This window comes from Azospirillum sp. TSO5, assembly GCF_003116065.1.
In the GTDB taxonomy this organism is placed as follows: Bacteria; Pseudomonadota; Alphaproteobacteria; order Azospirillales; family Azospirillaceae; genus Azospirillum.
In genome coordinates, this window is the sequence record NZ_LGQY01000018.1 from 55,325 (window position 1) to 111,865 (window position 56,541).

50 protein-coding genes and 1 pseudogene (2 of these 51 only partly in view) are annotated in these 56,541 nt (G+C 68.5%); 30 read left to right on the forward strand and 21 right to left on the reverse strand.

Translation table 11 applies throughout. The features are described from left to right. Positions 1-603, forward strand: partial view of an SDR family NAD(P)-dependent oxidoreductase gene (locus tag TSO5_RS04645; RefSeq protein WP_109150473.1) — the 3' portion only. Its footprint begins 189 nt before the window's first position; 603 of the gene's 792 nt are visible here — the last part of the coding sequence; its start codon lies beyond the left edge, outside the window; its stop codon occupies positions 601-603. Beyond that, positions 600-1,046, forward strand: coding sequence for a nuclear transport factor 2 family protein (locus TSO5_RS04650; protein ID WP_109150474.1), 447 nt, complete (start codon positions 600-602; stop codon positions 1,044-1,046). Before TSO5_RS04645 ends, TSO5_RS04650 begins: the two co-directional genes overlap by 4 nt. Here the strand turns inward: TSO5_RS04650 and TSO5_RS04655 are convergent. From TSO5_RS04655 to TSO5_RS04670, 4 genes are read right to left on the reverse strand one after another with little or no spacing between them, the layout of a single operon-like run. Then, positions 1,009-1,554 (reverse strand): DUF3833 domain-containing protein, encoded by a 546-nt coding sequence (locus TSO5_RS04655; RefSeq protein ID WP_348981046.1) that lies wholly within the window; start codon positions 1,552-1,554, stop codon positions 1,009-1,011. The genes TSO5_RS04650 and TSO5_RS04655 overlap by 38 nt on opposite strands. 16 nt (positions 1,555-1,570) lie before the next feature. After that, the gene (locus tag TSO5_RS04660) at positions 1,571-2,833 is read right to left on the reverse strand and encodes a cyclopropane-fatty-acyl-phospholipid synthase family protein (RefSeq protein ID WP_109150475.1); all 1,263 of its coding nucleotides are present in this window, start codon (positions 2,831-2,833) and stop codon (positions 1,571-1,573) included. Beyond that, positions 2,830-3,687 carry a DUF1365 domain-containing protein gene (locus tag TSO5_RS04665; RefSeq protein ID WP_109150476.1) on the reverse strand — a complete coding sequence of 286 codons (858 nt, stop codon included), beginning with the start codon at positions 3,685-3,687 and terminating at the stop codon, positions 2,830-2,832. Before TSO5_RS04665 ends, TSO5_RS04660 begins: the two co-directional genes overlap by 4 nt. Next, positions 3,687-5,054, reverse strand: coding sequence for an FAD-dependent oxidoreductase (locus TSO5_RS04670; RefSeq protein WP_109150477.1), 1,368 nt, complete (start codon positions 5,052-5,054; stop codon positions 3,687-3,689). The genes TSO5_RS04665 and TSO5_RS04670 overlap by 1 nt, the downstream gene beginning before the upstream one ends. A gap of 218 nt (positions 5,055-5,272) precedes the next feature. Here TSO5_RS04670 and TSO5_RS04675 point away from each other — a divergent pair, with 218 nt between their 5' ends. Together TSO5_RS04675 and TSO5_RS04680 are read left to right on the forward strand one after the other, a co-directional pair. Next, entirely contained in the window at positions 5,273-5,947 is a 675-nt protein-coding gene (locus TSO5_RS04675) for a sigma-70 family RNA polymerase sigma factor (protein WP_109150478.1), read from the forward strand. Then, positions 5,944-6,660: a ChrR family anti-sigma-E factor gene (locus TSO5_RS04680; RefSeq protein ID WP_109150479.1), complete on the forward strand. Its 717-nt coding sequence runs from the start codon at positions 5,944-5,946 to the stop codon at positions 6,658-6,660. The genes TSO5_RS04675 and TSO5_RS04680 overlap by 4 nt, the downstream gene beginning before the upstream one ends. On the opposite strand, the gene TSO5_RS33600 is transcribed toward TSO5_RS04680, so the two are convergent. After that, complete coding sequence (locus TSO5_RS33600) at positions 6,655-7,347, reverse strand: hypothetical protein (protein WP_109150480.1); 693 nt, start codon at positions 7,345-7,347, stop codon at positions 6,655-6,657. The genes TSO5_RS04680 and TSO5_RS33600 overlap by 6 nt on opposite strands. A 102-nt stretch (positions 7,348-7,449) precedes the next feature. After that, complete coding sequence (locus tag TSO5_RS04690; protein WP_109150481.1) at positions 7,450-8,475, reverse strand: DUF4118 domain-containing protein; 1,026 nt, start codon at positions 8,473-8,475, stop codon at positions 7,450-7,452. A gap of 306 nt (positions 8,476-8,781) precedes the next feature. Here TSO5_RS04690 and TSO5_RS04695 point away from each other — a divergent pair, with 306 nt between their 5' ends. From TSO5_RS04695 to TSO5_RS04725, 7 genes are all read left to right on the forward strand, one after another. Beyond that, entirely contained in the window at positions 8,782-9,816 is a 1,035-nt protein-coding gene (locus TSO5_RS04695; RefSeq protein WP_109150482.1) for an amino acid ABC transporter substrate-binding protein, read from the forward strand. 35 nt (positions 9,817-9,851) lie between these two features. Next, positions 9,852-11,009 carry an amino acid ABC transporter permease gene (locus TSO5_RS04700; protein ID WP_109150483.1) on the forward strand — a complete coding sequence of 386 codons (1,158 nt, stop codon included), beginning with the start codon at positions 9,852-9,854 and terminating at the stop codon, positions 11,007-11,009. An 8-nt stretch (positions 11,010-11,017) separates the two neighbouring features. Beyond that, positions 11,018-12,208 (forward strand): amino acid ABC transporter permease, encoded by a 1,191-nt coding sequence (locus tag TSO5_RS04705; RefSeq protein WP_348981047.1) that lies wholly within the window; start codon positions 11,018-11,020, stop codon positions 12,206-12,208. 20 nt (positions 12,209-12,228) lie between these two features. After that, positions 12,229-12,972 (forward strand): amino acid ABC transporter ATP-binding protein, encoded by a 744-nt coding sequence (locus TSO5_RS04710; protein WP_109076463.1) that lies wholly within the window; start codon positions 12,229-12,231, stop codon positions 12,970-12,972. Positions 12,973-13,021: 49 nt separating this feature from the next. Beyond that, on the forward strand, positions 13,022-13,729 hold the full coding sequence (locus tag TSO5_RS04715; RefSeq protein ID WP_109150485.1) for a response regulator: 708 nt from the start codon (positions 13,022-13,024) through the stop codon (positions 13,727-13,729). A 424-nt stretch (positions 13,730-14,153) separates the two neighbouring features. After that, a complete protein-coding gene (locus tag TSO5_RS04720) occupies positions 14,154-16,376 on the forward strand; it encodes a methyl-accepting chemotaxis protein (protein ID WP_109150486.1) in 2,223 nt (740 codons plus the stop codon). A 55-nt stretch (positions 16,377-16,431) separates the two neighbouring features. Then, positions 16,432-17,472, forward strand: a complete 1,041-nt coding sequence (locus tag TSO5_RS04725; protein WP_109150487.1) for an amino acid ABC transporter substrate-binding protein — start codon at positions 16,432-16,434, stop codon at positions 17,470-17,472. Between the two features lie 163 nt (positions 17,473-17,635). On the opposite strand, the gene TSO5_RS04730 is transcribed toward TSO5_RS04725, so the two are convergent. The 5 genes from TSO5_RS04730 to TSO5_RS04750 all read right to left on the reverse strand — a co-directional run bounded on the left by TSO5_RS04730 (position 17,636) and on the right by TSO5_RS04750 (position 22,372). Then, positions 17,636-18,349, reverse strand: a complete 714-nt coding sequence (locus TSO5_RS04730; RefSeq protein ID WP_109150488.1) for an ABC transporter ATP-binding protein — start codon at positions 18,347-18,349, stop codon at positions 17,636-17,638. Further along, positions 18,339-19,094, reverse strand: a complete 756-nt coding sequence (locus tag TSO5_RS04735; protein ID WP_109150489.1) for an ABC transporter ATP-binding protein — start codon at positions 19,092-19,094, stop codon at positions 18,339-18,341. Before TSO5_RS04735 ends, TSO5_RS04730 begins: the two co-directional genes overlap by 11 nt. After that, positions 19,091-20,152, reverse strand: coding sequence for a branched-chain amino acid ABC transporter permease (locus TSO5_RS04740; RefSeq protein WP_109150490.1), 1,062 nt, complete (start codon positions 20,150-20,152; stop codon positions 19,091-19,093). The genes TSO5_RS04735 and TSO5_RS04740 overlap by 4 nt, the downstream gene beginning before the upstream one ends. Continuing rightward, positions 20,149-21,018 (reverse strand): branched-chain amino acid ABC transporter permease, encoded by an 870-nt coding sequence (locus TSO5_RS04745; RefSeq protein WP_109150491.1) that lies wholly within the window; start codon positions 21,016-21,018, stop codon positions 20,149-20,151. Before TSO5_RS04745 ends, TSO5_RS04740 begins: the two co-directional genes overlap by 4 nt. Positions 21,019-21,187: 169 nt before the next feature. Beyond that, positions 21,188-22,372 carry an ABC transporter substrate-binding protein gene (locus TSO5_RS04750; RefSeq protein ID WP_109150492.1) on the reverse strand — a complete coding sequence of 395 codons (1,185 nt, stop codon included), beginning with the start codon at positions 22,370-22,372 and terminating at the stop codon, positions 21,188-21,190. 348 nt (positions 22,373-22,720) lie between these two features. Between TSO5_RS04750 and TSO5_RS04755 the strand changes: the two genes are divergently transcribed. The 8 genes from TSO5_RS04755 (at position 22,721) to pcaG (ending at position 29,640) form a co-directional block, all read left to right on the forward strand. Continuing rightward, a complete protein-coding gene (locus TSO5_RS04755; protein WP_109150493.1) occupies positions 22,721-23,581 on the forward strand; it encodes a CoA transferase subunit A in 861 nt (286 codons plus the stop codon). Continuing rightward, the gene (locus TSO5_RS04760) at positions 23,581-24,375 is read left to right on the forward strand and encodes a CoA-transferase subunit beta (protein WP_109150494.1); all 795 of its coding nucleotides are present in this window, start codon (positions 23,581-23,583) and stop codon (positions 24,373-24,375) included. Before TSO5_RS04755 ends, TSO5_RS04760 begins: the two co-directional genes overlap by 1 nt. Before the next feature lie 4 nt (positions 24,376-24,379). After that, positions 24,380-25,579 (forward strand): 3-oxoadipyl-CoA thiolase, encoded by a 1,200-nt coding sequence (pcaF, locus tag TSO5_RS04765; RefSeq protein WP_109150495.1) that lies wholly within the window; start codon positions 24,380-24,382, stop codon positions 25,577-25,579. A 158-nt stretch (positions 25,580-25,737) separates the two neighbouring features. Beyond that, on the forward strand, positions 25,738-26,535 hold the full coding sequence (pcaD, locus tag TSO5_RS04770; RefSeq protein ID WP_109150496.1) for a 3-oxoadipate enol-lactonase: 798 nt from the start codon (positions 25,738-25,740) through the stop codon (positions 26,533-26,535). A 14-nt stretch (positions 26,536-26,549) separates the two neighbouring features. Continuing rightward, positions 26,550-26,948, forward strand: coding sequence for a 4-carboxymuconolactone decarboxylase (gene pcaC / locus TSO5_RS04775; RefSeq protein WP_109150556.1), 399 nt, complete (start codon positions 26,550-26,552; stop codon positions 26,946-26,948). A gap of 6 nt (positions 26,949-26,954) precedes the next feature. Beyond that, entirely contained in the window at positions 26,955-28,328 is a 1,374-nt protein-coding gene (locus TSO5_RS04780) for a 3-carboxy-cis,cis-muconate cycloisomerase (RefSeq protein WP_109150497.1), read from the forward strand. A 25-nt stretch (positions 28,329-28,353) separates the two neighbouring features. After that, the gene (gene pcaH, locus TSO5_RS04785) at positions 28,354-29,076 is read left to right on the forward strand and encodes a protocatechuate 3,4-dioxygenase subunit beta (RefSeq protein WP_109150498.1); all 723 of its coding nucleotides are present in this window, start codon (positions 28,354-28,356) and stop codon (positions 29,074-29,076) included. 6 nt (positions 29,077-29,082) lie between these two features. After that, a complete protein-coding gene (gene pcaG, locus TSO5_RS04790; RefSeq protein ID WP_109150499.1) occupies positions 29,083-29,640 on the forward strand; it encodes a protocatechuate 3,4-dioxygenase subunit alpha in 558 nt (185 codons plus the stop codon). Positions 29,641-29,740: 100 nt separating this feature from the next. Here pcaG and TSO5_RS04795 read toward each other — a convergent pair whose 3' ends face one another. The 5 genes from TSO5_RS04795 to TSO5_RS04815 all read right to left on the reverse strand — a co-directional run bounded on the left by TSO5_RS04795 (position 29,741) and on the right by TSO5_RS04815 (position 35,678). Continuing rightward, on the reverse strand, positions 29,741-31,804 hold the full coding sequence (locus tag TSO5_RS04795; protein WP_247870591.1) for a methyl-accepting chemotaxis protein: 2,064 nt from the start codon (positions 31,802-31,804) through the stop codon (positions 29,741-29,743). A 312-nt stretch (positions 31,805-32,116) separates the two neighbouring features. Continuing rightward, positions 32,117-33,124, reverse strand: a complete 1,008-nt coding sequence (locus TSO5_RS04800; protein WP_109150501.1) for a TRAP transporter substrate-binding protein — start codon at positions 33,122-33,124, stop codon at positions 32,117-32,119. A gap of 56 nt (positions 33,125-33,180) precedes the next feature. Further along, positions 33,181-34,458: a TRAP transporter large permease subunit gene (locus TSO5_RS04805; protein ID WP_109150502.1), complete on the reverse strand. Its 1,278-nt coding sequence runs from the start codon at positions 34,456-34,458 to the stop codon at positions 33,181-33,183. A gap of 39 nt (positions 34,459-34,497) precedes the next feature. After that, positions 34,498-35,076: a TRAP transporter small permease gene (locus tag TSO5_RS04810; RefSeq protein WP_109150503.1), complete on the reverse strand. Its 579-nt coding sequence runs from the start codon at positions 35,074-35,076 to the stop codon at positions 34,498-34,500. Next, entirely contained in the window at positions 35,073-35,678 is a 606-nt protein-coding gene (locus tag TSO5_RS04815; protein WP_109150504.1) for a gluconokinase, read from the reverse strand. Before TSO5_RS04815 ends, TSO5_RS04810 begins: the two co-directional genes overlap by 4 nt. Positions 35,679-36,048: 370 nt before the next feature. Here TSO5_RS04815 and TSO5_RS04820 point away from each other — a divergent pair, with 370 nt between their 5' ends. From TSO5_RS04820 to TSO5_RS04845, 6 genes and pseudogenes are all read left to right on the forward strand, one after another. Further along, a complete protein-coding gene (locus TSO5_RS04820; protein WP_247870592.1) occupies positions 36,049-37,113 on the forward strand; it encodes a LacI family DNA-binding transcriptional regulator in 1,065 nt (354 codons plus the stop codon). A gap of 119 nt (positions 37,114-37,232) precedes the next feature. Next, positions 37,233-38,735 (forward strand): thymidine phosphorylase family protein, encoded by a 1,503-nt coding sequence (locus TSO5_RS04825; protein ID WP_109150505.1) that lies wholly within the window; start codon positions 37,233-37,235, stop codon positions 38,733-38,735. Between the two features lie 22 nt (positions 38,736-38,757). Further along, the gene (locus TSO5_RS04830; protein ID WP_109150506.1) at positions 38,758-40,377 is read left to right on the forward strand and encodes an MBL fold metallo-hydrolase; all 1,620 of its coding nucleotides are present in this window, start codon (positions 38,758-38,760) and stop codon (positions 40,375-40,377) included. Continuing rightward, entirely contained in the window at positions 40,374-41,549 is a 1,176-nt protein-coding gene (locus TSO5_RS04835) for an HlyD family efflux transporter periplasmic adaptor subunit (protein ID WP_109150507.1), read from the forward strand. Before TSO5_RS04830 ends, TSO5_RS04835 begins: the two co-directional genes overlap by 4 nt. Beyond that, positions 41,546-44,222, forward strand: a pseudogene (gene rbbA, locus TSO5_RS04840) (ribosome-associated ATPase/putative transporter RbbA). Before TSO5_RS04835 ends, rbbA begins: the two are co-directional and overlap by 4 nt. A gap of 3 nt (positions 44,223-44,225) precedes the next feature. Continuing rightward, the gene (locus TSO5_RS04845; protein WP_109150508.1) at positions 44,226-45,353 is read left to right on the forward strand and encodes an ABC transporter permease; all 1,128 of its coding nucleotides are present in this window, start codon (positions 44,226-44,228) and stop codon (positions 45,351-45,353) included. Positions 45,354-45,506: 153 nt separating this feature from the next. Here TSO5_RS04845 and TSO5_RS04850 read toward each other — a convergent pair whose 3' ends face one another. From TSO5_RS04850 to galU, 3 genes are all read right to left on the reverse strand, one after another. After that, complete coding sequence (locus TSO5_RS04850; RefSeq protein WP_109150509.1) at positions 45,507-46,910, reverse strand: phosphomannomutase/phosphoglucomutase; 1,404 nt, start codon at positions 46,908-46,910, stop codon at positions 45,507-45,509. A gap of 38 nt (positions 46,911-46,948) precedes the next feature. Continuing rightward, positions 46,949-48,280, reverse strand: a complete 1,332-nt coding sequence (locus TSO5_RS04855; protein ID WP_109150510.1) for a UDP-glucose/GDP-mannose dehydrogenase family protein — start codon at positions 48,278-48,280, stop codon at positions 46,949-46,951. 215 nt (positions 48,281-48,495) lie between these two features. Then, positions 48,496-49,365, reverse strand: coding sequence for a UTP--glucose-1-phosphate uridylyltransferase GalU (gene galU / locus TSO5_RS04860; protein WP_109150511.1), 870 nt, complete (start codon positions 49,363-49,365; stop codon positions 48,496-48,498). Between the two features lie 414 nt (positions 49,366-49,779). Between galU and TSO5_RS04865 the strand changes: the two genes are divergently transcribed. The 3 genes from TSO5_RS04865 (at position 49,780) to TSO5_RS04880 (ending at position 51,470) form a co-directional block, all read left to right on the forward strand. Further along, positions 49,780-50,562, forward strand: coding sequence for an RluA family pseudouridine synthase (locus tag TSO5_RS04865; RefSeq protein WP_109150558.1), 783 nt, complete (start codon positions 49,780-49,782; stop codon positions 50,560-50,562). 90 nt (positions 50,563-50,652) lie between these two features. Next, on the forward strand, positions 50,653-50,925 hold the full coding sequence (locus TSO5_RS04870; protein WP_109150512.1) for a GNAT family N-acetyltransferase: 273 nt from the start codon (positions 50,653-50,655) through the stop codon (positions 50,923-50,925). A gap of 341 nt (positions 50,926-51,266) precedes the next feature. Continuing rightward, the gene (locus tag TSO5_RS04880; protein ID WP_199230803.1) at positions 51,267-51,470 is read left to right on the forward strand and encodes a HigA family addiction module antitoxin; all 204 of its coding nucleotides are present in this window, start codon (positions 51,267-51,269) and stop codon (positions 51,468-51,470) included. Positions 51,471-51,639: 169 nt separating this feature from the next. Here the strand turns inward: TSO5_RS04880 and TSO5_RS04885 are convergent, their stop codons facing one another. Then, positions 51,640-53,148 (reverse strand): hypothetical protein, encoded by a 1,509-nt coding sequence (locus tag TSO5_RS04885; RefSeq protein ID WP_146203682.1) that lies wholly within the window; start codon positions 53,146-53,148, stop codon positions 51,640-51,642. A gap of 552 nt (positions 53,149-53,700) precedes the next feature. Here TSO5_RS04885 and TSO5_RS04890 point away from each other — a divergent pair. Both TSO5_RS04890 and TSO5_RS04895 read left to right on the forward strand, forming a co-directional pair. Then, on the forward strand, positions 53,701-55,002 hold the full coding sequence (locus tag TSO5_RS04890) for an O-antigen ligase family protein (RefSeq protein ID WP_247870593.1): 1,302 nt from the start codon (positions 53,701-53,703) through the stop codon (positions 55,000-55,002). Continuing rightward, the gene (locus tag TSO5_RS04895) at positions 54,999-55,937 is read left to right on the forward strand and encodes a glycosyltransferase family 9 protein (RefSeq protein WP_109150516.1); all 939 of its coding nucleotides are present in this window, start codon (positions 54,999-55,001) and stop codon (positions 55,935-55,937) included. The genes TSO5_RS04890 and TSO5_RS04895 overlap by 4 nt, the downstream gene beginning before the upstream one ends. Here the strand turns inward: TSO5_RS04895 and TSO5_RS04900 are convergent. Beyond that, positions 55,934-56,541 carry the 3' end of a glycosyltransferase family 39 protein gene (locus TSO5_RS04900; RefSeq protein WP_109150517.1) on the reverse strand. The gene runs 1,030 nt beyond the window's last position, so 608 of the gene's 1,638 nt are visible here — the last part of the coding sequence; the start codon falls outside the window, past its right edge — the gene reads right to left on this strand; it ends in the stop codon at positions 55,934-55,936. The genes TSO5_RS04895 and TSO5_RS04900 overlap by 4 nt on opposite strands.

Consider the following 56,541-nt stretch of genomic DNA (forward strand, 5'->3'; position numbering starts at 1 on the left):
CGCATGCGCATGTTCCCGCTGGACGTCACCGACCGCGTCGCCACCGCCGCCACCGTCGTCGCCATCGAGCGCTGGTTCGGCCCCATCGACCGGGCGGTGCTGAATGCCGGCACCCACAGCCCGATGTCGCTTGAGGATTTCTCCGCCGACACCGCCCGCCGGCTGATGGAGGTCAACTATATGGGCGTGGTCCATGGGCTGGAGGCGCTGCTGCCGCGGATGCGGGCGCGCGGGCGCGGACAGGTGGCGGTGGTCGCCTCCGTCGCCGGATACCGCGGCCTGCCGACGGCGGCGGCCTATGGCCCGACCAAGGCGGCGCTCATCAACCTGTGCGAATCGCTGAAGCCCGACTGCGACCGCGCCGGGATCAGGCTGCAGCTGGTCTGCCCCGGCTTCATCGACACGCCGCTGACCGCCCGCAACCCCTTCCCCATGCCGGACCTGATGCCGGTGGAGGACGCGGCCCGCCAATTGGCCGACGAGATGGAGGGCGACGGCTTCGAGATCACCTTCCCGAAACGCTTCACCCGCAAGCTGAAGCTGGCGCGCTGCCTTCCCTATCGGCTTTACTTCCCGCTGGTGCGCAAGGCGACCGGAACATGACGGACGATTCCCGACAACACGGACTGGATGCCTGGGCCGATTTCTTCGAGACGCTCAGCCTCGAGACGCTGGACCGGCTGCCGGCGCTGACCGTGCCGGAGGTGCGGTTCCGCGACCCCTTCAACGACGCCCATGGCCGGGACGCGGTGCGGGCGGCGCTGCTCCACACCCTGAACGGCTGCCGTGATCTGCGCTTCACCGTCACCCACCGGCTGTTCGCACCCGATCTGGCGATCCTGCGCTGGCGCTTCGGGGCGACGGTGACCGGCATCGGCCGGATGGACGTGATCGGTACCAGCGAGGTGCGGCAGGCCCCCGACGGCCGGGTGGCCGAGCACATCGACCATTGGGATTCCGGCGAGCATGTCTATCTGCGCCTGCCGCTGCTGGGCGCCCCGCTTCGCCTCATTCGGCGGCGGCTGGGGGCTGCACCGCCGGATTGACGATGGCACCGGGCTGGACCAGCCGGCCTTCGGGCAGAAAGAACAGGCTGACCGTGCCGATCCACAGGCCCCAGCGATAGACGTTGGCACGGTTTATCAGCGCATCACCCGGCTGCAGCCACATCCAGTCGTCGAACCGCACGCGCCAGCGGTCGCCGCCCACCTTCAGCGCCATCTCGTAGGTCCAGTTCAGCGCGTTGCCGGCCGACCGCCCCACCGCCGTGCCGATCACGTCGTCGGCCCGCCCCTCATAAGATCCTTCGGCCGTCCTGACGATGCGCCAGACCCGGCGGTCGGTCTCGCCGTCGACATAGACGAAGCGTTCGTCCAGCACCAGTTCCCGCCCGTCCCACCGTCCGTCGATGGCGACGGTGAAGCTGCGGCGCAGCGTGCCGAAGCGGTCCTCGAACACGCCCCAGGCATGGGTGCGCCCGGCGAAATAATGCTCGATCCGCAACTCGGGCGTATTGCTGGCGAAATCCCCGATCTTCATCGCCCCGATCTTCATCGCAAGGTGCCTCCGCTCACGGCTTGCGAAAGCGCCAGAGCCCGACATCGATGGTCCCGGCGCGGAACCCGGCCTCGCAATAGGCGAGGTAATAGTCCCACAGCCGGCGGAACCGGTCGTCGAAGCCCATCGCCGCCACCTGCGGCCCGGCTTCCAGGAAGCGCCGCCGCCACTCCGCGCAGGTCCGGGCATAGGAGTCGCCGAAATTCTCCACATGCTCCACCACCAGCCCGGCCCGCTCCGCCTCGGCGCGCAGGGCCGACGGGCAGGGCAGCATGCCGCCGGGGAAGATGTGTCGCTGGATGAAGTCGCAGCCGCGGCGATAGCGCGGGAAACGGGCGTCGTCGATGGTGATCGCCTGCACCACCGCCGCCCCGCCGGGCGCCAGCCGGTCGCGCAGGGCAGTGAAATAGCGCGGCCAATGCTCCTCCCCCACCGCCTCGATCATCTCGATGGAGACGATGCGGTCGAAGGTTCCGCTGGCGTCGCGGTAATCCATCAACCGCAGATCAACATGCTGAGCCAGCCTGGCCCGCTCCAGCCGCGCGCGGGCGAAGGCCAGTTGCTCCGCCGACAGGGTCAGCCCGACGACCGCGGCGCCGCGGCGGCCGGCCAGATGCTCGGCCATCCCGCCCCAGCCGCAGCCGATCTCCAGCACCCGGTCGCCGGGGCGGAGTTGCAGCAGTTCGGCGACGCGGGCGATCTTGGCCTCCTGCGCGTCCTCCAGGCTCTGCCCGTCCCGCTCGTACAGGGCGGAGGAATAGGTCATGCCGGGATCGAGCCACAGCCGGTAGAAGTCGTTGCCCAGGTCGTAATGGAAGGCGATGTTGCGGCGGCTGCCACGGCGGGAGTTGGCGCGGCTGCGGTGGAACAGCCGGTTGGCCGCCGCCGCCGCGACCGTGCCCCTGAAACCTCCCTTTTTGGCCCCGCCACCGATCGCCGCCTCGTTGCGGATCGCCAGTTCGATCAGCGCCGGCAAATCGCCGCTGCGCCACAGCCCGTCGCCATAGGCCTCGGCCATGCCGACCGCGCCGCCCAGCATCAGCCGCCGCGCCGCGGCATCGTCGAGCAGCGTCAGGTCGGCCCGCGGCCCCTCGGCCGGATCGCCGACGCACATCGTCCGCCCGTCGGGCAGGCGCAGGCTCAGCTCGCCCCGGCGGATGCCGCCGGCCATCCTCATCAGGGCGCCGGTCCACAGGTCGCGTCCGGTCACCAGCCGCAGCCACCGGGGGTGACGTCGAGGCGCGGTCGCAGCGATGTCGGTAGCGATGTCGGTCATGAATGGCCTTCTCGGAAACGGTCAGGAACGACGATGTTCTTCACGACGGTCACCGGCTGCGCCGGGGCCGGCGGGCGTGGGCGGATCGCCAGCCCCTTGCGCCACAGGTGCAGCGCCTCCCAATGGATGCCGGCGACCACCTTGGCGGTCATCAGCGGGTGGCGGGCCCAGGCGCGCAGGATGGCGCCGTCGGTCAGCTCCACCCGCTGTGCGGTCAGCGACGCATGCAGCACCGGCCCCCCGGCGTCGGTCTGGCGGATGGACACCGTCATCGGCTCCCCCGCTTCGCCCTTGGGTGGGCGGATGCGGAAGTGATAGGCGGTCTCCATGTCCATGAAGGGCGAGACGTAGAAGCGCTTGTCGCAACTCTGGCGCACCAGCCCGTCCGGTCCGGGCGCCGCCGGGATCAGATAGGCGTGGCGCTGGCCGAAGGTGTTGGACACCTCATGGATGATGGCGGCGAGCGTCCCGTCCCGGCGGTGGCAGAACCAGACGCAGAGCGGGTTGAAGACGAAGCCCAGCACCCGCGGAAAGCACAGCAGGCGGATCGGCCCGCCCCCTTCGATCCCGGCAGCGGCAAGCTGGCCTTCGGCCCAAGCCTTGAGACCCCTAATCTCCCTCTCCCCGGGGGGGAGAGGGGACTCTCCCAACGGCCCGAAATCGCGGTCCTGGAACCCGATCAGCCCGAATCGGTTGTGGGCGAACAGCCGCAAGTCGCGGTCCAGCCGGGGAAGCTCGTCCAGATCGGCCAGCAGGCTGAACACCCGGTAGGACAGGCGGTGCCGCACCGGCTTCACCCGGTGGTGCATCACCGTGCCGACATAGAGGCCGGAGGCGAAGCAGGGCGCCTCCATCACGCGGTCTCCAGCTCTGCGCCACGGATTGCCGGCGCCGGCCCCACATGGATGCGGCCCGACGGGTTCGGCACCGTCCAGGGCCGGCGCACGCCGCCCAGCGCCTCCGCCACCGCCAGCCCGGCCTGCGCCCCGTCCTCGTGGAAGCCGGCGCCGAAATAGGATCCGGCGAACCATGTCCGCCGTCGGCCCTGCAGGCTCCACAGCTGCCGCTGCGCCGCCAGCGCCTCCATCCCGAAGATCGGGTGGTCGTAGAGCACGCTGCGCAGGATGCTGCCGTCGCGCGGCGGGCGGATGGGGTTCAGCGTGACGAACAGGTCGCGCTCCTGCGGCAGGAAGCCCTGCAGCCGGTTCATCCAGTAGGTCACGCACAGGGCGTCCTGCCCGCTATCGCCCCGCTCGGCCAGATAGTTCCAGCTCGACCACACCGCGCGGCGCTTCGGCATCAGGGCGGGGTCGCTGTGCAGGATGGCGAGGTTGCGCTCGTAGCCGAAGGCGCCCAGCAGCCGGCGCTCCTCCCCGCCGGCATCCTCCAGCAGAGCCAGCGCCTGATCGGCATGGGTGGCGATCACGACATGGTCGTGGGCGCGCACCTCGCCGCGGCGGTCGCGCAGCAGGACGCGGTCCTCCTCGCGGACGATGCCCTCCACCGCGCAGTTCAGACGCAGGGCGCCGGGCATGTCGGCCAGGATGCGGCCGACATAGCTGCGGCTGCCGCCCTCCACCGTGCGCCAGACCGGCCGGCCCTTGAGCTTCAGCAGGCCGTGGTTGTCGCAGAAGCGGATGAAGGCGACGGCGGGATGGCCGCGCATCGACTCCGCCGGGCTGGACCAGATGGCGGCGGCCATCGGCAGCAGATGGTCGCGGATGAAGGCGTCGGAATAGCCGCCACGGTCCAGCACGTCGCCCAGCGTCAGCGCCTCCGCCGCCGGATCCGCTAGAAGGCCCGGCGCTTCGCGGTAGAAGCGCAGAATGTCGGCGATCATCCGCCAGAAGCGCGGGCGCAGCAGGTTGCGCTTCTGCGCGAACAGGGCGGCGGGCGTGCCGGCATACTCCACCCGCCCGCCGTCCAGTGAGGCGGCAAAGCTCATGTCCGTCGCCCGCGTCGGCACGCCCAGATGGTCGAACAGGGCGACCAGATTGGGATAGCAGGGCTCGTTGTAGACGATGAAGCCGGTATCGACCGGGCCGGCACCGTCAGCCTCGACCGTGTTGGCATGGCCGCCCGGCCGGTCCTCCTTCTCATAGAGGGTGACGTGGTGCGCCTTGGACAGCAGCCAGGCCGCCGACAGCCCGGCGATGCCGGACCCGACCACCGCGATATCGAGCGGAGCCGGTGAGATGTGGTCGGGCGGGGAAAGCGGCATGGGGGCGGTCCTTGGGGATCTTGTAGGGGGGCGGATCTTGTCGGGGGGCTTGTCGGTGCGTGGACGCGGAGACTAACCCGAAATGGGTAGGTCCGGCTTGTGATCGGGATACGGCGGCAAATGGCCGTTGGATCATCGCCACGCCCACGCTTTCCCGCCAGCCCCGAAAAGACAGGATCGGCGGTGATCCGAAGCACAGGCTGCGGCGTATCCTGGCCATGATCGCCCAATTGGCCTCCCTTCTGACGCATGCCGCCGGAGCCGACCGGACGCCGGATCCCAAAAGGATCGGACAGGCCACCCGCGTGTCGGCCAAACCGGCGGTGGCCGATCCCGCCGCCGCAAGGCTGGCGGCGGACCAGTCGGCCGATCTGGTCGCGGTGGCGGCGGGCGACCGGGCGGCCTTCGCCCGGCTGTTCGCCCACTTCGCCCCACGGGTGAAGGCCTACATGCTGAAGCTGGGGATGCCGGCGCAGCGGGCGGAGGATCTGGCGCAGGACACCATGCTGTCGGTGTGGCGCAAGGCCTCGCTCTACGACCCGGCGAAGGCGGAGGCGGCGACCTGGGTCTTCACCATCGCCCGCAACCTGCGCATCGACATGCTGCGCCGCGAACGCCATCCGGAGGTGTCGGACGACGAGCTGCTGGAGCATGAGGACGACCGCCCCCGCGCCGACGAAATGCTGGACGGCGACCGCCGCGCCCGCCGCCTGCGCGGCGCGCTGGCCTCGCTGACGCCGGAACAGGCGGAGGTGGTGCAGCTGTCCTTCTTCGCCGACCTCGCCCACCCGGCCATCGCCGAACGGCTGGACGTTCCCCTGGGCACCGTGAAATCGCGCCTGCGTCTGGCCATGGCCAAGATCCGCAAGGCGCTGGGAGACGACGACCGATGACCGCCCGACAACCCGCCGCCCGCCAACTTTTCCTGCCGAACCACCATCCCAGCGACGCCCTGCTGGTGGCCTATGGCGCGGGCAGCCTGGGAGAAGGGCTGTCGCTGGCCGTCGCCGTCCACCTCGCCCATTGCCCGGACTGCCGCGCCACCCTGGCGGAAGTGGAGGCGTTGGGCGGCGCCCTGCTGGAGGATCTGCCGCCGGCCCCGCTGGAAAGCCTGTCGCTGGCCGCCACCCTCGACCGCCTGGAACGGGAGGAGGCGCCGGGCAACCCCTGCAAGGCCATGCGGATACGGCCGCAATGCAGCCGCCCCGCCGGCCCGGCCACCGCGTCCCTTCCGGGTCCGCTGCGCGCCTATGTGCCCTCCCTGGAGACCCTGTCCTGGCAGCGGCTGGCTCCCGGCGTGCGGCGGGTGGAACTGCTGCCGCGCACGTCGTCGGGCGGCGCGGCCCAGCTTCTGCGCATCGCCCCCGGCACCGCCCTGCCCCACCACGGCCATGGCGGGCTGGAGCTGACCGTGGTGCTGAGCGGCCATTTCGCCGACGAACTCGGCCGCTACGGCCCCGGCGATCTGGCGGAGGTCGATGGCGACACCAACCACCAGCCCATCGCCGACAGCCACCGCGACTGCATCTGCCTGATCGCGACGGACGCGCCGCTGCGCTTCACCGGCCTGATGGGCCGGCTGATGCAGCCCTTCATCGGGCTATAGCAGATCCTTGAACAGAAGCTGCGCCGGCGGTTCCTTGTCCTTGCCCCGCTTGCGCGCCTTCCCCTTCGCCTTTTCCTTCGCCACGTCGGGTGGCAGTTCGGCTGCCGGTTCGGCCGGCGTTTCGGGCTGCTCCACCGGCAATTCCGGCGCGGCCATCGGCGGTTCAGCCGCCGGTTCCGGCGCCGGCTGGGCAACGGGTTCCTGAGCGACGGGTTCCGGCACGACCGGCTCCGGCGCCGTCACCGGTTCGGCCACCACCTCGGCCGCCGGCTCCACCGGCTGTGCGGCTTCGGGCGCCGCCTCCACCTTTTCCTTCTTCTTCCGGGACGGCCGGCGCGGGGCGACGCCGACGCCTTCCTTGGCGCGCTGCTTGGCCTTGTCGCGGGCCTGGGCCTCCGGAGCCTCGGGGTTGTCGGTCAGCCATTTGCGGCGCTTGATGACCTCGTTCACCCGGCCCTGGTTCACGCCCAGCTGGAAGGCGATCTCCTGCTGGGTCATGTTGGTGGTCTCGTGCAGGTGCAGGATCTCGGCGGCCAGTTCCGGCGTCATCTTGCGCCCGGTCAGGCGCCGGGCCGGCCGGACGGAGCGCTGCGAGCGGTCGCGCGCCCTCAGGGACTCAAGGATCTCCAGCGCGGCCGTGTTGCCCGCCGCCTTCAGCGCGTCCTCGAATTCCTTCAGCGTCGCCATAAGTCCCCCTCCCGCTGTCGTCGGCCCGGTCCCCGCAGCAACCGGCAGGATCACAGATAGTTCATCGTCTGGCGATGGAAAAGCCACGACGGATAGTCCCGGTCAGGCCGGAAAGCGCAACTCGATCCGCGTGCCGCTGCCGCCGGTCGCGCCATAGCTCAACTCGCCGGACAGCTGGGCGGCCAGACTTTGGATGATCTTCCAGCCCAGGCTGGGCAGGCGCTGCACATCGAAGCCGTCCGGCAGGCCGATGCCGTCGTCCATCACCAGCAGATGCAGTTGGTCCGGCTGGCCCGGCACCGGGTTCAGTTCGATGGTGACGGTGCCGCCGCCGCGGCCGGCGAAGGCGTGTTTCAGGCTGTTGGTCAGCGCCTCGACGATCAGCAGCGCCAGCGACAGCAGCCGTTCGGGCGACTGCGGCGCCGCCCGCACCGCCACGCGGCAGTCGATGCCGGGGACACCGGCCGCCGCCAGCATGTCCCGGCACAGCCCCTCGACATGGTTACCGAAATCATCGCCGGAGCGCGGGTCGTGCAGGCGCCGGTGCACCTGCGCCATGGTGTGGAGCCGCCGCCCCGCCTCCTCCAACGCCGCCAGCGCCCCTTCCGGCGTATGGCCGACGGTTCGCCGCTGCAAATCCAGCAGGGCGGAGACGAATTGCATGTTGTTGGCGACGCGGTGCTGCAGCTCGTGGAACATGATGGTCTGCGCCTCCAGCAGGGAGGCGGTGCGGCCGCGCTCCTCCTGCAGGCGGGCCAGCGTCACCTGCATGCCGTGGATCAGCGCGATGTCCACCGCAACCACCAGCGCATAGAAGGCCAGCGCCAGCCCGACCGATCCATCCAGCCCGAAACTGTCGAAGGGCGGGATGAAGAAATACCAGGCGGCCAGCCCCGACAGCACCGCCGTCACCACCCCCGGCCACAGCCCGGCCATGAAGGTGGTCAGGATCACCGCCGGGAAGAAGGTGAGATAGGGAAAGCCGGACGGCAGGGAATTGTCGACCAGCCGGCGCAGCAGCAGGGCGGTGGCGAAGGTCAGCAAGGCCATGCCATAGCGCGCCACCGGGCCGCGCAGCAGCAGCGAGTAGCGCGTGAACAATTGCCAGACCGGCCGATCGGACCCCATCGACGTCACTTCCCCCAATTCCCCGCACTGGCATATCACCGGCACTCATCGCTTGTAGGGCCGGCGGGCAACCTGCGCACGTGAAATATCGGGCCGAAGGCGTGACCATCCAAGGGCGAGGCCCGGCCGCGGGGTTCGCAGGTCAGTCGGCCGCTTTGTCCAAAGCTGTTCACAATTCCGCCACATCCGTTCATGCCGGGCGGGCACTTTGTTCAATCCACGGAGCGATTGTGACCTTGCGCGGCGGCCGGGACCTCCCCTGCCCCGGCGCCCTCGAAACGAATAAGGCTGAAGGAGCCCCGCCCCGTGAAGACCCGTCTGAGCGCGCTCGCCATCGCGGCCACCCTGTCCGTCTCCGCCCTTGCCCTCTCCGGTACGGCCCAGGCCGGCGCCACCTTCGACGGCGTGAAGCAGAAGGGCTATGTCCAGTGCGGCGTCAACCTGGGCCTGTACGGCTTCTCCTCGCCCGACGACAAGGGCAAGTGGTCGGGCCTTGACGTCGACATGTGCCGCGCCGTCGCCGCCGCCATGTTCGGCGATGCCGAAAAGGTGAAGTACACCCCGCTGTCGGCGCAGCAGCGCCTGCCGGCGCTCCAGTCCGGCGAGATCGACATCCTCGCCCGCAACACCACCCGCACCCTGACCCGCGACACCGCCAACGGCCTCAACTTCGGCCCGACCAACTATTTCGACGGCCAGGGCTTCATGGTCTCGGCCAAGCTGGGCCTGAAGAGCGCCAAGCAGCTGAACGGCGCCACCGTCTGCGTCCTGCCCGGCACCACCACCGAACAGAACGTGTCGGATTACTTCCGCGCCAACAAGATGACCTTCAAGCCGGTCGTCATCGAGAAGAACGAGGAGCTGAACAAGGCCTTCTTCGCCGGCCGCTGCGACGCCCTGACCTCCGACGCCTCGCAGCTGGCCGCCATCCGCGCTGCCGAGGTGCAGAACCCCAACGACTACGTCATCCTGCCCGAGCTGATCTCCAAGGAGCCGCTGTCCCCCGCCGTCCGCCAGGGTGACGAGGAGTGGATGAATCTGGTCACCTGGGCCTTCTACGCCATGGTCCAGGCCGAGGAGAAGGGCCTGACGTCGGAGACCGTCGACGCCGCCATGACCTCCCCCGATCCGGACGTGAAGCGCCTGCTGGGCGTCACCGCCGGCAACGGCAAGGCGCTGGGCGTCGAGGAGAACTGGGCCTTCAACATCATCAAGCAGGTCGGCAACTACGCCCAGAGCTTCGAGCGCAACGTCGGCGCCGGCTCCAAGCTGAAGATGCCGCGCGGCCAGAACGCCCTCTACACCGAAGGCGGCATGATGTACGCCCCGCCGATGAAGTAAGGCTGAGTCCCCTCTCCCCCGCACGGAGCAACACCATGACAAACCCGGTCCAGGCGCTGAATTCCGCGCGCGTGCGGGGGTGGCTGTATCAGGCATTGTTCCTGGCCTGCGCCCTCGCCGTCGCCTGGTATCTCGTTTCCAACACGCTGACCAACCTCGCCACCCGCGGCGTCGCCACCGGCTTCGGCTTCCTGCACCGCGAGGCCGGCTTCGAGATCGGCGAGAGCCTGCTCTCCTATTCCGCGTCCGACACCTATCTGAAGGCGCTGGTCGTCGGGCTGCTGAACACGCTGGCGGTGTCGGCCGCGGGCGTGGTGCTGGCGACCGTGCTGGGCGTGCTGATCGGCATCGCGCGGCTGTCCTCCAACTGGATGGTGAACCGCTTCGCCACCCTGTATGTCGAGACAATCCGCAACGTGCCGCTGCTGCTGCAGCTGGTGGTCTGGTACACCATCATGAACCGGCTCCCCAGCCCGCGCGAGGCGCTGGAGATCGTGCCGGGCATCTTCCTCAGCAACCGCGGCATGAAGTTCCCGGTGCTGGTAGAGCATGCCGGCCATGGCTGGGCCCTGCTGGCGCTGATCGCCGGCATCGCCGCGGCCATCGCCATCGTCCGCTACGGCCGCCGCCACCGCGAGACCACGGGCAAGCCCTTCCCCACCCTGCCGGCCGCCATCGCCGCCGTGCTGCTGCCGCCGGCCCTGGTGTTCGTCGCCACCGGCGCGCCGCTGGCCTTCGACGTGCCGGTGCTCTCCGGCTTCAACTTCGAGGGCGGCGGGTCGGTCACCCCCGAATTCACCGCGCTGCTGATCGGCCTGTCGGTCTACACCGCCGGCTTCATCGCCGAGATCGTGCGCTCCGGCATCCTCGCCGTACCGCATGGCCAGACCGAGGCTGGGCTGGCGCTGGGCCTGTCGCCGGGCAAGATCCTGCGCCTCGTCATCCTGCCGCAGGCGCTGCGCGTCATCGTGCCGCCGCTGACCAGCCAATACCTGAACCTGACCAAGAACAGCTCGCTGGCCGTCGCCATCGGCTATCCGGATCTGGTCAGCGTCTCCAACACCTCGGCCAACCAGACCGGACAGGTGGTGGAGGCGGTGGCGATGATGATGCTCGTCTATCTCATCATCAGCCTTGCGATCTCCGGCTTCATGAACTGGTACAACCGCCGTGTGGCCCTAGTGACGCGATGAGGGACCCGATGAGCAAGCAGTACCCGGCCGATCAGGCCCCCGTCTCCGCCGGTCCCATTCCCACCGGTCCCGTCGCCCCCGCCCGCTGGGCCGCCTCCTACGAGGAGGAGCCGACCCAGGCTTCCGCCCCGCCGCAGGCCAACGGCATGACGGCGCTGAAGCCCTTCGGCTGGGCCAAGGACAATCTGTTCAACACGCCGCTGAACACCGTCCTGACCCTCGCCTGCCTCGGCCTCCTGTGGCTGGTGGTGCCGCCGATGGCGAACTGGCTGGTGCTGAACGCCAGCTGGTCCGGTTCGTCGGAGGCCTGCCGCGAGGCGGCCGGCGCCTGCTGGTCGGTGATCGTGGTCAAGCACCGGCTGATCTTCTTCGGCACCTATCCCTATGACGAGCAGTGGCGCCCCTTCCTGGCCTGCGCGCTGTTCGTGGCGATGCTGGGCGCCAGCGGCGTGCGCGCCTTCTGGCGGCCCTGGCTGGCCGGCGCCTGGGCGCTGACGCTGGTCGGCATGGGCGTGCTGATGTGGGGCGGCGTCGCCGGTCTCAGCTATGTGCCGAACGACCGCTGGGGCGGTCTGCCGATCACGCTGATGCTGTCGGTCTTCTCCATCGCCATCGCCTTCCCGCTGTCGATCCTGCTGGCGCTGGGCCGCCAGTCGTCGCTGCCCGCCATCCGCACCTTCTGCGTCGGCTTCATCGAGACGATGCGCGGCGTGCCGCTGGTCAGCGTGCTGTTCATGGCGTCGGTGATGTTCCCGCTGTTCCTGCCGGAAGGCGTCACGGTGGACAAGCTGCTGCGCGCACTGGCCGGCATGACGCTGTTCACCGCCGCCTATCTGGCCGAAGCCGTGCGCGGCGGGTTGCAGGCGATCCCCAAGGGCCAGTACGAGGCCGCCGACGCGCTGGGCCTCAGCTACTGGCAGAAGACGGTGCTGATCGTCCTGCCGCAGGCTCTGCGCATCGTCATTCCGCCCATCGTCAACCAGTTCATCAGCGCCTTCAAGGACACCTCGCTGGTCACCATCGTCGGCCTGTACGACCTGTTGACCGCCGCCACCGTGGCGACGACCGACCCCGAATGGCGCCCCTACTTCGCCGAGGTCTATGTCTTCGCCGGGCTGATGTTCTGGATCTTCTGCTTCAGCATGTCGCGCTACAGCCAGTGGCTGGAGCGTCTGGCCAACCGCTACAACCGCCGCTGACCGGCTCTGGAGACCGAGCAATGACCGAGAACGCCATCATCGAACTCCGCAAGGTCGGCAAGTGGTACAACAGCTACCACGCGCTGCGCGACGTCAGCATCAGCATCGGCAAGGGCGAGAAGGTCGTCGTCTGCGGCCCGTCGGGCTCGGGCAAGTCGACGATGATCCGCTGCATCAACCGGCTTGAGGCGCACCAGACCGGCCACATCATCGTCGACGGCATCGAGCTGACCGACGACGTGAAGGCGGTGGAGAAGATCCGCCGCAAGGTCGGCATGGTCTTCCAGAACTTCAACCTGTTCCCGCACCTGACCGTTCTGCAGAACCTGACGCTGGCCCCGATCTGGGTCCGCGGCATGGCGAAGTCCGAGATCGAGGAAATCGCCATGATGTACCTGAAGCGGGTGCGCATCCCCGATCAGGCGCACAAGTTCCCTGGTCAGCTGTCCGGCGGCCAGCAGCAGCGCGTCGCCATCGCCCGCGCGCTGTGCATGCGGCCGGAGATCATGCTGTTCGACGAGCCGACCTCCGCGCTGGACCCCGAAATGGTCAAGGAGGTGCTGGACGTGATGACCGAGCTGGCGGGCGAGGGCATGACCATGGTCTGCGTCACCCACGAAATGGGCTTCGCCCGGCAGGTCGCCGACTCTATTGTCTTCATGGCCGAAGGCTCGATCATCGAGAGCGGGTCGCCGGCCGAATTCTTCGAGAACCCGAAAAGCGAGCGCACCCGCCAGTTCCTGGGCCAGATCCTGGAACATTGAGGCGGACCCACTGGCAGGGTGGGGCGAGGAAAAGGCGGACGAGACGGCCATGCCAGCGACCATTGCCATCACCGACGACGACGCGGTGACGCGCGAGACGCTGAAGTCCTACCTGACGGACGAGGGCTTCGACGTCCTGCTGGCCCGAAGCGCGGAGGAGCTGAAGGATCTGCTGGCGGCGACGGCGGTGGACCTCGTGCTGCTCGACATCCGGCTGCCGCGCCAGGACGGGCTGACCCTGACCCGCGAACTGCGCGCGGTGTCGGAGATCGGCATCATCCTGGTCAGCAGCCGGGCGGAGAAGCTGGACCGCATCATCGGGCTTGAGATGGGGGCCGACGACTACATCGCGAAGCCGTTCGAGCCGCGCGAGATCCTGGCGCGGGTGCGGAACCTGCTGCGCCGGCTGAAGGCGCCGGGCGACCAGCGCGACGACCGCCGGCGCTGCTTTTCCGGCTGGACGCTGTGGCTCGATCGCATGCGCCTGACCGATCCGCAGGGCAACCCGGTGCGGCTGACCGGCGCGGAGTTCGAACTGCTGTCGACCTTCGTCTGCAACCCCGGCCGGGTGATGAACCGCGACTATCTGCTGACGGCGACGACGCGGCGCAAGACCGACGCCACCGACCGCACCATCGACAGCCTGGTCCGCCGCCTGCGCCGCCTGATCGAACCCGACCCCGCCGACCCGCGCCTGATCGTCACCGTCCACGGCACCGGCTACCTCTTCGCCGGCGACGTGACGCAAGACGGGTGAGCACGCCCTCTCCCGCCCCGGGAGAGGGCTACAGCCACCGAACCCCGAGCAAACTCCCCCGTCGCTTCAGTCTTGCGGCGGCCACGCGCTCGGCAACCTGGGCCACGGAAATCGCGGAAATTTTTCGCGCGTTCCCGTGGCCCATTCTTTATGCACCGAAGCAGGCAACCGGCCTCTTCCGAAGTCAACCCGCCACACACGGTTGCTTTTCGTCTTGCAGCATTCCCCCATGGGAAAGTCATAGACCGCCCGTCTGCTCACGAAAGCCGTCTGACGTCTTTCCACCGGCATTCCCGCTTGTCTCAAATGCAAACCAAAAGACACGAGCTGTTCACAATTAGACGCTAAACCGTTCAAAGAGCCCTGCGACGATGTGCGCGTAGCAATCCGTGGAACCGTTTTTGTGGCGGCGGGGGGTTTGGGCATGACGGCGATCTCGACGAAAGCAGGCGTAACGGGCGGCACCCTGGACGACGGCGGCGCGCGCCACCGCTTCTGGACCCTGCGCCGCGCCATGGTGTCGGTGGTGGGCGTGCTGGTGGCGGCGCTGATCGCCAGCCAGGCCTGGGTGTCGCAACGCTACACCGACTTCGCGCTCGAAACCTTCGACAGCAGCGCGGCGGCGACCCTGCGGGTGCTGGCCAACGACCGCATCCGCAAGAACTACACGGAGTGGCTCCAGAACCACGCCAACGAATGGAGCCGCGATTCCTTCCTGGTCGACAGCATCAACCAGAAGGACCCGGCCAAGACGATGCTGGCGCTGAAGAACATCAACGCGCGGCCCGTGGTGGTCGACCGCGAGGTGCGGCTGGTCTCGGTCGCCGTCTATGACGCCGACATGGCCCGCATCGCCGCCACCGGCGGGGAGCAGGACAGCGTCGCCACCGTCGCCCCGCTGTTCGAGGCGCTGAAGTCGCGCGACATCGCCGACAAGCGCCGCCCGGCCAGCCTGCTGTGGCGCGACGGCCAGGGCCGGCCGCTGTTCAGCATGATCGTGCCCATCGGCGGCTTCCGCGTCCTGGGCTTCCTGGAGGTGGTGACCGATCCGCTGCCCGCCCTGTCCAGCCTGGGCGCCGTTCTCGACGCCGACATCCGCTTCACCGACGGCAAGGGTGGCGTGCTGTTCGAGGCCAAGGGCGGCGAGCCGTCGGCCCACGCGCAACTCTCCACCACCACCGTGTCGCTCGGCGGCGACGGCGGGCTGCCCTGGGCAACGGCGGAGATCTCGCGCGACGTGTCGGAGTTCGTCGGCGCGACGGAGGCTCTGCGAAACGACGCACTCAAAATGGTCGGCGCCTTCGCATTGGCCGTCGCCATCGCCGCCGCCCTGCTGCTGCGCGTCGCCGTCTTCGCCAACCTGCGCAAGTTCGCCCGCGCCATGGAGCAGATCGCCGCCGGCGACCTGTCCATCGAGATCCCCCGCACCGGCCGCGACGAACTGGCGGTGATGGCGACCGCGCTACGCCACCTGCGCGGCAGCGTGGAGCAGGTTCTGCTGATGAAGCGGATGGTCGACAGCAGCCCGGTGCCCACCGCCCTGCTCCGCACCGACGGCCAAGTAGGGTTCGTCAACCCCGCCGCCCGGACCTTCTGCGAGGCGCACGGCATCGACCCCGCCGGTCCCGACCTGCTGGCCCAGGGCCCGGACTTCACCGCCGACTGCACCGACCCGACCCGCCCGCCGATCCCGCGCCGCACCCTGACCGTGGGCGAGACGACGGTGGAGGCCCATGTCGACACCGTCTTCGACGACCAGGGCAACGTGCTGGGCAAGACCCTGTCCTGGACCGACGTGAGCGAGCAGATGCGCTCCGCCGCGCTCGCCCGCCAGCTGATGGAGGACGTGCATCAGGTGGCGTCCGGCGTCGCCACCCAGTCGGGCCAGCTGCGCGAGCTTGCCGACGCGCTGCGCCGGGAATCGGCCGGCACCATCGACAGCACGGTCAGCGCCGGCAGCTTCGTCGCCGAGAGCAACCGCAACGCCGCCACCTGCAACGACAGCGCCGGAACGCTGATGGACACCATCGGCACGGTCTCCAGCCTCGCGACCGAGGCGGCGGGCGTGGTCGGCGCCACGCTGGGCGAGCTGTCGGCCGCCCGCGAGGTGGTCGGCCAGCTGGGCGAGAACACCGAGCAGATCCGCCGCATCGTCGACGTCATCACCGGCATCGCCCACCAGACCAAGCTCCTGGCGCTGAACGCCACCATTGAGGCGGCGGCGGCCGGCGTCGCGGGCCGCGGCTTCGCCGTGGTGGCGGCGGAGGTGAAGAAGCTGGCGGAGGAGACCGCCAATGCCACGGTGCAGATCGCCAGTTCGGTCGGCGCCATCAACGGCAGCATCCAGAACACCGTCGGCACCTTCGCCCGCATCTCCGGCTCGGTCGAGCGCATCAACGAGGTGCAGGACCTGATCGGCGAAGCGGTGGCCCGCCAGACCGAATCCTCCACCGACATCCGCAACCGCGTCGGCGTGATCGCCGGCAACACGGGCGAGGTGGCGGCGCTGATCGACGGCGTCAGCGCCCAGGCGGCGCGCACCGGCGGCATCGCCGCCTCGTTGACCGAGACGGCGAACACGCTGGCCGAGGAAGCCGCTTCGCTGCATAGTCTGCTCGGCACGCTGCGCGCCGGGCAGGCGGCCTGACCCCGCCCGCCGCACAATGGCGGGGACTGGGACGGGCCAGGGGACGGACCGGGGAATGGGTGTCGGGATGCGGCTGCTGTTGCTTCTGCTGCTGGCGCTGGTGCTGGCCTCACCGGCGCTGGCTCCACCGGCCCAGGCCGAGGACGGCGACACACTGGAGCGCATCCACAGCCGCGGCTTCCTGATCTGCGGCCTGCGCAGCGGCGTCAGCGGCATCTCCTTCTCCGATCCGCAGGGGCATCTCGACGGCTTCCTGGTCGATGTCTGCCGGGTCTTCGCCGCGGCGACCCTGGGCAACGCCCAGGCGATCCGCGTCGTCCGCCTGCCGGAAAAGCCGCAGGAATTCCAGGCGGTCGAGAAGCACGAGGTCGACGTGGCGCTGACCACCACGACCTGGACCTTCAGCCGCGACCTGTCGCACGACATCGAATTCCTGATGCCGCTTCTGCATGACGGCCAGGGCTTCGCCATCCACGCAGACGGCGCGCCGCCGCCGCTCGACCGGCTCGGGCCGCGGACGGTCTGCGTCAAGACCGCCACCACCACGGTCCGCAACCTTGAGGACTATATCCGCAAGTCCGACCTGCCCTGGACGATCCGCACCTTCCAGACGCTGGACGAGGCGTTGCAGGCCTTCCTCGCCCATGAATGCGACCTGCTGACCACCGACCGCACGGTCCTGATCACCTCGCTGGCCGGCTACCGCCAGGCGGGGATGGGCATCACCATCTACCCCGACGTGATCTCGCGCGAGCCGCTGACGCCCTACATCGCGCGCGGCGACCGCAACTGGTACGACATCACCCGCTGGGTCCTCCACGCCATCGTGCTGGCCGACGCCAAGGGCGTCACCGCCGCCGACGTGCAGACCGGCCGCATCCCCGACGACCCCGAACTGCACCGCATGCTGGGCCACGCCGGCAACGTCGCCCGCACGCTGGGCCTGCCCGACGACTGGGCCCTGCAGGTGCTGGCGCAGGTCGGAAACTACGGCGAGATCTTCGACCGCAACCTCGGCACCCCCTACGGCATGGACCCCGGCCTGAACAAGCCCTGGACCGAGGGTGGGTTGCTGTACGCGCCGCCGTTCCGATGAAAACCTCCCTCTCCCGCCCCGGGAGAGGGAAGGGGCCCATGCGGAGCATGGGAAGGGTGAGGGGTAATCCAAGGAACCATGCGGTTCGGGATTCTTGCCCTACCCCTCACCCTCCCGCCTTCGGCGGGTCCCTCCCTCTCCCGGGGCGGGAGAGGGCATTTCTCTAAGCCGCCAGCGCCACGCCCAGATGGCGTTCCAGCAGCGCCGGATCGGCCTTCGCCTGCGCAGCCGACCCGGCATGCACCACCCGGCCGCGGTCGAGGAAGACCACGCGGTCGGCGAAGTCCAGCGCCCGGTCGACCTGCTGCTCCACCAGCAGGATGGTCATGTCCAGCTTCGACAGCGCCGCCATCAGCGTGTCGCAGATCACCGGCGCCAGCCCTTCCAGCGGTTCGTCGAGCAGCAGCACCGTCGGCTTGCCGAGCAGCGCGCGGGCGACCGACAGCATCTGCTGCTCGCCGCCCGACAGCTCGCCGCCGCCATTGCGCCGCCGTTCGCCCAGCCGGGGGAACAGCGCGTACGCCTCCTCCAGCGCCGAACGCGGACGGCCCTTCAACCCGGTGACGAGGTTCTCCTCCACCGTCAGGGATTTGAAGATGTCGCGCGTCTGCGGCACATAACCCAGCCCCGCCGCCGCCCGCGCCGAACTGCTCATCGTCCCCAGCTCCACCCCGTCCAGCCGGATGCTGCCGCCATGACGGGTGGTCTGGCCGACCAGCGTCGCCAGCGTCGTCGTCTTCCCCACCCCGTTGCGGCCGAGCAGCGCCAGCCGCCCGCCCGCCGGAACGCTGAGCGACACGCCGTCGAGGATCAGCGTCTTGCCGTAGCCGGCGCGCAGATCCGCCACCTCAAACGCTCCGACAGCTTCAGTGGGCATCGGCGCGGCTCCCCAGATAGACCTCGCGCACGCGCGGGTCGGCGACGATCTCCTTGGCGGTGCCGCTGCACAGCAGCCGCCCCTGCGCCAGCACGACGATGGTTCTGGCGAAGCGGAAGACGAGGTCCATGTCGTGCTCGATCATCAGCACCGCCAGATCCTTGGGCAGCCGGTCGATGGCGTCGAGGATGCGCTGGCTCTCCGAATGCGGCACGCCGGCCGCCGGCTCGTCGAGGATCAGCACCTTCGGCTTCATGGCCAGCGCCAGCGCGATCTCCAGCAGCCGCTGCTGCCCATAGGCCAGCGAGCCGACCGCCGAGTGCGCGACCTGCGTCAGCCCCATGGTGTCGAGCAGCCCCGTCACCTCATCGGCCAGCCCGGCCACCTTGGCGACGTTGGCGAACAGCCGGAAGGTGCGGCGGTCGCGCTGCAGCACCGCCAGCTCCAGATGCTCGCGCACCGTCATCGACTTGAACAGCCGCGCCACCTGAAAGCTGCGGATCAGCCCCAGCCGCACCCGCTCCGCCGCCGACAGTTTCGTGATGTCACGGCCGTCCAGCCGGATGGTGCCGGCGCTGGGCGGGATCACCCCGGTGACGAGGTTGACGAAGGTCGTCTTCCCCGCCCCGTTCGGCCCGATCAGGGCGCAGCGGTCGCCGGCATTCAGCGTCATGGAGATGTCGGACGACACTTGGAGGCCGCCGAAATTCTTGGACAACCCCTCGACTTCCAACAGTGCCGTCATGCCCGGTCCTCACCATTGTTTTGCGATGGGCCCCGCAGCAGCCCGCCCAGCCGCTCCACCCCCGAGGCGATGCCGCCGGGCAGGAACAGGACGATGCCGATCAGGAACAGGCCGATGAAACCCATCCAGTGGAAGGGGTCGCTGGCGGCCAGGATGTGGTGGATGCCCATGAAGGCCGCCGTGCCGATCACCGCGCCATAGAGCCGCCCGGTGCCGCCCAGCACCAGCATCACCAGCGCCTCCGCCGACCAGGGGAAGCCGGCGCTGTCCAGCCCGACGATGCCGCTGGTCACCGCGGTCAGCGCGCCCGCCACCCCGGCGAACACCCCGGCCACGCCATAGAGCACCACCAGATAGGATTTCGGCGACCCGCCGATGGCGGAGATCCGCAGGGGATCCTCGCTAACCCCGCGGCAGGCCAGCCCGAAGGGCGAGCGCACGATCCGCCGTGCCACCAGCAGCCCGACCACCAGCACCGCCAGCGCGAACAGGTAGGAGGTGCGACCATACATGTCGAAGCGGAACATCCCCAGCACCGGCGCCGGGTCGATGCCCGACAGCCCGTCGCTGCCGCCGGTCCAGTCGCGCGCCTTGTTGGCGACCTCCTGCACGATCTGCCCGACCGCGATGGTCAGCATCAGCAGGGTCAGCCCACGCGCGTGCAGGATCAGCGCGCCGGTCGCCAGCGCGATCAGCCCGCCGGCCAGCCCGCCGGCCGCCAGCATGACGAAGGGGTCGTTGTTCCAGTTGACCGCGACGATGCCGGCGGCATAGGCGCCGGTGCCGAACATCGCCGCCTGCCCCAGCGTGGCGATCCCGCCATAGCCGAGCACGAGGTCGAGCGACAGCACGAACAGGGCCGAGGCGGCGATGCGGGTCAGCAGCGCCAGATCGTCCGGCAGCAGCCAGAAGGCGGCCAGCCCGACCGCCGCGACCAGCGGAATGCCGATCCAGCCGAGATCGCGGCGGGCCGCCAAGGAAGTGCCCAGCGGGGTGCGTCGGGTCATGCTGCCGCCCTTGCTGTCGCCGTTCTCGTCCCGCTCGGCGACGCTCGTCATGCCGTCCTCCCTTTGAAGAAGCCGTGAGGCCAGCGGAACAGGATCAGGATCAGCGCGGCGTAGAAGAAGAACTCGCCGAAACTCGGGATCAAGTATTTGCCGGCGGTGTCGACGATGCCCAGCGCCAGCGCCGCCGCCGCCGAGCCGAAGATGCTGCCCGCCCCGCCGACCGCCACCACCGCCAGGAACAGCACGATGTAACGGATGGCATAATAGGGCTCCAGCGGCAGCAGTTCCGCCCCCAGCACCCCGCCCAGCGCCGCCAGCCCGGTGCCGAGCGCAAAGGTCGCCAGATAGAGCCGCTCGGTCCGGATGCCCAGCGCCGCCGCCATGGCGGGATCATCGACCGCCGCGCGCAGCCGGATGCCGAAATCGGTGCGCTCCAGCAGCCACCACAGCCCCAGCAGGGTCGCCGCCCCGGCGGCGATCACGAAGGCGCGGTGGGTCGGGATCGCCTTCGGACCCAGCTCCACCGTGCCGGTCAGCAGCTCCGGCAGCGGAATGCGCTTCAGCGTCGGGCCGAACAGGTAGTTGATGCCGGCGACGATGACGAAGGTCAGCCCGATGGTCAGCAGCACCTGCGCCAGTTCGTTGGCCGAGCCGTAGATACGGCGGTAGAGCAACCGTTCCAGCGGCAGCGTCGCCAGCACCGTCAGCGCCACCGCCACCACCAGCGCCGCCGCATAGGGCAGGCCTGCCTCCTGCGCCGCATAGGACGCGACATAGCCGCCGACCATGGCGAAGGCGCCATGCGCCAGATTGACCACCCGCATCAACCCCAACGTCACCGACAGCCCGACGGAGATGATGAAGAGGATCATGCCGTAGGCGACCCCATCGACGGCGATCCCGAACATGGTTTCCATGATGTGCGTCCGTCTGCGCTGTTTCCGGTGCCCCCTCCCTAACCCTCCCCCGCTTTCAGCGGTGGAGGGGACTACCGCCGCTCCGCATAAGGCACCCTCTCCCGCCAAAGGCGGGGGAGGGTTGGGGAGGGGGCACCCTCACCACCACGCCAGCTTCAAAGATCCCCCCTCACTTCGCCAACTTGTACCCATAGTCCGGCTGCTTCGGGAACGCCTGCTTCTCGACATTCTCCAATTTGCCGTCGACCTTCTCCACCGTGCGCAGATAGATCGTCTGGGTGACGTGGCGGCTGTCCGGGTCGATGGTCAGCGGCCCGCGCGGGCTTTCCCAGCTCATGCCCTTCACCGACTCCACCGCCTTGGCGCCGTCGATCTTGCCGCCGCTGTTCTTGATCATCTGATAGATGACGTGCGTGCCGTCATAGGCGCCGACCGAGGTGAAGGTGACGCTGTCGACCGAGCCGAACATCTCCTTGTGCTTGGCGACGAAGGCCTTGTTCATCGCCGAATCATGGGCGCGGCTGTAGTTGAAGCTGGTGGTGATGCCCAACGCCGCGTCGCCCAGCGCCGGCAAATCCGGTTCCTGGGTCAGGTCGCCGGGGCCGAAGAACTTGATGCCCGCCGCCCGCAGCCCGGTGTCGTTGAAGGCCTTGGCGAAGGCCAGCGTCGCCGGCCCGGCCGGCAGGAAGGCATAGACGGCCTCGGCGCCCGAATCCTTGATCCGCTGCATGAAGGGCGCGAAGTCGTTGGACTTCAGCGGCATGCGGATGGTGTCCACCACCGTGCCGCCATTCTTCTCGAAGGTGGTCTTGAAAGCGGCCTCGCCGTCGATGCCGGGGCCATAGTCGCTGACCGCCGACACCGCCTTCCTGATGCCCTGCTTGGCCATATATTCGGCCAGCGGCACCGTGTTCTGCCACAGGGTGAAGGAGGTGCGGACATAACGCGGCGACTTCTCCGTGATGGCGGAGGTGGCGGCGTTGAAGATGACGCAGGGGATGTTCGCCTCGTCGATCAGCGGGGCGACGGCCAGCGCGTCCGGCGTGAAGAAATAGCCGGCGAGGAAGGACACCTTGTCCTTGACGATCAACTCTTGGGACAGCGCCTTGCTTTGTGACGGGTTCGGCTGGTCGAGGTCCTTGTAGATGAACTCCACCGTGTCGTTGCCGACGGTCTTGCCATGTTCGGCCTGATAGACCTCGATCGCTTCCTTGAAGCTCTTGCCGACCACGCCGAACGGCCCGGAGAAGGGCGCCACGACGCCGACCTTGATGGTGGCGGCGCCGGCCGGACCGGCCGCCAGCGCCAGACCGAACGCCGCACCCAGCAGCGCGTTGCGCAGAGTCCTCGTCATTGTCCCTCCCACATGTGACCATATGCCGGCGCCGGAACTCCCAATCGCTGGGTCCCGGTCATTGACTGTTGTGCCAACCGTACTGAGGGACGGACGAACCGTCAAGTGCGATATTTGATGTAACGTTCTATAATCGCACAAAATCAGCTTTCCATCTAATATGTTGGTACAAAACGATTTTCAGTCAATACGCCATGTACAGCGCCGCACAAAGCTCATGTTGCGGCGCAATAAGGGCGATAAACGCCCCACATTTGCCGTTTTCGACCTTGACACCAAGCCGTCGCCGTCGCCACTCTGTGCGTAAAGATGAATGTTCGTGCGGTTTTCGCGCATTCGGGAGGTCATATGGCGAAGATCACGCCCCTGCGCGAGGCGGTGGCGAGCCTCGTGCAAGACGGCGACACCGTCGCCCTGGAAGGATTCACCCACCTGATTCCCCATGCCGCCGGGCACGAGATCATCCGGCAGGGCCGGCACGACCTGACGCTGGTGCGCATGACGCCGGACCTGATCTACGACCAGATGATCGGCATGGGCTGTGCCGCGAAGCTGATCTTCTCCTGGGGCGGCAATCCCGGCGTCGGTTCCCTCCACCGCTTCCGCGATGCGGTCGAGCAGGGCTGGCCGCACCGGCTGGAAATCGAGGAGCACAGCCATGCCGGCATGGCCAACGCCTATGTCGCCGGCGCCTCCAACCTGCCCTTCGCCCTGCTGCGCGGCTACACCGGCTCCGACCTGCCGAAGGTCAACCCGAACATCCGCTTCATCGAATGCCCCTTCACCGGGGAGAAGCTGGCCGCCATCCCCTCCGTCCGCCCGGACGTGACGGTGATCCACGCCCAGAAGGCCGACCGCCGCGGCAACGTCCTGCTCTGGGGCATCCTCGGCGTCCAGAAGGAGGCGGTGCTGGCCGCCAAGCGCTCCATCGTCACGGTGGAGGAGATCGTCGACGATCTGGAGGCTCCGCCGAACGCCTGCGTGCTGCCGAGTTGGGCGCTCTCCGCCGTCTGTCCCGTCCCCGGCGGCGCCTATCCGTCCTACGCTCAAGGCTATTCGGAGCGCGACAACCGCTTCTACAAGGCGTGGGACCCCATCGCCCGCTCGCGCGACGACTTCCGCGCCTGGATGCAGCGCCATGTGCTGGACACCGACGATTTCGCCGGCTTCCGCCGCATGCTGGCCGAAAGCATGAAGGAGGCCGCGTGATGAGTGCAGCCCCTCTCGACTTCACCGCGACCGAGATCATGACGGTGGCGGCCAGCCGCCTGCTGAAGGACGGCACCGTCTGCTTCGTCGGCATCGGCCTGCCCTCCACCGCCGCCAACCTCGCCCGGCTGACCCATGCGCCCGAGGTGGTGCTGATCTATGAATCCGGCCCGATCGGCGCCAAGCCGACGGTGCTGCCGCTGTCGATCGGCGACGGCGACCTCGCCCTGACCGCCGACACCGTGGTCGGTACGCCGGAGATCTTCCGATACTGGCTGCAGGGCGGGCGGATCGACGTCGGCTTCCTCGGGGCCGCGCAGGTCGACCGCTTCGCCAACATCAACACCACCGTCATCGGCCCCTATGACGCACCCAAGGTGCGGCTGCCCGGTGCCGGCGGTGCGCCGGAGATCGCCTCCCAGGCCAAGGAGGTCTTCATCGTCCTGAAGCAGAACCCGAAGGCCTTCGTCGCCAAGCTGCCCTTCGTCACCTCCGCCGGTTACCTCGACGGCTTTGAGGCGCGGGCCAAGGCCGGCATCCCCGGCGCCGGGCCGACCGCGGTCATCACCGACCTCGGCATCCTCACCCCCGATCCGGTGAGCAAGGAGCTGACCCTGACCGGCATCCACCCCGGCGTGACGGTGGAGCAGGTGAAGGCCGCCACCGGCTGGGACCTGAAGATCTCGCCCGACCTGAAGACCACCGAAATCCCGGACGCCGGAACCCTGACGGCGCTCCGCGACCTCCAGGCCCGCACCGCCGCCGCGCACGGGCAATCTGGCGGAGAAGGATAAAGCAATGCGTGACGCTTACATCTGCGACGCCATCCGCACCCCCATCGGCCGCTATGCCGGAGCCTTGTCATCGGTGCGCACCGACGATCTCGGCGCCGTGCCGATCCGCGCCCTGATGCAGCGCAACCCCTCGGTCGACTGGGCCGCGGTGGACGACGTCATCTATGGCTGCGCCAACCAGGCGGGCGAGGACAACCGCAACGTCGCCCGCATGGCAGCATTGCTGGCCGGCCTGCCCGACGCGGTGCCGGGGACGACGATGAACCGGCTCTGCGGCTCCGGCCTCGACGCGCTCGCCACCGCCGCCCGCGCCATCAAGGCGGGCGAGGCCGAGCTGATGATCGCCGGCGGGGTGGAAAGCATGAGCCGCGCCCCCTTCGTCATGGGCAAGGCCGACACCCCCTTCTCCCGTCAGGCCGAGATCTTCGACACCACCATCGGCTGGCGCTTCGTCAACCCGGCCATGAAGGCGGCCTATGGCACCGATTCGATGCCGGAGACGGCGGAGAACGTCGCCGACGACTGGAAGATCGCCCGCGCCGACCAGGACGCCTTCGCGCTGCGCAGCCAGGAGCGCGCCGCCCGCGCCATCGCCGACGGCAGCATGGCCCGCGAGATCGTCCCCGTCACCATCCGCACCCGCAAGGGCGAGACAATGGTGACGACCGACGAGCATCCCCGCGCCACGACCATCGAGGCGCTGTCGGCCCTGAAGCCGATCGTCCGCCCCGGCGGGACGGTGACCGCCGGCAATGCGTCCGGCGTCAATGACGGCGCCGCCGCGCTGCTGATCGCCTCCGAAGCGGCGGTGAAGCGTTTCGGCCTGACCCCGCGCGCCCGCATCCTCGGCGGCGCCACCGCCGGCGTCCCGCCGCGTGTCATGGGCATCGGCCCGGTCCCCGCCACCCGCAAGCTGCTGGAGCGTCTCGGCCGCAGCATCGCCGACATCGACTTGATCGAACTGAACGAGGCCTTCGCCGCCCAGGGTCTTGCCGTGCTGCGGGAGCTTGGCCTGCCCGACGACGCCGCCCATGTGAACCCGCAAGGCGGCGCCATCGCGCTCGGCCATCCGCTCGGCATGAGCGGCGCCCGTCTGGCGACCACCGCGCTCTACCAACTCGAACAGTCCGGCGGCCGGACGGCGCTCTGCACCATGTGCATCGGCGTCGGTCAGGGCATCGCGGTGATGATCGAGCGGGTGTAGCCTCAGGCTTCGAATGCCCCCTCCCCAACCCTCCCCCACCTGCGGTGGGAGAGGGAGTTAAGCGCAAGAGCGGCGGAGTTCCCTCTCCCGCGAAGCGGGGGAGGGTTAGGGAGGGGGCAAAAAACATCACCGCCCAATAACCGTCAGCGGAAGCCCCCATGCCCTTCATCGAAGCCGCCGGCATCACCCAGCACTACGACCTGACCGGCCCGGCCGACGCGCCGGTGCTGCTGTTCGCCAACTCCATCGGCACCAGCTTCCACATCTGGGACGCCGTGGTGCCCCTGCTGTCGCAGCGCTACCGCATCCTGCGCTACGACATGCGCGGCCACGGCCTGACCCAGGTGACGCCGGTCACCGACGATGCCGGCTACAGCATGGACCTTCTGGCCGACGACGCCGCCGGCCTGCTCGACGCGCTGGGCATCGAACGCGCCCATGTCTGCGGCCTGTCGATTGGCGGCATGATGGCGCAGCGCCTTGCCGTCAAGGCGCCCGGCCGAATCCACGGTCTGATCCTGTGCGACACCGCCGGCGTTATCGGCCCGCAATCGGTCTGGACCGACCGTATCGCCGCCATCCGCGCCCGTGGCATGACCGCGATTTCCGACGGGGTGATGGCCCGCTGGTTCACGCAAGCCTTCCGTGACGGCCGTCCCGACCAGATCCGCGGCTACACCGCCATGGTCGCCCGCACCACCGAGGACGGCTATGTCGGCTGCTCGATGGCGATCCGCGACGCCGACCTGCGTGCCGCCAACGCCGCCATCACCGCCCCCACCCTGGTGATCTGCGGCGAGCATGACGTCGCCACCCCGCCCGACTCCGCCCGCGAGTTGGCTTCCGGCATTCCCGGCGCCCGCTTCGAGCTGCTGCCCGGCGCCGCCCACATCCCCGGCGTCGAAAAGCCGGCGGAGCTGGCCGCCCTGATCGACGGCTTCCTGAGGGACCTCTGATGGACGACCTGGATATGAAGGACAGGGATCTCTACGACCGCGGCATGGCGGTGCGCCGCTCGGTGCTGGGCGACGCCCATGTCGACCGCTCGCTGGAGCGCGCCACCGGGTTCGATGCCGATTTCCAGGAGTTCATCACCAAGACCGCCTGGGGCCAGATCTGGACCCGGCCAGGCCTGGACATCCGGACGCGCAGCATGCTGACCATCGCCATGCTGGCGGCGCTGGGCAAGGATGGCGAACTGAAGCTGCACATCCGCGCCACCCGCAACACCGGCGTCACCCGCGACGAGGTGAAGGAAATCCTGATGCAGGCCGCCGTCTATGCCGGCGTCCCCGCCGGAAACCACGCCATGGCGCTGGCCCGCGCCGTTTATGCCGAGATGGATGAAGAGGACGCCCGGAAAGGGTAAAAAGCCATGACCGCCATCCACCATGCCGACCCGCTGCTCGACCCGCTCTTCACCAGCGACGCGGCGGCCGACGCTTTCTCCCCGACCGCAAGGCTGCAGGGCATGCTGGATTTCGAGGCGGCGCTGGCGCGGGCGGAGGCGGCTGTCGGCGTCATCCCCTCGCACGCCGTCCCGGCCATCGAGGCGGCGTGCAAGGCCGACCTCTACGACCTGACCGCGCTGGGGGCGGAGGCGGCGCTGGCCGGCAACACCGCGATCCCGATGGTCAAGCACCTGACCCGCGCGGTGAAGGCCGCCGACGAGGAATCCTCCCGCTACGTCCACTGGGGCGCTACCAGCCAGGACGCCATGGACAGCGGCCTGATGCTTCAACTGCGCCGCTTCCTCGTCGGACTCGACGCCGATCTGGCAGCCTTTGCCGACGGCTTGGCCGACCTCGCCGACCGCCACCGCGCCACGCCGATGGTCGCCCGCACCTGGCTGCAGCACGCCCTGCCCACCACCTTCGGCCTGAAGGCCGCCGGCTGGCTCGACGCGCTGGGCCGCGACCGCCAGCGCATCGCCGCCGCCCGCAACCGCCTCGCCCTGCAATTCGGCGGCGCCGCCGGCACGCTTGCCGCATTGGGTGACGCCGGCCCGGCGGTGGCGGAGGCTCTGGCGAAGGAGTTGGACCTCCCCCTGCCCGCCCTGCCCTGGCATGCCAGCCGCGACCGCATCACCGAACTGGCCTCGGCCCTCGGCATCCTCGCCGGCACACTGGGGACGCTGGGCCGCGACATCTCGCTGATGATGCAGATGGAGGTCGCCGAAGCCTTCGAGCCGAGCGCCCCCGGCCGCGGCGGCTCCTCCACCATGCCGCACAAGCGCAACCCGGTGTCCTGCGCCATCCTGCTCTCCACCGCCATCCGCGCTCCCGCCCTGGTCGGCGGTCTGCTGGCGGCGCAGGTGCAGGAGCATGAACGCGGCCTCGGCGGCTGGCATGCCGAGTGGCAGGCGCTGCCCGACCTCTGCCGCCTCGTCGCCGGCGCCGCCCGCCACGCCCGCGAGACCATCGCCGGCCTGACCATCGATGCCGAGCGCATGCGCGCCAACCTCGACCTGACCCGTGGCCTGATCCTGGCGGAGGCGGTGACCATGGCTCTCGGTGACCGCATGGGTCGCATGGCCGCCCATTCCCGCGTGGCCGACGCCAGCCGCCGCGCATCCTTCTCCGCCCGCCCCCTGCGCGACGTGCTGGCCGAGGATGCCGAAGTGGTCCAGGCGCTGGGCGCTGACACCCTCGACCGCCTGTTCGACCCGCTGAACTACACCGGCTCCGCCTCCCACTTCATCGACCGCGTTCTGGACAACCATAAGCAAACACAAGGTCGGCAAAGCTGACCGTTCCCAAGGAGGGCCCCCCAAGATGGACACAGCCGTTCAGGAGTCGGAGGGCGATTTCAGCCCCCGCGATTGGGCGCAACACCCGCCCTACCTGTCGCCGCTCTACAAATCGACGGTGCTGCGCTCGCCGTCCAAGCCGCTGATCCCGATGAAGCAGTGCCTGTCGGTGCGCAGCGGCCCGGTGTTCGGCCATGACAGCGTCGATCCGCTCGACAACGACCTGACCAAGAACGGCCGCGTCAACGGCGAGCCGATCGGCGAGCGCATGATCGTCACCGGCCGCGTGCTGGACGAGAGCGGCCGGCCGGTGCCGCACACGCTGCTGGAGATCTGGCAGGCCAACGCCTGCGGCCGCTACGTCCACCGCTGGGACCAGCATGACGCGCCGCTCGACCCCAACTTCTTCGGCGCCGGCCGCTGCATCACCGATGCGGAGGGCCGCTACCGCTTCACCACGATCAAGCCCGGCGCCTATCCCTGGGGCAACCACCACAATGCATGGCGCCCGGCCCACATCCATTTCTCGCTGTTCGGGCCGTCCTTCCTGACCCGTCTGGTCACCCAGATGTATTTCCCCGGCGATCCCCTGCTGCCGCTCGACCCCATCTACAACGGGGTGCCGGAGGGCGCGCGCGAGTTGCTGGTCTCCCGCTTCTCCATCGACGTGACCGAACCGGTGTGGGCGCTCGGCTATGAATTCGACATCGTCCTGCGCGGCCGGCAGGCCACGCCGATGGAGGGCTGACCCGAGATGACCACGATGCTGAAACAGACCCCGTCCCAGACCGTTGGGCCCTATTTCGCCTATGCCTGGACCCCGGAACTCTACGGCCGCCGCCCGCTGGCGACCAACCGGCTGGCCACCCGCGACATGCCGGGCGAGCACATCCGCATCGAAGGCGTCGTCTATGACGGCGACGGTGCGCCGATCCGCGACTGCGTGGTGGAGATCTGGCAGGCCGGCGCCGACGGCAAGCACGCCCCCGGTGCGGCAGGCTTCGGCCGCTGCGGCACCAACGACGCCGGCTACTATTTCTTCGACACGGTGAAGCCCGGCGTCTGCGAGACCGGCCACGCCCCGCACATCGCGGTGACGGTGTTCGCCCGCGGCATGTTGAGTCACGCCTTCACCCGCCTGCACTTCTCCGACGAGACGGCGGCGAACGCGACGGACCCGGTGCTGACGACCGTCCCCGCCGACCGCCGCGACACCCTGATCGCCCAGCGCGCCGAAGTGCCGGGCGGAGTCGTCTACCGCTTCGACATCCGCCTGCAGGGCGAGGGGGAGACGGTGTTTTTTGACTGTTGAGGTGAACTCAGGCCGCCGGGTGCCCCCTCCCCATCCCTCCCCCACCGAAGTGGGGGAGGGATGGGGAGGGGGCATCGTCAGCCGACACCCCCGACACCCCTCACCCCTCGCGGATCGTCGCCACGAAGCGCTGCACTTCGGTCCGCAGCTGCGCCGACTGGTGCGACAGCGTGTCGGCCGCCGCCCGCGCCTGGGCGGCCATGCTGCCGGTTTCGCTGGCGGCGCGGGTGACGCCCTCGATGTTGGTCGACACCTCGCGGGTGCCGGCGGCGGCCTGCTGAACGTTGCGGCTGATCTCGCGGGTCGCCGCCCCCTGCTCCTCCGCCGCGGCGGCGACGGCGGTGACCGTCTCGCTGATGCCGACGATGGTGCGGCCGATGGCCTGGATGGCGCCGACGGCACTGCCGCTGACCGACTGGATCTCGGCGATCTGGGCGGCGATCTCCTCCGTCGCCTTGGCGGTCTGGCTGGCGAGGTTCTTCACCTCCTGCGCCACGACGGCGAAGCCCTTGCCGGCCTCGCCCGCCCGCGCCGCCTCGATGGTGGCGTTCAGCGCCAGCAGGTTGGTCTGGCCGGCGATCGACTGGATCAGGTTCACCACGTCGCCGATCTTCTGCGCCGCTTCGGCCAAGCCGGCGACGGTGCCGTTGGTCTTCTCGACCTCGCCCACCGCGTCGTTCGCCATGCGCGACGAGGCGGCGATGCGCTGGTTGATCTCCTCGATGGAGTGGGCCAACTCCTCCGCCGCGGCGGCCACCGTCTGCACGTTGCTGCTGGCGACATCGGCGGCGCTGGCGACGGCGGAGGCCTGCGCGTTGGTCTGCTCGGCGATGGCCGACAGCCCTTCCGAATCGGTGCGGATCAGCTCCGCCTGCTCGGTCACGCTGGCGACCACGCCGCCGACCGTGCCCTCGAACCGGTCGGCCATGCGGGCCAGATCCTGCCTGCGCCGTTCGGCGGCCTGCGCCTCGTCCCGGCGGCGCTGCTCCTCCATCTCGGCGACGCGGCCGGCATTCTCCTTGAACAGCTGCAGCGCCTTGTTGATCGACCCAATCTCGTCGGCGCGGTCGCGGTCGCGCACCTCCACGTCCTGCCGGCCGGCGGTCAGCGCCTCCACCGTCGCGATGATCCGGCGCAGCGGCGTGCCGACGATGGTCCGGGTCGACAGCCACAGCGCCAGCAGCAGGCCGGCGGTCAGCAGCACGGCGCCGATTGCGATGAAGTTGCGCAGCTCGACCTTCGGCACTTCGACCTGATTCATCGGCAGATTGATCAGCACCGACCAGGGCGTGCCGGTGTCGCCGATGTCGACCGGCTGGAACAGCTGCTTGACATCGGTCTTCAGGCTGGCCGACACCGAGAAATGGGCGAAGGGCTTGCCGTCGCGGATGGCGGGCAACGCCTCCTTCAGCCGTTCGTTGGTCTGCAGGATCGACTTGCCCATATGGTCGGCGTTGCTGTAGCCGGCCCACAGGCCGCCGTTGGAGATCAGGAAGACCGACCCCGTCCCGAAGGGCTTCGCCGTCTTCAGCTCGTTCCAGATCTCGTCGGTGGCGATGTCGACGCCGGCGACGCCGACGAACTTGCCGCCTTCCATGATCGGAACCACCAGCGACACCATCAGGATGGTCTTGCCGGCCACCACATAGCTGTAGGGTTCGACGATCACCTCCTTACCGGTGCGCTTGGCCTGCTGGTAATAGAGGCCGTCGGGGCCGGGATCGTCATAGGCGGTCAGCGCCTCCAGCTGGACCTTGCCGCTGCCGCGGTTCCAATAGGAAATGAAGCGGCCGCTGGCGTCGCTGCCGGCGCTGTTGACGAAGTCGGAGTCCTTGCCGTCCAGCGCGTTCGGCTCCATGCCGACCCACACGCCGATCAGGGTGGGATTGCTCTCCAGCAGGCTTTTCAGCCAGTCGTTCAGCTTGGCGCGGTCGGTGACGCCGCTGCGTTTCAGGCTCAGCAGGGTGGTCCGCATCAGGCGGCTGATGTTCATGGCGTCGTTCAGGCGCCGCTCGACGGTTTCGGCATGGAATTTGCCGAGTTCGTCCCCGACCTTGAAGGACAAGGCGTCGGTATCGGCCCCGCTCTTGGCGGAGATCACGACCGTGCCGATCCCCAGCCCGACCAGCAGAACCACGCCGATCGCCAAAACCAGTTTGGTCACCAAAGGCAACTTCTTGAACATCGATGATCCCCACGACATACCCGGACAAGGGTCCGACACCCCCGACCGACTGTCGCGCAGTTCTGTTAAATTCAAGTAAATTAATTGCTAATATATCTGCCATCCCAACAGATGAAGAGAGAAACGTTAAAAATGGCAGACGCTCATACCTTGGTCTGAAAATTCATACTTTAGGACCGGCACCCAAATCTTTCGGGCACATACAACCTTCACTCCGCGATATAAAGAAAAAGGGGCGGACCGGTCGTCCCGGTCCGCCCCCTTCACGACATCCGCAGGCGTCGCCTGTGATTACTTCCGGGCGGCGGTGATGGCGGCCTGCAGGTCCTTCAGCACCTCGGCACCGCCGTCGGCGGCGTACTTGTCGAAGGCCGGCTTGACCATCTCGCGCATGCGGTCCAGCTCGGTCGGGCTCAGCTCGTTGATCTGCATGCCCTTTTCCTTCAGGTAGGCCACGCTCTGGGCCGAGGCCTCGCGGCTGTCCTTGCGCTCGAAATCGCGCGAGGCGACGGCGGCCTCGTTCAGGATCTTCTTCTCGTCCGCCGACAGGCCATCGTACCAGCGCTTGCTGGCCAGCATGATCCACGGGCTGTAGACGTGGCGGGAAATGGTCAGGTACTTCTGGACTTCATAGAACTTGGACGACTGGATGGTGGTGACCGGGTTCTCCTGGCCGTCGACCGTGCCGGTCTCCAGCGCGGTGAACAGTTCGGAGAAGGCCAGCGGCACCGCGTTGGCGCCGAAGCGGTTGAACATGTCGATGTAGACCGGGTTCTGCATCACGCGCAGCTTGATGCCGCCCATGTCCTCGACCTTGGTGATCGGGCGCTTGCTGTTGGTCAGGTTGCGGAAACCGTTCTCCCAATAGACCAGACCGACCAGCCCCTTGTCGTTCAGCGACTTCAGCAGCTTCTCGCCGAACGGGCCGTCCAGGACGGCGTCGGCTTCCTTCTCGTTGTTGAACAGGAAGGGCAGGTCATAGACGCCGAAATCCTTGACGATGCCGACCAGCGTGGCCGTGGAGCCGACCATCATCTCCTGCGCGCCGCCGATCAGGGCGTTCTGCATCTGGATGTCGCTGCCCAGGCTGGCGTCGCCGAAGCCCTTCAGCTTGAGCTTGCCGCCGCTGCGCTTGGACAGTTCCTCGGCGAAATACTTCACCGCCCGGCCCTGGTTGCTGCTCTCCGACAGGCCATAGCCGAAGCGGATGATGCGGGTCTTCACGTCCTGGGCGGCGGCGGTGATCGGGGCGAGCAGGGCGGCGGCGATGCCGGTGGCGAGCAGCAGTTTGCGGAACATGGGTGTCGAACTCCCTTGAGGTCTGGTGTTTCGTTCTGGTTGGTTTTGCTAACGCGTCAGTGGAACATGTGCAGCGGCATGGTGACGATCTCCGGCACGGCGATCAGCAGGCCGAGCAGGACGATGTAGGTGAGCAGGAAGGGCCAGATGCCCTTGGTGGCGCTTTCCAGCGAGATGCGGGCGACGCCGCACACCACGTTCAGCACCGTGCAGACCGGCGGATGGATCAGGCCCAGCGTGCCGATCAGGACGAACATCACGCCGAAATAGGTCGGATCGATGCCGGCCTTGATCGCCAGCGGGGTCAGCACCGGACCCAGAACCAGGATGGTCGGCGTCAGGTCCATCACCGTGCCGACGGCCAGCAGCAGGAAGGCGATGGCCAGCATCAGCAGCTTGGGATGGCTCATCAGCGGCGCCAGCAGCTCCGTCATCTGCTGCGGCAGATCGGCCAGCGTCACCATGTAGGACGACACCAGCGCGGCGGCGCACAGGAACATGACGGTGCTGGTGGTGCGCGCCGCCTGGACCAGCAGCGGGACCAGCTGCGGCAGCGTGACCTGACGGTAGACGAACAGCGCGACGAACAGCGAATAGACGGCGGCGACCACCGCGGCCTCTGTCGGCGTGAAGATGCCGCCGCGCAGGCCGCCGATGATGATGACCGGCAGGGCCAGCGCCCAGATGCCGTCGCCCAGCGCCTTCAGCCGCTCCCGCCCGCTCGCCTTCGGCTGCAGCTTCACCGTCATGTCGCGGCAGACGAAGACCCACGCGCAGACCAGACCGATGCCCATCAGCAGGCCGGGGACGATGCCGCCCATGAACAGCGCGCTGATCGAGGTGTTGGTGGTCACGCCGAAGATGATGAAGGGCATACTGGGCGGGATGATCGGGGCGATGATGCCGCCCGACGCGATCAGACCGGCAGAGCGCGGCACCGGATAGCCGTGGTCGCGCATCATCGGGATCAGCAGGGTCGCCAGCGCGGCGGTGTCGGCGATGGCCGAGCCCGACAGGCTGGCCAGCATCACCGAGGCGCCGATGGTGACGTATCCCAGACCGCCCTTGATGTGGCCGACCAGGCTGACCGCCAGGTTGATGATGCGCTGGGAGATGCCGCCGGCGTTCATCAGCTCGCCGGCCAGGATGAAGAAGGGCACCGCCATCAGCGGATAATTGTCGGCGCCGCTCAGCATGTTCTGGGCGACCAGTTGGGCGTCGAAGAAGTCGAGGTGGACCATCAGCGCGACGCCGGTCAGCATCAGCGCGAAGGCGATGGGCATGCCGAGCAGCATGAAGCCGAACAGCGAGCCCAGGAAAATGGTGAGCGTCATGGCGGCGTCTCCGTCCGCAGGAAGTCTTCTGGTCTGGGCTCAGTGCTTGGCGACGGCAGGGCTGCCGTGGCCGGGTGCCGGCGGGGCCACGGCGGGGCCGTGCGATTCCGGATGGTCCAGCATGGTGTCGGGGTCGCCGGGGACGCGGGCGCCCGGCTGGTTGGTGACGATCCGCCACAGGTTCGCCAGCACGGTCAGCGCCATGGCGATGGCCGGGAAGAAGCCCGCCGCCGCATAGAAGGCCATGGGGAAGCGCAGCACGGTGGAGAAGGTCTCCATGCCGATCAGCAGCTGGATCCAGCTTCCCTGCACGAACAGCCACAGGGCGTACAGCATCATCAGGTGCGCGATCACCGCGCAGGCCCGGCGGACCTTGGCCGGCAGGCGGCTCTGCAGGATCTCCAGCCCCAGATGCCGCTGGTGGCGCAGCGCCACGGTGGCGCCCAGGAACACCAGCCAGACGAACATCAGCCGCGCGATCTCTTCCGCCGCGACGATGCCGCTGTTGAAGACATAGCGCAGGACGACGTTGCCGAAGACGAGACCGACCATGACCGCCAGCATCAGCGCCATGATCCATTCGGTGACCCGCTCCAGCAGATCAGCAACGCGCTTCATGCGTTCCTCCCAAAACAATCACCGCCGGTCAGGCGGGCATGCGCATCGGCGACGATGGCCTCGGCCGGCAGCGTCACCTCGTAGGACAGCACCGGTTCGTCGGCCGCCGGCATCTCCAGATCGGCGAACTGGCTGTCGACCAGCGCCATCGGCATGAAATGGGCGGTGCGCGCCCCCATGCGCGAGGCGATCAGCGCCTTGTCGCCGTGCAGATGCAGGAACACCACCCGTTTGCAGTCGCCGCGCAGGCGGTCGCGATAGCGCCGCTTCAGCGCCGAACAGGCGACCACCAGCCCCCTGCCCTCGCGGTCGGCATCGGCGATGAAGCCGGCCAGCGTGCCCAGCCAGCCGTCGCGGTCGGCGTCGGTCAGCGGGATGCCGGCCGACATCTTCTCGATGTTGGCGGGCGGGTGGTGGGCGTCGCCCTCGATGAATTCATGGCCCAGGGCCAGGGCCAGGGTCTGGCCGACGCTGGACTTGCCGCAGCCGGCCACGCCCATCACCACGACGATCAGCGGCCGGGCACCGTCCGGTTCTTCGGACGGCGGTTGGGGCTGAGGGGCGTTCATGCCGGGGGACGGCGCGATGGAGGGACCGTTCATGAGGCTCATATTCCCGAATACCGGTGCGGGACGGCGTCCGCGACCAGGGTCGCGGCGGGCCACGCACTGACAAGGTTATGTTAGCGCTATCATTCGCGGGTCACTGAGAGGTCTACGACCATGGAGGCCGGACTGCACGGATGACGCCGAGACGAGTTGCTGATACTGTTAGCGCTAACCTTGACGCGCGTAAAGAGTTTTGTTTGAGTTGCGGACAAACTGATCGGGGATGGCCGCGGGTTGCAGGCTTAAGCTCTGCATGGCATGCGGCTGTTGCCGAGAATGCTACACATCGGTGACCGGCCGGCCCGCGCGACCTTCCGTCGCGCCGGCCGGACTCGGATCGCCGGAATTGAAAGGACGAAGCCCTGTGACGACCCGTGGCGGTGATCGGCCAGCATCCTCGGCGGTTAAGACGCGCAAGCCGCGCTCCTCGCGCACCGGCCGCGCCACCATGGCGGACGTGGCGGAGCGGGTGGGCATCAGCGCCATCACCGTCTCGCGCGCCTTCAAGCGGCCGGAACTGGTGGCGCCGGAGCTTCGCCAGCGCATCCTCGACACCGCCCAGTCGATGGGCTATGTGCCGAATCAGGCCGCGAGCGCGCTGGCTTCGGCGCGGTCGATGACGGTGGCGGTGCTGATCCCGTCGATGACCAACATGGTCTTCGTCGAAACGCTGGCCGGCATCCACGACATGCTGCTGCCGCGCGGCTACCGCGCGCTGATCGGCGTCACCCACTATTCCCCGGTGGAGGAGGAGCGGCTGATCCGCACCTACCTGCAATTCCAGCCCGACGGCATCCTGCTGACCGGCACCGACCATACCGAGATCACCCGCACCTACCTGTCGGCGCTCTCCAGCCCGACCGTCCACATGATGGAGCTGCTGGACGATCCCGACAGCCTCAGCGTCGGCTGTTCGCAGGAGGAGGGCGGCCGATTGATGACCACCCACCTGCTGGAGCGCGGCTACCGCCGCATCGGCTTCGTCGCCGTGCAGCTCGACCCCCGCACGCTGGCGCGGCTCGACGGCTACCGCCATGCGCTGGAGGAAGCCGGGCTGTATGACGAAAAGCGCGTCTGGCGCCTGCCCGACCCGTCCTCCATCCACCTCGGCGCGGCGATGATCGACCGGATGATGGCGGAGAACAGCGACTGCGACGCCGTCTTCTTCTGCAACGACGACTTGGCCCAGGGCGCCCTGTTCCAGTGCCAGCGCCGCGGCATCCGCGTGCCCGACCAGCTCGCCGTCGCCGGCTTCAACGACCTGCCGGCGTCGGCCTGGACCACCCCGACCCTGACCACCGTCGCCACGCCGCGCTACGCCATCGGCCGCCACGCCGCCGCCATGCTGCTCGACCTGATGGACGGCAAGGAGCCGCCGCAGCGTCGCCTCGACCTCGGCCTGACCTTCATCGCGCGGGAAAGCACGTGAGGGAGCACACCCCCTCCACCCCGCCAATGATCCGGATCAACCGCGGCGCGTAAGGCCCGGCATGGCAGCCGCGCAGGCTCGGCGTCGCTAAGCGGCGGGGCCGGGGGTAGACTGTGCGTATGCTGACGCTTCGACATCTGGCGATCGACACCGTCCGGGAGAATGTCGCCTTCCTCAACCGCCGCTGCACCCGGTACCATGTCGAGGATTTCCTCGGGCTTGGGCGGGTGGAGGTGCGGAACGACGGCCGCTCCCTGCTGGCGGTGCTGAACATCGTCGACGACCCCGCCATCGTCGCCCCCGACGAAATCGGCCTGTCCGACCCCGCCTTCGGCCAGCTCGGCCTTGCGGAAGGCTCCGCCGTCCATCTCGTCCCGCCGACCCCGCCGGAGAGTTTCGAGCTGGTGCGCGCCAAGGTCGGCGGCGCCGCCCTGACCGACGACCAGCTGGCCGCCATCATCCGCGACGTCACCGACCAGCGTTATTCCAAGATCGAGATCGCCGCCTTCCTGATCGCCTGCGCCAGCTTCATGACGACGGCGGAGGTGCTGGGCCTGACCCGCGCCATGGTCGCCGCCGGCACCCGGCTGCATTGGGACGGCCCCAACGGTATCGCGGGCGCCATCGCCGACAAGCACTGCATCGGCGGCATCCCCGGCAACCGCACCTCGATGATCGTGGTGCCGATCGTCGCCGCCCACGGCCTGCCGATTCCGAAGACCTCGTCGCGCGCCATCACCTCGCCCGCCGGCACCGCCGACACCATGGAGGTGCTGGCCAACGTCGACGTGCCGATGGAGCGCATGCAGGCCATGGTGCGCGAGGCCAAGGGCTGCCTGGTCTGGGGCGGCCATGTCCGGCTGTCGCCGGCCGACGATATCCTGATCTCGGTCGAACGGCCGCTCGCCATCGACACCCGCGAACAGCTGGTCGCCTCCATCCTGTCGAAGAAGGTGGCGGCCGGCTCCACCCATCTGCTGATCGACATCCCCGTCGGCCCCAGCGCCAAGATCCGCAGCGCCGGCGATGCGGTGCGCCTGCGCAAGCTGTTCGAGCATGTCGGCGACCGGCTCGGCCTGACGCTGGAGGTGGCAATCACCGACGGCTCGCAGCCGGTCGGGCGCGGCATCGGCCCGGTGCTGGAGGCGCGCGACGTGATGGCCGTGCTGCGCAACGACCCGGCCGGGCCCGCCGACCTGAAGGAGCGCGCCCTGCTGCTGGCCGGCCGCATCCTGGAATTCGACCCCGCCGTCCGCGGCGGCAGCGGCAACCGCCGGGCGCGCGACCTGCTGGAATCCGGCGCCGCCTTGGCCTCGATGGAACGGATCATCGCCATGCAGGGCCCGCCGCCCGCCGTGGCGACGCTGGGATCCCTGGTCGCCGAGGTCGCCTCCCCCGCCGACGGGGTGGTATCGTCGCTCGACTGCTACCGCCTCGCCCGCATCGCCCGGCTGGCCGGTGCGCCGACCGACAAGGGCGCCGGCATCGACCTGCTGCGCAAAGTGGGCGACCCGGTGCGCCGGGGCGAGCCGCTGTACCGCATCCACGCCAGCACAAACGCCGACTTCACCTTCGCCCAGGCCTATGCCGCCGACGACAACGGGGTGCGGGTGGTGGGGTGACGACCAGCCAAGGAGCCAACCAATGTCCCTGTCGCTGACCTTCCATGGTGCCGCCGGCACGGTGACCGGCTCCTGCTTCCGCCTGTCCACGCCGAACGGCGACGTGCTGATCGATTGCGGCATGTTCCAGGGCACCAAGACGATCCGGGAGCTGAACTACCGCCCCTTCCCCTTCGATCCGTCCTCGATCGCCGCGGTGCTGCTGACCCACGCCCACATCGACCATTCCGGTCTTCTGCCGAAGCTGACCCGCCTCGGCTTCCGTGGCCGCGTCTACGCCACCGGCGGCACGGTGGACCTGCTGGAATACATGCTGCCCGACAGCGGCTATATCCAGGAGGGCGAGGTGGAGCGGCTGAACCGCCGCAACCGCCAGCGCGGCCGGGCCGCCGTCCAGCCGATCTACACCCAGGACGACGCCATCCGCAGCCTGCGCCGGCTCCGCCGTGTCGAGTACGACCGCTGGACCGAGATCCTCCCCGGCCTGCGCGCCCGCTTCTGGCAGGCCGGCCACATCCTTGGCTCCTCCTCCGTCGAGATCGAAGCCATAAGCGGCTTTGACACTGGTGCTGGCGAACCCACCCGCATCCTGTTCTCCGGCGACATCGGCCCCGGCGGCAAGAGCTTCCACGCCGACGCAGAAGGACCGGAGCGGCCGGACTGGATGGTGCTGGAGACCACCTATGGCGACCGCGACCGCGCCGACCTGGACGAGGCCGGACGGCAGGCGGTGTTGCGCGCCGAAGTCTCGACGGCTCTGGCGGCCGGCGGCGTCCTGCTGATCCCGGTCTTCGCGGTGGAGCGCACGCAGGAACTGCTCTACGACCTCGACTGCCTGTTCGACGGCGGACAGCTGCCGGCGGTGGACGTCTTCCTCGACTCGCCGCTGGCCGACGCGGTCACCGGCGTCTTCCGCCGCCATCTCGACGATCTGGAGACCGACGGCGACCCCTTCACCCGCGCCAATTTCCACCATGTCCGCAGCGTGCCGGAAAGCCAGCGCCTCAACACCCTCTCCGGCGGCGCCATCATCATGGCGGCCAGCGGCATGTGCGATGCCGGCCGCATCCGCCACCACCTGAAGAACCGCCTGTGGCGTCCGCAGGACACCGTTCTTCTGGTCGGCTATCAGGCCCCCGGCACGCTGGGCCGCCTGCTGCAGGAGGGCACCCCCCGCGTCCGCATCCATGGCGAGGAGATCGCGGTGAAGGCGAAGGTCCGCTCGATCGACGTCTATTCCGGCCATGCCGACCGCACCACCCTGCTGGATTGGGTGGAGGCCCGCCACGGCGTCGGCCACGGCCTGTTCCTGGTCCATGGCGAGGAACCCGCCCGCGCCTCCATCCGGCAGGCCCTGATCGACAAGGGCTGGTCGGCGGAGCGCATCGCCCAGCCGGCGCTGGACGACCGCGTCGACCTCGCCGCCCCGCGTCCGCTGGTGCCGGCCGACCGCCACCCGCGCCTCGCCCCCGCCGACCTCGCCGCCGGCCTCGACTGGCACAACCATTATGCCGAAGCGCTGCTGGCGCTCCGCCGCACGCTGGACGCCGCCCCCGACGACGCAACGCGCGAACGCATCCTGGCCGGCGTGATGGGCGCGCTGGACAAGGACGACAAAGCCGGCAAGGGAGCGCAGCCATGACCGTCAAGCGCATCCTCATCGCCGTGGTCGTGCTGGCGCTGCTCGGCGCCGGTGCCGCCTATGGCTGGCGGGCGATGCAGGGCAACCGCCTACCCGCCGGCTTCGCCTCCGGCAACGGCCGGATCGAGGCGAACGAGATCGACATCGCCACCAAATATGCCGCCCGCGTCCTGACCATCCCGGTGCAGGAGGGCGATCTGGTGGAGGCCGGCGCCGTCATCGCCACGCTCGACACCCGCGACCTGGAAGCGCAGCTCCGCTCCGCCGAGGCCCAGCTGCGCCAGGCCCGTCGCGCCCGCGACGAAGCCGCCGCCCTGGTCGCCCAGCGCGCCAGCGAAGCCGATTTCGCCGCCAAGGAGATGGAGCGGGCGCTGGTCCTGTTCGGCAAGGGCCATGTCTCCGAACAGCGCGTCGATCAGGCCCGCAACAGCCGCCGCACCGCCGACGCCGCGCTCGACGCCGCCAAGAGCCACCTCGCCAGCGCCGACGAGGCGATCACCGCCGCGGCCGGCGATGCCGACCGCCTGACCACCCTGGTCGCCGACGGCGTTCTGAAGGCGCCGCGCAAGTCCCGCGTCCTCTACCGTCTGGCCGAACCCGGCGAGGTGCTGGCCGCCGGCGGCAAGGCGGCGACGCTGCTCGACCTGTCGAATGTCTACATGACCTTCTTCCTGCCGACCGACACGGCGGGCAACTTGGCGCTCGGCGCCGAGGCCCGCATCCTGCTGGACGCCGTTCCCGACATCGCGATCCCCGCCATGGTCACCTTCGTCGCCCCGCGCGCCCAGTTCACGCCCAAGCAGGTGGAGACCAAGTCGGAACGCGACCGCATGATGTTCCGCGTCAAGGCCCGCGTCCCGGAAGCGCTGGTGACCCGCTACATCGAGCGGGTGAAGACCGGCCTGACCGGCATGGCCTATGTGAAGCTGGACGACACGGCGGTCTGGCCCGACTGGCTGGAATCGAAACTGACCCGGGAAGCGGCCTCTCCCCCACCGATCTCTCCCTCTCCCCCCCGGGGAGAGGGGCGGGGTGAGGGGGATGCACAGCATGATTTCGCCGAGAATCAGCCCCTCTCCACCCCCCAATCCACCCCCCAATCCACCCCACGCTTCCCCCTCACCCTCTCCCCGGGGGGGAGAGGGGATCCCTATCTGTGGTCGAAATCATGACACCAGCCGTCTCGCTGTCCGGCGTGCGGCACCGCTATGGCGGGACGGTGGCGCTGGAGGACGCCTCTCTCGACATCCCTGCCGGGGCCAGCGTCGCGGTGATCGGCCCGGACGGCGTCGGCAAATCGACCCTGCTCGGCCTGATCTCCACCGCCAAGAAAATCCAGCAGGGCAACGTCCACGTCCTCGGCACCGACGTTTCCGACCGCCGTGGCCGCGCCGCCCTCCAGCCGCGCATCGCCTATATGCCGCAAGGGCTCGGCCGCAACCTCTACGCAGACCTCAGCGTCGCCGAAAATCTCCAGTTCTTCGGCCGCCTCTTCGGCCTGAACGCCACCGAGCGCCAGCGCCGCATCGCCGACCTGCTGGAGTCCACCGGCCTCGCCCCCTTCCCCGACCGCCCGGCCGGCAAGCTGTCGGGCGGCATGAAGCAGAAGCTCGGCCTGTGCTGCGCCCTGCTGCACGACCCCGACCTGCTGATCCTCGACGAGCCGACGACCGGCGTCGATCCGCTCTCCCGCCGGCAGTTCTGGGATCTGATCGCCCGCATCCGCGCCGGCCGCGCCGGCATGACCGTGCTGGTCGCCACCTCCTACATGGACGAGGCGGAGCGCTTCGACCAAGTCGTCATGATGAATGCCGGCCGACTGCTCGCCCACGACACCCCCGCCGCACTGAAGGAGCGGACCGGTGCCGCCGATCTGGAGGAGGCCTTCGTCGCCCTGCTGCCGGACGAGGCCAAACGCGGCCACCAGCGCCTGACCGTCCCGCCCCGCCCGCCCGAGCCCGTCGGCGCCGAACCGGCCATCGAGGCGATCGGCCTGACCCGCCGCTTCGGCGATTTCACCGCGGTGTCGGACATCAGCTTCCGCATCGGCCGCGGCGAGATCTTCGGCTTTCTGGGTTCCAACGGCTGCGGCAAGACCACCACCATGAAGATGCTGACCGGCCTGCTGCCCGCCACGGCGGGAGAGGCGCGGCTGTTCGGCAAGCCGGTGGACGCCACCGATCTGGAGAGCCGCCGCCGCGTCGGCTACATGGCGCAGGCCTTCTCGCTCTATGGCGAGCTGACGGTGCGCCAGAACCTCGACCTGCACGCCCGGCTGTTCGACCTGACCGACGCCGAACCCCGGCTGGCGGCGCTGGTCGAGCGCTTCGGCCTGTCCCCCTACATCGACGCGGTGGCCGACCGCCTGCCGCTCGGCGTGCGGCAGCGGCTGTCGCTGGCCGTCGCCATCCTGCACGGTCCGGAGTTGCTGATCCTCGACGAGCCGACCTCCGGCGTCGATCCGGTGGCGCGCGACCAGTTCTGGCGCGACCTGATCGCTTTGTCGCGCGACCAGGGGGTGACGATCTTCGTCTCCACCCATTTCATGAACGAGGCGGCGCGTTGCGACCGGGTGGCCTTCATGAACGCCGGCCGCGTCATCGCCGCCGGCCCCCCCGACGAGCTGCGCCGCCAACAGCAGGCCGACAGCCTGGACGACGCCTTCATCGGATTTATGGAACAGGCGGAGGGGGATGCTCAACTCGACACCCCGCCCAATCCCCCTCTCCCGCCGCCGCCTGCTCGCCTACGCGTGGCGCGAAACCCTCGAACTCCGCCGCGACCCAGTCCGCCTGACCGTCGCCCTGCTCGGTACCGTCCTGCTCATGCTGGTCTTCGGCTTCGGCATCACCATGGATGTCGAGAATCTGACCTTCGCCGTCCTCGACCACGACCGCTCCCCCGAGAGCCGCGCCTATATCGAACAGTTCGACGGCTCCCGCAGCTTCCGCGCCACCCCGCCCGCCATCGACGCCCGCGACCTCGCGCTCCGCCTGCAGCGCGGCGAGGCGTCGCTGACCATCGAAATCCCCGAAGGTTTCGGCCGCGATCTCCGCCGTGGCCGCATCCCGGAGGTGGCGGTGCGCATCGACGGCGCCATGCCCTTCCGGGCGGAGACGATCCAGGGCTATGTCGCCGGCCTGCACCAGCGCTTCATCGAAGATGCCGCCACCGCATCCGGCGTCACCCTGCCCGTCCCCGCCGCCACTCTGGAGATGCGTTACCGGTACAACCAGGCCTTCCGCAGCCTCGACGCCATGGTGCCCAGCACCATCGGCCTGCTGCTGGTCTTCATCCCCGCCATCCTGGCCGCCCTCGGCGTGGTGCGCGAAAAGGAACTGGGCTCCATCACCAACCTCTACGTCACCCCGGTGACCCGGCTGGAGTTCCTGCTGGGCAAGCAGCTGCCCTATATCGGGCTGGCCACCTTCAACCTGCTGCTGATGGTCGCCATGGCCGTGACCCTGTTCGGCGTGCCGGTGAAGGGCAGCCTGATCGGGCTGCTGCTGGGCGGACTGGTCTATGTGGTGGCGACCACGGCGCTGGGGCTGCTGATCTCCGTCTTCACCGCGACCCAGACGGCGGCGGTGTTCGGCACCGCCATCGTCACCATGCTGCCGGCCACCCAATTCTCCGGCATGCTGCAGCCGGTCTCCACGCTGGAGGGCGGCGCGTGGCTGTTCGGCACGCTGTTCCCCACCACCCATTTCCTGAAGATCTCCGTCGGCGCCTTCACCAAGGGCCTCGCCCTGCCGGAGCTTCTTCCCTTCATCCTGGCGACCGCCGCCTTCGTGCCCGTCTTCCTGGCGCTGGGCGTCGCCTTCCTGCCGAAACAGGAGCGCTGAGCCATGATGCGCTTCCTCCGCAACAGCCTGACGCTCGCCCGCAAGGAATGGATCAGCCTTCTGCGCGACGTCTTCATGCTGGGCTTCGTCGTCTATTCCTTCACCTTCTCCGTCTACAGCGAGGCGACCGGGATCTCGCACGACCTGCGCAACGCCGCCATCGCCATCGTGGATGAGGACCGCTCCACCCTGTCGCAGCGGCTGGTCTCCAGCTTTCACCAGCCGGAGTTCCAGACCCCGGTGATGATCGGCCATGCCGAGGTCGATCCGGCGATGGATTCCGCCCGCTACACCTTCGTGCTCGACATTCCGCCCGATTTTCAGGCCGACGTGCTGGCCGGCCGCAGCCCGACGATCCAGCTGCTGATCGACGCCACCGCCATGATGCAGGCCGGCATCGGCTCCGGCACCATCCAGGGCATCGTCGATGACGAGGTCGGCCGCTTCGTCCGCCGCGAGGCCGAGGGCACCGCCGCCCCGGTCAGCCTTCAGATCCGCGTCGCCTACAACGAGGCGCTCGACACCAAATGGTTCACCGGCACCATGGCGGTGGTCAGCAACGTCACCATGCTGGCGGTGCTGCTGGCCGGCGCCGCCCTGATCCGCGAACGCGAACACGGCACGCTCGAACATCTTCTGGTGATGCCGGTCCGCCCGGCAGAGATCATGGCCGCCAAGGTGCTGGCGAATGGAGCGGTGATCCTGGGCCTGACGCTGGTGGCGCTCTATGTGGTGCTGCGCGGCCTGCTGTCGGTGCCGCTGGCCGGCTCGGTCCCGCTGTTCCTGGCCGGGACGGCGCTCTATCTGTTCTTCGCGACGGCGCTCGGCATCTTTCTCGGCACCGTGGCGCGCTCGATGCCGCAGTTGGGCTTGCTGTTCATCCTGATCGTGCTGCCGATGGACATGCTGTCCGGCGGCTTCACCCCGCTGGAAAGCGAGCCGGAGTGGCTGCAGACGGCAATGCAGCTGTCACCCTCCACCCATTTCGTCGCCTTCGCCCAGGCGATCCTGTTCCGCGGGGCGGGCTTCGACGTGGTGTGGCCCAGGTTCGCGGCGACGGCGGGGATCGGCGCGCTGTTCTTCGCGTGGAGTCTGGCGCGGTTCAGGAGGCATTTGGCGAGTTTCAGGTGAGGGCCGTGTATTGCCCCCACCCTAACCCTCCCCCGCTCACGCGGGAGAGGGAACTGCCGCCGCTTCGCATAAGGCACCCTCTCCCGCGAAGCGGGGGAGGGTTGGGGAGGGGGCATTCGTCAGCCGAAGCCTGAACACCCCCACCCCCAAACCTCAGTGCGCCGACCCGCCGCCCTCGAACGACGGCGCGCTCAGCCCCGACGCAACCAGCTGCTCGATCAGCGCGCCCTTCAGCCGCTCCAGCCCTTCCTGGCTGTAGGACTCGGCGCGGGCCACCAGCACGTCCTGGGTGTTGGACGCGCGCAGCAGCCACCAGCCGTCGTCGGTCGTCACGCGGACGCCGTCGATGTCGTTGACCTTGGCGCCCGACGCCTTGACGCGGCCCTTGACCTCCTCGACCACGGCGAACTTGCGTTCCTCGTCGATCTGGAAGCGGGTCTCCGGCGTGTTGACCATGTCCGGCAGGCCGTCGCGCAGGTCCGCCAGCGTGGTGTTCAGCTTGCTGACCAGCCCGACCAGACGCACGCCGCAATACAGCGCGTCGTCGAAGCCGTACCACTTGTCGGCGAAGAAGATGTGTCCCGACATCTCGCCGGCCAGCGGCGATCCGGTCTCGGCCATCTTGGCCTTCAAGAGCGAGTGGCCGGTCTTCCACATCAGCGGGTTGCCGCCATGCTTGGCGATCTCGTCGAACAGGGCCTGGCTGGCCTTGACGTCGGCGATGATGGTGGCGCCCGGATGGCTCTTCAGCACGTCGGCGGCATAGAGCGCGACCAGCTGGTCGCCCCACACCACGCGGCCCTTGTGGTCGATGGCGCCGATGCGGTCGCCGTCGCCGTCGAAGCCGATGCCGATGTCGCAGCCATGCTCCGCCACCGCCTTCTTCAGGTCGACCAGATTGGCCTCGACCGTCGGGTCCGGGTGGTGGTTGGGGAAGTTGCCGTCGATCTTGTCGAACAGCAGGACATGCTTGCCCGGCAGCTTGGCGGTCAGGCGGCGCAGGATCTCGCCCGACGCGCCGTTGCCGGCGTCCCAGGCGATCTTCAGGTCGCGGGTGCCGTCATAGTCCTTCAGCAGGCGGGTGACATACTCGTCCTGGACGTCGATCTTCTCCGACGAGCCCTGGCCCTGCTCCCAGTCGGCCTTCGCCGCCATGGTGCCGAGTTCCAGGATCTGCTGGCCATAGACCGGGCCCTTGCCCAGCATCATCTTGATGCCGTTGTAGTCCGGCGGGTTGTGCGAGCCGGTGATCATGATGCCGGCCGCCGCCTCGCGGTCGCGGGTGGCGAAATACAGCATCGGCGTGGGGCCGAGCCCGATGCGCAGGACGTGCAGGCCGGTGGAAACCAGCCCGTCGACCAGCGCCTCCTCCAGGTCCGGCGAGGACAGACGTCCGTCATAGCCGACGCAGACCGTCTTGCCGCCCTTGCGCACCACCACGGTGCCGAAGGAGCGGCCGACCGCGCGGGCGTCGGCGGGAGTCAGCGTCTTGCCGACGATGCCGCGGATGTCGTACTCGCGCAGCACCGTGGGGTGGAAGGTATGGGCTTCGCTCATCGTCTCGTTAGTCCTCTGTTGGACGCCGTCTCAGGACCTTAACCGCGGTCCATTCCACCGGCCGGCGACGGCCGTCCGATGGAGCTGTAGGTGAAGCCGGCCTTCGCCATGTCCTCGGGGTTGTAGATGTTGCGCAGGTCGATCATCACCGGCCGCTTCAGCATCGACTTGACCCGACGCAGGTCGAGCGCGCGGAATTCGTTCCACTCCGTGAGAATAGCGACGCAATCGGCCCCTTCCAAGGTGCCGTAGGCGTTCTTGGCCCATTCCACGCCGGGAAGCAGCTTTTCGGCCTCATGCATCGCCGCCGGATCGAAGGCGCGCACATGGGCGCCGGCCGCCTGCAGCGCCGGGATGATGTCCAGCGACGGGCTGTCGCGCATGTCGTCGGTGTTCGGCTTGAAGGCGACGCCCAGCACCGCGACGGTCTTGCCGTCCACCGACCCGCCGCAGGCGGCGATGATGCGCTCCGCCATCTGCTTCTTGCGCTTGTCGTTGATGTCCACCACCGTCTCGATGATGCGCAGCGGGCTGCCGACCTGCTGGGCGGTGCGGACCAGCGCCAGCGTGTCCTTCGGGAAGCAGGACCCGCCGTATCCCGGACCGGGGTGCAGGAACTTCTTGCCGATGCGGCCGTCCAGCCCGATGCCGCGCGCCACGTCATGGACGTTGGCGCCGACCTTCTCGCACAGATCGGCAATCTCGTTGATGAAGGTGATCTTGGCGGCCAGGAAGGTGTTGGCGGCGTATTTCGTCAGCTCCGCCGTCTCCAGCGAGGTCACGACGATCGGCGTCTCGATCAGGTAGAGCGGCCGGTAGAGCCGGCGCATCACGTCGCCCGCACGATCCGACGTGGCGCCGATGACGACGCGGTCGGGCCGCATGAAGTCGCCGATGGCCGAGCCTTCGCGCAGGAATTCCGGGTTAGAGGCAATGTCGAACTCGGCGTCGGGGCGCACCCGGCGGATGATCGCCTCGACCTCGCGGCCCGTCCCGACCGGAACGGTCGACTTGGTCACCACCACCGTGTAGTGGTCGAGATGCTGGGCGATCTCCTCGGCGGCGCCGAAGACATAGGACAGGTCGGCATGGCCGTCGCCACGGCGCGACGGGGTGCCCACCGCGATGAACACGGCGTCGACGCCCTGCATCGCCTCCTTCAAATCCATGGTGAAGGACAGGCGGCCGGCGGCGACGTTGCGGGCGACCAGATCGTCCAGGCCGGGCTCGTAGATCGGAATTTCGCCGCGCTTCAGCCGCTCGATCTTGCCGGCGTCCTTGTCGACGCAAGTGACGTGCACGCCGAATTCCGAAAAGCAGGCGCCGGAGACCAGGCCGACATAGCCCGTGCCGATCATCGCTATGCGCATCGCGTCCCCCTCATATCCTTAAAAAGGAATCCTGTATGTCTCTGGGATGCCCAGGTGAATTTTCACCGCGGGGCGTTCCTCATGGCCGGCCATTTCGCCCGGCCGGCTCCTTAATTCATGACGCAGCATTCCGGGCACAGCCCAAACGCACGCGCCCGCCGCCGTCCGGATCAGGGGACGGGGGCGGGCACCGCGTCATGCGTGCTGCCCGTCGGTCAGCAATATTTGCGCAGCATGGCACGCACCTTGTCGGCCATGTCCGGCCGGTTCAGCGCGTGGGCGAGAGTCGCCTCGATGAAGCCGACCTTGTCGCCGCAGTCGTAGCGGGTGCCTTCGAAGCGCAGGCCGTGGAACGGCTGGTTGCCGATCAGCTTGGCCATCGCGTCGGTCAGCTGGATCTCGTTGCCGGCGCCGCGCTGCTGCTTTTCCAGATGGTCGAAGATTTCCGGCTGCAGGATGTAGCGGCCGATGATCGACAGGGTCGACGGCGCGTCTTCCGGCTTCGGCTTCTCGACGAGGCCGCGGACGGTGGCCAGACGGCCGTCGTCCTTCTCGACGTCCAGGATGCCGTAGCTGCTGGTCTTTTCGCGCGGCACGTCGACGACGGCGACGATGTTGCCACCGACCTCCTCGTACGCCTCGACCATCTGCTTCAGGCAGGGGGTCTTGCCCTGGACGAAGTCGTCGGGCAGCACGATGGCGAACGGGTCGTTGCCGATCAGGGCGCGGGCGCACCACACGGCGTGGCCGAGGCCGAGCGGAACCTGCTGGCGGGTGTAGAAGCAGCGGCCGGGAGCGATCTCGCTGTGGCGGACCTCTTCCAGCGCGTCCAGCTTGCCGCGCTCTTCAAGCGTACGGTTCAGTTCGGTGTCGGCGTCGAAATGGTCTTCGATGGCGCGCTTGGAACGGCCGGTGACGAAAACGAAATCCTCGATGCCGGCGGCGCGCGCCTCTTCGACGGCATGCTGCAGCAGGGGGCGGTCGACCAGGGGCAGCATCTCTTTCGGGATGGCCTTGGTGGCCGGCAGGAAGCGCGTGCCGAGACCGGCGACCGGGAACACCACCTTGCGCACGGGTTTCCGCATTGGACGTCTCTTGTGGTTGAGGCGAAATCAAATCCATAGTGCCACGGGACCACCCAACCGCAAGCAAGCCTGCGGAAGCACGGGCCGTGGTCCCGGGCTTTCTGCCACGCCTTCCGCGACTGCGCAACAAACCTTCCGAGACCGGGCAAAAGGCTAGTCCCGGCGGCCGAAATCAAAAGAAAACCGGCCGAATGTCCTCATTCAAGCCGATCTTTATCCGCAAGGTCCGAAGCCGGCCCGGACCTTTCTCATAGGCAGTAACGCTTGGAAAAGCACCGCAAACCACGGGCGCGACACCGTGCCGCTGGCAATCCGCCGCCATGCTTTGGCTATCGAACTTTCCGTATGACGCTTGATTGCGGATCTTGCGCGAATACTTGCGCAAGCGGCCCGCAGGCGGCCATGGTGCCGGCCATGACCTCCGACTCGCGTACCTCCATCTTGCCGCCCCCGCCCTCGCTAACCGCGCCCTCGCTGACCGCGGACCAGTTGCATGCCCGCGTCCTGCATCGGGACACGGAGTGCTTCGTCATCGACAAGCCGGCCGGTCTGGCCGTCCACAAGGCGGGACGCATCACCAACCATCTCGAGCTGTACCTGCCCCATCTCGCCGGGTTGGACGGCGCCGGCCCGGACGAAGAGCCGCCGAAGCTCGCCCACCGGCTGGACCGCGACACCGCCGGCTGCCTGATCCTGGGCCGCACCCCCTGGGCGCTGAAGCGTTTCGGCCAGATGTTCGCCGCCGGCCATGTCGAGAAGACCTATTGGGCGGTGGCCGAGGGCATCCCGGACGCGGACTCCGGCGTCATCGACCTGCCCCTGCTCAAGAAGATCGAGCCCAAATCCTCGTTTGGGGCGTCGCGCTCGTCCTGGACCATCCTGCCCGATCCGGCCGGCCAGCCGGCGGTCACCGAATACCGGGTTCTCGGCACCAGTGCCGACGGCCGCTCCTGGCTGGAGCTTCGCCCGCGCACCGGCCGCACCCACCAGATCCGCGTCCATTGCGCCGCCATCGGCTGCCCGCTGGTGGGAGAACCCTTCTACGGCCCCGAGCGCCGGCCGGCCGGCAACCTTCACCTGCTGGCCCGCTCCGTCGCCTTCCGCATGGCCTTCGAATATGCCCCCGTCAGCGCCGTCGCCCCGGCGCCGGAGCATATGCGGGACGCCCTGTCCGCCTGCGGCTGGCGAGGAGAGTGACAGGGTTTCCGCGCAAAGGGGGGACTGACGTCCTCTTCCCCGCATCCCATTGTTAAGGGGGAAGCCCCCACAACCGACGGAGCGCACAGGATGGGACAGGCGGTCACCGACAACCGCGCCATGAACCGGTTCGAACTGGCGGTCGGCAACCAGACGGTTTTCGCCGACTACCGCCGCAACGGCCGGACCCTGGTGATTTCCTATGTCGAGGCCCCGCCCTCATTGCGCGGCACCGGCGCCGCCGGCCGCCTGATGGAAGGCGTGGTCGAGACCGCCCGCGCCGAGGGGCTGAAGATCGTCCCCCTGTGCGGCTACGCCGCGATGTGGATCAGGCGCAACCAGCACTCCGACCTGCTGGCGTGAGGGTTTTTATGAGGCCTGCTGAGAGAAGTGTGAAGTTCGAACCACTTCGCATCGACTCTCGATCACGAGCTTCTCTCGGCCGTCATTCCCGCGAAGGCGGGAATCCAGCCATTTCAGGAGCTGGGGCGCGGAGTTTCCTGGATCCCCGCCTTCGCGGGGATGACGGCCGAGGGAAGACCATAAAGACTCACAGTCCTTCAGTGGGGCCGGGAAGCCTTTTTCAGGTGGGCGTCGATCTTTGGCCACTGTTTGAGGACCGGCCAGTTTCGATAAGCTTCCAATACGCGGTGGCCTCGCCCGCATCCCAATGCCATTGCGGTTGATCTGGAGGATTATCACTGATGACCGATACCCCTCTCAAGCGCGGCCTCCCCCCGCTTCATCCCGGCGCCCTGCTGCGCGAGGATATCCTGCCGTCGCTGGGTATCTCGGTGAGCAGTTTCGCCGCCCATCTTCGGCTGTCACGTCAGATGCTCCACCGCATCCTCTCGGAAGAGGCCCCGGTGACCCCAGCCATGGCACTGCGTCTCGGCAAGCTCTGCTGAAACGGTCCGGAACTGTGGCTGAACTTGCAAGCCCGTTACGACCTCGATCGCTATGGCCGGGAACTTGCCAAGGAACTGGACGAAATCCCGACGCTGAACGCAGCCTAGGGACAACACCATCGCGTCAAGGAACACCGGCCCGCTGCGCTCCATAACCTTCGACACCCCCTTACATGTCTTCGAGTCCGAAGAAGGACTTGTATCGGGACTTCGCCTCCTCCGGGGAGATCGTGCCGGATGCCCAGCGTGATCCGATCTCGTCGAGGAACTGCGAAAGTTTCTGATCGAAACCGCTTTCCTTCTTCTCCTCGAAAACCTGGAAGAATTTGGCGGCACCCAAGGCGATCCTGCCGCGGTCCATGACCAGGCGGGTCACCGGCAGGTTCCACCCCCGCCGTTTCGCGTCCTCGACCGCATGGACCCAGGTCAGCTGGTCGAAGAACCACACCATCTGTCTGCGTTCATACCAGTAGAGCATGTATCGCTTGACGAGGTCGAGGAGCGCCGCCGTCCGCTGCGTCGGGTAAAGACCGACCAGCCCGCCTCCCACGGCATTGTACAGGGCGTCAAGCCGCTCCGGGCTGTAGAGCAGGGCGAGCGGCGCCTCCTCGGAAAGCTGGTCGGTGAAAAGAACGGGATCGTCGACGAAAACACCGTCGACGTCGGCGATCAGAAGCGGAAGCCGGTAGCGCTGCATCACACGGTCGGCAACCATGAAACGCGAACAGGTGAAATAGGTGATCCGGTCCTCCCGCGGGAGATCCTGGAAATCCGGCTGGCGGCTGTAACCGATGTGGATCTTGCGCATCAGCGCCCGCAGCCTGGATACCAGCGCGTCGCACGCCTCGTCGGCATCGACGACATGGAAATGGACGATGCGCTTCTCCTGGGAAAAGAGATCGACCGAAAGCGCCATGAGCAACCCGAAGCGCTTGAAATACACCGCGTCGCAAGCGCTGAGCACGACACACCGGCTGCCCGCGACATCCGGCGTCTCGCGATCCGGGAAATCGACGCTCTCATCGAAGCGGCGCAGCATCTCGTCCGGAACCGACGCGACGCGGTCGCCGAACTCGTCGCCGAAGCATGCATGAACGAGGAAACGAAGCTCCTTGGAGGCGAACTTCATGCAGTTCACACCGTTCTTCACATCCCCGATGCGCAGGAAATAGCCGCCGAAAAGAAAGATGAACCAGCACATATGCAGGCGGGCATATTGCTGCGACCGCGCGATCGTGGCGTTGAAGAAGGCGAAGGCGGCCTCTCGGTCATCCCGCGCCATGTGATGGTCGCAGGCATGCTGGAGCATGTAGTAAGGCCATTTCCAGAACAGGCCCTGCTCCTCGCCTGCCTTGATGAAGGAAACGAGCGCGTCGGCGAAGGCGTCGGCTTGGCGGGCTTTCGCAAGGGCCATCAGCCCCCGTTGCCAGGACGGCAGATGCGCAGGATGCTGTTTGGCGACCTCAAGAAAATGAGTTGCCGCCTTTTCGGGATCATTGATGTCTTCGAACAAAGCCGCCAGGTTGAAAATCGCCTCCGCGCATCCCGGATGCTGGGCGATATGCTGAAAGAACGCTGAAACCGCCTCGTCGTAATTTTTGTTGTCGAAGTGGTTGTTTCCGGCAGCCAGATGACCGTCGGGGCATTGACAGCGAATATTCGGCTCTGTGGAAGACATCGGCTGACCCCTGACTGCACGATGGTGACGGGCACCGTCTTTTCTGACCCACGAAAATTGCACAGAGAACAGGATTCGGCAAAGCCGACGAACCTCCACCCGCGCTCCACCATCTAAACAGCGCAATTCCTAACAACTTTCCATCAGGACGCGGTTTCGGGAAACCCACCGCACCGCCCGATTTTCACCCACCCTTTCCCCATCCCCCCGCATCCGTGATAGGAATGTCATCCTGTCGCCACCAGGAAGGGACCGCCATGCACCGTCGGATGCCGCCCGCCCGATCTGCGTTCGACACCAACGGCTTCACTCCCGATGGAACAGTGGAACAGCACCCGGAATCCTGTTTCACGGTGTTTCAAACGTCCCATCCGGCGCGGCCCGCCGGCCACCTCACTGCCGGATGAAACAATGGAACAGCACCCGCAACCCTGTTTCACGCTGTTCCAAACCTCCAGCCCGGCGCCCCGCCGCCAAGGACCGCGCGCCGTTGCTTTCGCGGCGGGAGTGCGGTTAAGTCCCCGCCGGTTTCCGCTGATCCGCGTCGAGTTCATGCCCGTCGAGTCCCTGGACGCCACCGCGTCGCGCCCCGTCTCCCCGTCTCCCGCCCCCGGCGGCGCTCCGCCCCCCGCCGGCAGCGGGGTCGACGCCGCGTTGCGGGGTCTGGCCGGGGCCGCCGCCCTGGTGCTGGGGCCGCTGGCCGCACTCGCGCCGCGCGGGCTGCCGGTCTGGGCCATCCTGGTCCTCGTGCTGTCGCTGACCGGACTGGCCCGGCGTGGAAGTTTCGGACGCATCCTGCGGCTGACCCCGCCGGTCGCCGCGGTGGCGGCCTTCCTGCTGCTGGCCCTGGTCTCCAGCCTGTGGAGCCCGTCGGACCGCGCGCTGGAGACGGTGCTGGAGATCGGCTACATCGCGCTGGGCGCGCTGACCGGCGGCGCCTGGATCGCCGGGCTGCCGGCGGCGGAGGCGCGGCGGCTGGGCGGGCTGTTCCTGGCCGGCGGGCTGGCCGGCGGGCTGCTGTTCGCGGTGGAGGCGGCGCTGGACTTCCCGCTGAACCGCTGGTGGAACAGCGTGCCCGACGACCAGCTGCCCAACCTGCTGAACGGCAATGTGCCGAAACGGACGGCGGCGCTGCTCTGCCTGCTGGTCTGGCCGGCCGCACTGGCGGTCGACCGCTTCGGGCGGCGGACGCTGGCCCTGCTGGTGCCGGTGGGCTATGCGCTGGCCTGCCTGCCGCTGACCAGCCGCTCGGCCATGCTGGGCATCGCCGCCGGGCTGGTCACGCTGGCCGCCGCCCGTGCGTCCGCCCTCTGGACCCGCCGGCTGTTCGCCGCAGCGGTGACCGCCGCCTTCCTGCTGGTGCTGCCGGCCGCCCTGCTGTTCTCCGGCCCGCTCGACCTCGACCATTCCGGCCTGCTCTTCCGCTCGGCCCAGCACCGGGTGGAGATCTGGGGCCATGCGGCGGACCGCGCGCTGCGCACGCCGGTGTTCGGCCAGGGCATCGACGCCTCGCGCTCCCTGCCGCCGGAAGGGGCGGTGTCGGACTTCTCGCCGATCGGCGACAGCCTGCTGCCGCTGCATCCCCACAACGCCTTCCTGCAGGTCTGGCTGGAAACCGGGGCGGTCGGGGCGGCGCTGGCGCTGGCCGTGCTGCTGATGCTGCTGGCCGCCACCGCCCGGCTGGAGCGCCGCGACCAGCCCTTCGCGCTCGCCCTGTTCGCCACGGCGATGGCGATGGGCAGCACCGCCTACGGCATCTGGCAGCCCTGGTGGATGGCAGGCTTCCTTTCCGCCGCGCTGATGCTGCGGCTGGCAACCCGTATCGGGGCCCGTATCGGGGACAAGACACGATGAGCAAGCGCCCGCTCCGCATCCTGGTCATCAAGCTGGGCGCCTTCGGCGACTTCTTCCTGGCCCAGACCACCTTCGCCGCCATCCGCCGCCACCATGCAGGCGACCGGATAACGCTGCTGACCCTGCCCTCCCTCGCCCCGCTCGCCCGCATGAGCGGCCTGTTCGACGAGGTGCTGGAGGACCCGCGCGAGCGGTCGCTGTCGGCCTATCTGACGATCCGCCGCACCCTGCGCGCCCACCGCTTCGACCGCGTCTACGACCTCCAGGCGCAGACGCGCACCGATCTGTACCATCGGCTGCTGTTCCCCGGCCCCTGGCCGGAATGGTCGGGCACCGCCCGTGGCGCCTCCCATCCCGACCGCTACGAGGGCCGGCGCAAGGTGCCGGTGCGCGAGCGCTATGTCCGCCAGCTTGCCCCCTTTGGCATCGTCCCGGACGAGACGCCCGACCTGTCCTGGCTCGACGCCGACATCTCCAGGTTCGGTCTGCCGGAGCGGTTCGCATTGCTGGTCCCCGGCTCCTCCCCCGGACGGCCGGACAAGCGCTGGCCGGTCCGCCGCTATGCCGAGGTGGCGGCGGCACTGGCCGGGCGCGGCATCGTGCCGGTGGTGATCGGAACGGGCATCGAGAGCGACCTCGCCCGCTCCATCGCGGAGTATTGCCCGCAGGCGGTCGACCTGACCGACCGCACCAGCGTGCCGGAACTGGGTGGGCTGGCGCGCCGGGCCTGGGGAGCGGTCGGCAACGACACCGGCCCGACCCATCTGATCGCCGCGGTCGGCTGCCCCACCGTGGTGGTGTTCTCCGACGCCTCCGACCCGATCCACAGCACCGGCCCGCGCGTGCTGATCCACCACCGCCCCGACTTCGCCGACATCGACAGCGCCGGCGTGGTCGAGGCGCTGGACCGCGCGCGGAACTTGGGAGGGGCCTAACGGCAGAAGGGAAACGGTGCCACTTTGGGCATGTAGATCGGGATCCACTCGCAATGGGTGACCGGGTTGGGCAGCTTCCGGGTCTCGATGATCGGCCAGGCATGGGCGGCAAGCACCACCAGCGCCACGCCCCCCAGGATCCAGCGCCGCGGCTTGGTCCGGTCCAGCAGCCCCGGCATCCGCGCCAGCACCCAGGCGGCCGACAGGATCGCCAGCGGATCGGTGTAGGCGGCATAGGCGCGCTGGAAGCCGCGCAACGAGAACAGCGCCTCCAGCCCCCAGGCGACCAGCAGCAGGAACAGCGCCTGCACCGCGGCCAGCTTTTCCCCCCGCCGCCACAGCACCACCGAACCGGCCAGGGCGAACCACTCCACGATGATGGTCTGCGGGATGTTGTCGGGGTGCAGGACGATGGTGCGGATCGCCAGCGTCCGGCCGATGCCGGCCAGCAGCAGCGCCAGCGTCCCCTGCCCGACCACGTTGCCCTGCCCCTGCAGCTCCGCCCCGTGCCGCCAGGAGGAGAAGACGAACATGTGCTCGACGAAGTTCGCCACGGCGATGGCGTTCTGCTCGTTCCAGCGGATGTCGAGCGCCAGCAGCCCGG

Bases quoted from the DNA above. Each gene is read 5' to 3' on its own strand.
- TSO5_RS04650 (WP_109150474.1), top strand. From the start codon at position 600: ATGACGGACGATTCCCGACAACACGGACTGGATGCCTGGGCCGATTTC.
- TSO5_RS04655 (WP_348981046.1), bottom strand. From the start codon at position 1,554: ATGAAGATCGGGGCGATGAAGATCGGGGATTTCGCCAGCAATACGCCC.
- TSO5_RS04660 (WP_109150475.1), bottom strand. From the start codon at position 2,833: ATGACCGACATCGCTACCGACATCGCTGCGACCGCGCCTCGACGTCAC.
- TSO5_RS04665 (WP_109150476.1), bottom strand. From the start codon at position 3,687: ATGGAGGCGCCCTGCTTCGCCTCCGGCCTCTATGTCGGCACGGTGATG.
- TSO5_RS04670 (WP_109150477.1), bottom strand. From the start codon at position 5,054: ATGCCGCTTTCCCCGCCCGACCACATCTCACCGGCTCCGCTCGATATC.
- TSO5_RS04675 (WP_109150478.1), top strand. From the start codon at position 5,273: ATGATCGCCCAATTGGCCTCCCTTCTGACGCATGCCGCCGGAGCCGAC.
- TSO5_RS04680 (WP_109150479.1), top strand. From the start codon at position 5,944: ATGACCGCCCGACAACCCGCCGCCCGCCAACTTTTCCTGCCGAACCAC.
- TSO5_RS33600 (WP_109150480.1), bottom strand. From the start codon at position 7,347: ATGGCGACGCTGAAGGAATTCGAGGACGCGCTGAAGGCGGCGGGCAAC.
- TSO5_RS04690 (WP_109150481.1), bottom strand. From the start codon at position 8,475: ATGGGGTCCGATCGGCCGGTCTGGCAATTGTTCACGCGCTACTCGCTG.
- TSO5_RS04700 (WP_109150483.1), top strand. From the start codon at position 9,852: ATGACAAACCCGGTCCAGGCGCTGAATTCCGCGCGCGTGCGGGGGTGG.
- TSO5_RS04705 (WP_348981047.1), top strand. From the start codon at position 11,018: ATGAGCAAGCAGTACCCGGCCGATCAGGCCCCCGTCTCCGCCGGTCCC.
- TSO5_RS04710 (WP_109076463.1), top strand. From the start codon at position 12,229: ATGACCGAGAACGCCATCATCGAACTCCGCAAGGTCGGCAAGTGGTAC.
- TSO5_RS04715 (WP_109150485.1), top strand. From the start codon at position 13,022: ATGCCAGCGACCATTGCCATCACCGACGACGACGCGGTGACGCGCGAG.
- TSO5_RS04720 (WP_109150486.1), top strand. From the start codon at position 14,154: ATGACGGCGATCTCGACGAAAGCAGGCGTAACGGGCGGCACCCTGGAC.
- TSO5_RS04725 (WP_109150487.1), top strand. From the start codon at position 16,432: ATGGGTGTCGGGATGCGGCTGCTGTTGCTTCTGCTGCTGGCGCTGGTG.
- TSO5_RS04730 (WP_109150488.1), bottom strand. From the start codon at position 18,349: ATGCCCACTGAAGCTGTCGGAGCGTTTGAGGTGGCGGATCTGCGCGCC.
- TSO5_RS04735 (WP_109150489.1), bottom strand. From the start codon at position 19,094: ATGACGGCACTGTTGGAAGTCGAGGGGTTGTCCAAGAATTTCGGCGGC.
- TSO5_RS04740 (WP_109150490.1), bottom strand. From the start codon at position 20,152: ATGACGAGCGTCGCCGAGCGGGACGAGAACGGCGACAGCAAGGGCGGC.
- TSO5_RS04745 (WP_109150491.1), bottom strand. From the start codon at position 21,018: ATGGAAACCATGTTCGGGATCGCCGTCGATGGGGTCGCCTACGGCATG.
- TSO5_RS04750 (WP_109150492.1), bottom strand. From the start codon at position 22,372: ATGACGAGGACTCTGCGCAACGCGCTGCTGGGTGCGGCGTTCGGTCTG.
- TSO5_RS04755 (WP_109150493.1), top strand. From the start codon at position 22,721: ATGGCGAAGATCACGCCCCTGCGCGAGGCGGTGGCGAGCCTCGTGCAA.
- TSO5_RS04760 (WP_109150494.1), top strand. From the start codon at position 23,581: ATGAGTGCAGCCCCTCTCGACTTCACCGCGACCGAGATCATGACGGTG.
- pcaF (WP_109150495.1), top strand. From the start codon at position 24,380: ATGCGTGACGCTTACATCTGCGACGCCATCCGCACCCCCATCGGCCGC.
- pcaD (WP_109150496.1), top strand. From the start codon at position 25,738: ATGCCCTTCATCGAAGCCGCCGGCATCACCCAGCACTACGACCTGACC.
- pcaC (WP_109150556.1), top strand. From the start codon at position 26,550: ATGAAGGACAGGGATCTCTACGACCGCGGCATGGCGGTGCGCCGCTCG.
- TSO5_RS04780 (WP_109150497.1), top strand. From the start codon at position 26,955: ATGACCGCCATCCACCATGCCGACCCGCTGCTCGACCCGCTCTTCACC.
- pcaH (WP_109150498.1), top strand. From the start codon at position 28,354: ATGGACACAGCCGTTCAGGAGTCGGAGGGCGATTTCAGCCCCCGCGAT.
- pcaG (WP_109150499.1), top strand. From the start codon at position 29,083: ATGACCACGATGCTGAAACAGACCCCGTCCCAGACCGTTGGGCCCTAT.
- TSO5_RS04800 (WP_109150501.1), bottom strand. From the start codon at position 33,124: ATGTTCCGCAAACTGCTGCTCGCCACCGGCATCGCCGCCGCCCTGCTC.
- TSO5_RS04805 (WP_109150502.1), bottom strand. From the start codon at position 34,458: ATGACGCTCACCATTTTCCTGGGCTCGCTGTTCGGCTTCATGCTGCTC.
- TSO5_RS04810 (WP_109150503.1), bottom strand. From the start codon at position 35,076: ATGAAGCGCGTTGCTGATCTGCTGGAGCGGGTCACCGAATGGATCATG.
- TSO5_RS04815 (WP_109150504.1), bottom strand. From the start codon at position 35,678: ATGAACGGTCCCTCCATCGCGCCGTCCCCCGGCATGAACGCCCCTCAG.
- TSO5_RS04825 (WP_109150505.1), top strand. From the start codon at position 37,233: ATGCTGACGCTTCGACATCTGGCGATCGACACCGTCCGGGAGAATGTC.
- TSO5_RS04830 (WP_109150506.1), top strand. From the start codon at position 38,758: ATGTCCCTGTCGCTGACCTTCCATGGTGCCGCCGGCACGGTGACCGGC.
- TSO5_RS04835 (WP_109150507.1), top strand. From the start codon at position 40,374: ATGACCGTCAAGCGCATCCTCATCGCCGTGGTCGTGCTGGCGCTGCTC.
- TSO5_RS04845 (WP_109150508.1), top strand. From the start codon at position 44,226: ATGATGCGCTTCCTCCGCAACAGCCTGACGCTCGCCCGCAAGGAATGG.
- TSO5_RS04850 (WP_109150509.1), bottom strand. From the start codon at position 46,910: ATGAGCGAAGCCCATACCTTCCACCCCACGGTGCTGCGCGAGTACGAC.
- TSO5_RS04855 (WP_109150510.1), bottom strand. From the start codon at position 48,280: ATGCGCATAGCGATGATCGGCACGGGCTATGTCGGCCTGGTCTCCGGC.
- galU (WP_109150511.1), bottom strand. From the start codon at position 49,365: ATGCGGAAACCCGTGCGCAAGGTGGTGTTCCCGGTCGCCGGTCTCGGC.
- TSO5_RS04865 (WP_109150558.1), top strand. From the start codon at position 49,780: ATGACCTCCGACTCGCGTACCTCCATCTTGCCGCCCCCGCCCTCGCTA.
- TSO5_RS04870 (WP_109150512.1), top strand. From the start codon at position 50,653: ATGGGACAGGCGGTCACCGACAACCGCGCCATGAACCGGTTCGAACTG.
- TSO5_RS04880 (WP_199230803.1), top strand. From the start codon at position 51,267: ATGACCGATACCCCTCTCAAGCGCGGCCTCCCCCCGCTTCATCCCGGC.
- TSO5_RS04885 (WP_146203682.1), bottom strand. From the start codon at position 53,148: ATGTCTTCCACAGAGCCGAATATTCGCTGTCAATGCCCCGACGGTCAT.
- TSO5_RS04890 (WP_247870593.1), top strand. From the start codon at position 53,701: ATGCCCGTCGAGTCCCTGGACGCCACCGCGTCGCGCCCCGTCTCCCCG.
- TSO5_RS04895 (WP_109150516.1), top strand. From the start codon at position 54,999: ATGAGCAAGCGCCCGCTCCGCATCCTGGTCATCAAGCTGGGCGCCTTC.